The organism is Rhodospirillaceae bacterium, from assembly GCA_040219235.1.
GTDB lineage: Bacteria > Pseudomonadota > Alphaproteobacteria > Rhodospirillales > Rhodospirillaceae > WLXB01.
Window position 1 is genome coordinate 1 of the sequence record JAVJSV010000005.1, and the last position, 56,693, is coordinate 56,693.

The window sequence follows — 56,693 nt, forward strand, 5'->3', positions numbered from 1 at the left end:
CTGTCCTTCCCGAAAACCTCATCCGCTTGAAATAGGTTCGGATCATCTGTAACCAGCTTGAGATGATCCAATTCGTGACGTTTTTCTTGCTGGCAATCTTGGCTCTGGGTAAGACTCAAAAACGTCTTGCAGCAGAGAATATCGCACTGAGGCATCAGGTCTCAGTTTTGAGACGTAAAAATCCTGGGCGCGTCCGGGTATCCAGGCTAGATCGGATATTGCTGAGTTGGCTATCCATGTTGTATCCGTCAGTTATTGAGGCAATTGTCATCGTCAAACCAGAGACGGTGTTGAGATGGCATCGGCACGGTTTCAGAGCGCTTTGGCGCTGGAAGTCCCGCAATCTTGGCGGACGGCCTGTCATTGATCGAGAACTCCGGTACCTCATTAAAACAATGGCGCGGGAAAATCCGCTTTGGGGTGCTCCGCGCATCCATGGCGAACTGCTCAAGCTAAGCTTTGACGTGTCGCAATCTACAGTCAGTAAATACTTCTCTAGAATCTACAGGCCCAGAGGGCAGAGCTGGAAGACATTCATGAGAGGCCACAAGGATGCAATCGCGGCAGTCGACCTTTTCGTGGTGCCGACAGTAGGGTTCAAGCTCCTCTATGGAATCGCGATCCTTCACTTAAACAGGCGAGAGCTTGTTTGGACGAATGCGACCTACAATCCGACTGCGGAATGGATTGCCAATCAGGTCAGCCAAGCGTTCCCCTGGGAGACCGCGCCCCAATATCTCGTGCGTGACCGAGACGCCAGTTACGGCAAAGTATTCAAACGTCGATTAGACTCGATGGGCATTAGAGACCGACCAACAGCATTTAGATCGCCATGGCAAAACGGATATGTTGAGCGCGTCATCGGTTCAATTCGCCGAGAGTGTCTTGATCACAAAATTCTCTTCGGTGAGGCCACTTGCGGCGAACTCTTAAGAACTATGCCCGATACTACAATCGTACCCGGACGCATCTGTCCTTAGAGAAAGATTCCCCTACTTCAAGGCCGGTCGAGCGAGAAGGTGACATCGTTGAATGCCCCCATCTTGGTGGATTACATCACGAATATCGGCGGATGATGTAAAAAGAAGGCGCAGGCCGCGAATGAACAGGCGCGAGGCGAATTGATGAAACGGCCTCTGTTCTAGTGCAGTGCAATTCTAAACTTGACTAAATTTTCGCGGCCGTTTCTCGAATAACGCCTATCAAAGTCTGTGCTGCTGTCGTTAGCATTCCCTGAGCAGGGTAAGCGATCCCTATTGAAGATTTGATAGAAAAGCTTTTTTGCTCAATTCTTACCATTCTACCGAAATCTAATGCAGGCTGGGCGAACGGATCGGGCATCACGCATAGAAAGCTGGACCCGCAAGCCAATTCACGAATTAGATCAAAAGAATTAGTGACCATTGAAACCTGAGGGTGCTTGATTTTCTGTTTATCAAATGCCGCGAACAACCACGTAGGCGTTGTAAAGATACTCAGTAGCCAATCGAATTCGGCACATTCATTGAGAGAAACATCAGAGCACCCTGCCAATGGATGGTCACTCGCTACATAGATGCTGGATGAAAACTCTAGAACTGGTTCAATTTTTAAATTGGAGAATGAATTCAACTCTGAATTCAGTAGAACCAGTCCGAAATCCCACAAAGCGCCGTCAATCGCCTGATTTATTTCTTCAACGTTATGGGTTGATACCCTGATATCCACCTTTACGCCGGGGTGTCGACGATGAAACTCAATGAGAGCTTTGTTGCCTAGAAAGGTCGATAAAACGGCACTCATGCCTATGGTGACCGCCCCCCCGCTTAAGCCTGTTAGATGGCGCGCATCTTCAAACGCTCTTTCTGATTCCCTCAAGGTTGAGCGAATTCTCCGTGCGAATACTTGGCCAGCAGCGGTTACGTTTACACCTTTTGGGCCTCGTTCTAGTAAAGCAGTACCTACTTCTTCCTCCAAGGTTTTAACCGCCATGGATACTGAGGGCTGAGAGACATTTAGGGCGCGTGCCGCTGAGCTAAACCCGCCATGTTCCGTAACTGCTAAGAAGTATTTGAAGTGTCGTAAATCAGTCATTTTGGATCTCATTCTACCTATCAATAACAACTATAACATATTCACTCATTATATTTGACGCCTTTAGGTGTTTAAGGCTTCTTAGAGGTCGTAAATACCCATATGCATTGCTACGTGAGAGATAAAACAATGAATAAGCAACCGCTTCAGCCAGTCACTCAGGACCATATCGATACGTACGAGCGTGACGGGGTCGTGCTTCTGCAGGGGATGATTGACCAGGAGTGGGTCGAGCGTCTGACTTCTGCGTGGTTCAGAATGCGCACGGAAATCATCGAAGGTAAGCCCACCAATCACTTGCCCCAATGGATGCTCGAACAGGACCCTCTTTTGGCTGCAGAAGTCGAGGTCATGAATTCGAATGAAACGATGAGAAAGCGGATTGAGAGTAAGGTGCTCGGTGGTAAATATATGCACTTCTGGGATAGAGACTTCTTGGCCTATGCTATGGAGTCCCCAGCAGCAGAGATTGTTGGTCGCGTCATGAATTCGGACATGGTTCGTTTTTATTGGGATCAATTATTCGTCAAGGGCGCTAGCAATGATGCGATAACGTATTGGCATACAGACTACGCTGCGTGGCCCTGCAGTGGGCAAATGCTACCATCGTTTTGGTTGGCGCTTACTCCTATTGAGAAAGGCGTTAGCAGTCTAGAGTTCATAGCCGGTAGCCATAAAGATGAAACACTGCAGTGGCCGCGCACACTAAACGCGAGTCATTTGGAGCGCCCTGCTGATCGTCCAGATTTTATTGATTACGAAAGTTATCGTAACGATCCCGATGTAAAATTCCTATCTTTTGATATGAATCCTGGAGATGCCGTTCTCATTCATCCGCGTACTTATCATGGGGCTGGGGCAAATCCACACCCGACACGAGACCGTATTGCTCTGACAACACGCTGGCTTGGCGACGATATAACTTGGGACCCTCGACCCGAGTGCGTCAATACGCCCGGCCTACCCCTCAGTAAGATGGCCAAGGGAACGCCACCGAACGACGACGACTTGTTTCCCATTGCATGGCGTCGTTCGTCTTTGACCGCTTGAACACCAAGGAGTTATTGCAAGGAGCCTTTGTCTTAAAGGCACTGTTTAACTCAGCACGTTGAGCATGGCTGTGTCTAAAACGTATTCAAGACTCCAGGGCATCAAATTCCAGGCCTATTGAACGTGCGGCTTCTTTCAAAGTCGGTAAGTATCGGTCAACCCCCTGCTTAAAGGACATGGCTGATGAAAAGTACCGGAGTGCTAAAACTGCAAAGACGCGGGACTTCGAAAACACTGGAACAGCCAGGGCAGTAATCCGGTGTCCTCCGTCATGAATAGCGTAACCTTCTTTGCGGATGTGAGCCATTTGGTTCTTAAGCATGGCACCGCTAGGAAGGGACGTTTCCTGGTTATCTCGCATAGATTTCCTAGCGAGTTCTATCAGAAAATCACGGTCTTTTTCCTCGCAGAATGCCAGATAAACAAGTCCGCCAGCGGTCGTAAGCATTGGCATGCGGGCGCCGATTGTCATGTAGTGGAGGGAGGTTGGACTTTGAGCATCTGTTGTGGCTCTGACGATCATTGTAGCACCGTGTGGAGTAACAAGTGATAGTGGCCACGTTTCGGTGTTATCTAAATTTTCCATAATGGGCACCGCGGTTTTCCAAACCCACTTCTCCTGTGACATCCCTTCGCTCAGGCCTAAGACGGTTGGCTCCAGCCAATAGATTCCGCTGCTTTCGTCTCGACCGACGTACCCTCCTTCACGCAAAGTTTCTAGCAGTCGATAGGTTGTGCCTCTGGTGGCACCGATCAACTTTGCGACGGCATTGGTGTTCAGGCATTGGTAAGTGTTGAGGACTTCAATGACCCGCAGGCCCTTGAGCAGCGAGTTTACCCTATTTTTATTGGCTTTCGCCGCCTCGCTGCTTTCAAGAGGGTTCCAGCTTGGGTGGGGGTCGAGAGGCTTCTTCGCCATGGTTAGGCCTGACTTCTCTTTTTTCTACACGGCACTATAGCCCAAACGCTCAAAGTCTTGGACTCGCTATGGTGTCGCGCGGATTACTGAAAGCCATTGTCGCTGCTTGCACCTGTTGTCGTTTCCCCAAGCTGTGAAGACATGAGAAAGTCTTTTGCCATAGCGCCGGTTTCTTGTCCTTTTTCGATGGGAAGGAAGTGACCACCATCTTGTATCAAGTGAAATGTTGGAACGGTCGACGAAAACATATCTTCCATTGCCCGCTGGTCTTCGAGAGCCAAGGCACTGTTTGTTTGCGATGCAATAATGAGTGTCGGCGCGGAAATGGATCCTATAAGTCTGCTGATTTCCTCTACGTCGCGCTTTGCACCGGCACTGACAATTCGGGAACGTTCGGCCTTACCCTCACGATTGTTGAACGCCGCGTATTCTGCAATCAGTTCATCCGTGACTCGCGAAGGATCAAAAAAGATGATTTCCTCAAGCCAAACTCTGAAATAGAGCTCGGGCTGATATCCGCCTAGCAGGCCACCAACCCAAAATAAGGCTCTTAAGCGGGTCGATAGTTCGGGCGAGTCCTGCGGGAGCACTGGCGTATTGACCAGCAGCAGGTGGGTCACGCGTTCAGGATGTTTGGCGGCGTAGCGATAGGCAACGACTGCGCCGCGAGAGGTGCCGCCGAGGGCAAATTCTTCAAGTCCAAGCTCATCGGCCAACATAGCTATCAATTCACCACTTCGGTCATGGCCGTGTTGTCCAGACGGGTCTGGGCCTGACAAACCCTCGGGAGGGTTGTCTATACGGATCACCCGGTAGTCAGCTTTGAGGGCCTCTGTCCAAGCATTCCACATATTGAGGTTGCCAAAGGCCCCGTGGATTAGAATGACCGGCGGCCCGGACCCTTCATCTTTATAACGAAGCGGAACCCCATCAATAGTGATGAATTGAGAACCATCATTGGCATACCGTTCCCGAAGCACCTCGTCGGAATGGAAGAAAAACCCGAGCCTGGCTGCCACGATAACAACCGCGACTAAAAAACCTAAGGCGGCGAGCAAAAGGGCGAGAGTTTTCATGTGAACAACCTTTTACAACTGGCAAACTGGATTTGCGACGTGCGTATTGGAAGTTGTTCTACAGTAACCAAGAACAGCTTTGGCGATTGCATACAATGGCGCCTGCGCTCGGATACCGGGCTTGGTCGCTCCCTGTGAGTGACTTATTATCTCTGCTTTGCATAACTGAATGACAATGAGGCCAAAATGAAACGGGCCGATAAAATAGAAAAAGGTTTTAAGTATGACCGTAATCGCACTCCATTTGCCTGACATGATACCGCAGTGGTGGCTCGATACTTTGGCAGAGGGCTTGCCCGAGTGCATTCTCAAAAGATGGCCTAAAGAAATAGGCGACAAGTCTGAAGTCGACTATGTGATTACTCTCAAACCTGAGCCAAATTCGCTCAGTGATTATCCAAGCCTAAAAGCAATTTTCGCAACTTCTGCTGGGGTTGATCATTTTATCGAAGATAATACGTTGCCAGCGAGCATCCCGCTTTGCCGGCTTACCAATCCTGAATTATCGGCGCGGATGTCCGAGTATGTCCTGCTGCATGTTCTCAGGTTTCACCGTCACCTAGCTGAATACCAAAACTTACAGTCAGAGAAAAAGTGGTCTCCAATTCAGCAGAAGGCGGCGTCTGATTCTACGGTTGGTATTATGGGTCTGGGCGCGTTGGGTCTTGATGCTGCTCAAAAACTCAGAACGGTCGGGTTTAAAGTGCATAGCTGGAGCCAGTCGCAAAAACACGAAGAGGGTATCAAGAGTTATTTCGGGGATGATCAACTCTCCGGCTTTCTCAATACGTCCGACTATCTTGTGTGTTTTCTTCCCCTGACAGATAAAACACGCGGTATCCTTAATCGCAAAACCCTCGCCGAGTTACCCGATGGAGCCATTGTTATCAACGTAGGCCGCGGTGCTTGTCTGGTAGAAACTGACATTATAACTGCTTTGGATGATGGCAAGCTAGCGGGCGCAGTACTCGATGTTTTTGGAACCGAACCGCTTCCGGCTGAGCATCCTTTTTGGAAGCATCCCAAAGTTACAGTAACGCCTCATGTATCAACGGTTACGCATCCGCGGATGCTAGGGCCGTACATTCGCGAGAATATTGCCCGTATCGAAGGCGGTCAGATACCGCTCAACGTTATTGATCGCTTGAACGGATATTGAGGTATCGCAATTAATGACGATTTTGGCACCTAAGGAAGCCGCGTTTGTTGGGGACGTAAACGTCCTCATTATCGGGGGTGGTGGCTGTGGCTTATGCGCGGCGCTTGCAGTCCGCGATGCTGGAGGAGACGCTTTGGTGCTAGAACGTGATGCTACAGCTCTAGGCAGCACGGCAATGTCTACCGGGCTTATTCCAGCTGCTGGGACAAGATTCCAAGCTGAGAAGGGTATTGCCGATTCACCTGAGAAGTTTGTCGGGGATATTCTAAAGAAAACGCACGGCCAAACTGATACAAGCATGGCTAGGCACTTGGCAGAGGAATCAGTTCCGACATTGGATTGGCTAGTGGATCACCACGCTGTCCCTCTGTCGCTCGTGGAGTCCTTTGATTTTCCTGGTCATTCGATGCGCAGAATGCATGGAACGCCCAATAGAACCGGCGCTGAACTGATGGGCGCGCTTCACAATGCAGTATCAGGTAGCGGCGCTGATGTGATCACCCAGGCACCAGCAACAGCGTTGTTTGCCGAAGATGACGGAACCATAAAAGGGGTTCGTGTGGAACGTGCCGATGGAACCACTGAAGATATCGGTTGTGGCGCCTTAGTGCTGGCCTGTAGTGGTTTTGCCGGAAACTCGAAATTGGTGGAGCAACACATCCCTGCAATTCAAGATGCCCTGTTCTTTGGGCATCCGGGAAATAAAGGTGATGCGCTTAATTGGGGGCTCAAGCTCGGTGCCGAAGTGGCAGACGTGAGTTCTTATCAGGGTCATGGCTCTGTTGCTGGAGATCATGGCGTATCGATTATGTGGGCTCATATTACGCTTGGCGGCATTCAAGTGAATGCCAGCGGCAGACGTTTTTCCAATGAAGCCCTAGGATATTCTGAACAAGCAGCTCATGTTACTGCCCAGCACGGTGGGTTCGTCTGGAGCATTTACGACGAAGAGATTCACGAGCGGCTCAAGGAGTACGAAGACTATCGTGACGCGCTGGCCACGGGATGCGTGCTTTCAGCGGATACCGTTGAAAGCCTGTGCCGCCAAACGAACCTGCCAGAGTCTTTGAGAAATACTTTAGAAACGGTTGAACAGCTGCGTGTCGGAATAGGCTCCGATGAATGGGGTCGTGATTTTTCAAATTGCAAGCCTTTAAAACCACCGTTTAAAGCGGTGAAAGTGAATGGCGCACTATTTCACACCCAAGGCGGGCTCTGTGTTGACAATAGTGGGCAGGTAAAGAGGCAAGACGGCAGTCTATTCCCTAACCTTTTTGCTGGCGGAGGGGCTGCGCGGAGTATCTCCGGGCCTTCGGCGGACGGTTACCTGTCGGGCAACGGTCTTTTGACGGCAACAACTTATGGCCGTTTGGCAGGTTTTGCTGCAGCGGATCTTGTGAATGGGACTCAAAATGAGATTTGATTTATCTATTGGGAGGTTCGTATGACACTAACGGTGCGTCGACTTGGAAAATCCTTCGCGGCTGAGGTTCGCGGCCTGGATTTGCGCCAGTCTATTGATAAAGAAACTTTTTCGGAACTATACGACCTGTTTCTTTCATATGGTGTTTTGGTTTTACCTGGTCAAGCAGTCTCTGTTGATCAACACCTCGCCTTCGCAAGCCATTTCGGCGAAATATGGACTCTACCAGTCGATGATCCTTCAAAACTGAGAGTAAAGAATGCGGCTATCGACGACGTGTCTAATTTAGACACCAAAGGTGAGATTGCCGGCACAAATTCAGAAAAATATATGTTTGCCCTAGGCAATCAGCTTTGGCACTCGGATCTTTCGTTCAGAGATGTGCCCGCGCAGGCATCTTTGCTTCACGCCGAGGAGATCGCGTTAGTTGGAGGAGAAACTGAATTTGCTGATTTGATAGCGGCATACGATGCGCTGTCCGAAGATATGCGGACTAAAATTGATGGCCTCATCGCCAAACATAGTCTTCTGCACTCACGCCAGCGTATGGGCTACAATAAAATAACAGACGAACAGCGAGCAAAATTTCCCCCAGCGTTTCAGCCACTGGCACGTGTCCATCCTGATACGGGTAAGAAAAATCTTTATATCGGTGCTCATGCCTTCGCAGTCGAGGGACTGCCTGATGAGGAAGGTCAGGCGTTACTTGACCAATTGTTGAAATTCGCGACTGAAGATCGGTTTGTATATCGCCATCGCTGGGCCGTTTATGATCTTGTGATCTGGGATAACCGGCGGGCATTACATCGTGGGCGGCCATACGATGCGGACCGTGAGCGCCGCGTGATGCATCGTGTAACTATTCAAGGTAAAGGCAAGACGGTTCAGAATGGTCAAATTATTGCCGGGATGTGACGCGTGCAGACTCTGATTTTATCAGTCATTGGTATAGGCCTGTCAGTCATCAAGGGGGCATGGTAATGGCAAACTACTTACGACGCTTAGCGGTTCGGTATGCCGCAGTTGTTCATTGCGTTTTAGCACTCTGCATTGCGAGCGCTGGAGCCTCTGCGGAGACACTGCGGGTTGCCAGAGCGGCCGGTCCAGCAGGTTTAGGTAATCCCTTCACCAGCGTTGCACAACCGTCCTCCGGTGTGTGGAGTCTGGTGTTTGACTCTCTGACGATGTTTGATGAGTCTCGCACTTTACAGCCGGGTCTTGCAGTGTCATGGCGAGCTACATCGGAAACGACTTGGGAATTCGACATAAGGCCCGAGGTCCAATTCCATAACGGTCGCACATTAGATGCAACGGCGGCGGCAGAAGCCATCGGACTGTTACTAAAGGAAGAAGCGCGCACATATTATGTTTACCCTAATGTTCAGACGTTATCCGCTGTACGTGCACTTAATGACCTGACAATTGAGATTGAAACGGATGGGCCTGATCCCATTTTACCTCAGCGCCTTTCGCAGTTGATGATTGTGGAGCCTAGGGTTTGGAGTGATTTGGGTCCGGTTGGTTTCTCGCAATCACCCGTCGGAACAGGTCCATATCAGCTAAAAGGCTGGGGGCGTGGCAACACCAAAATCGAGCTTGTTACATTTGAACAGTCTTGGCGGCGCGCGGAGGACATAACGCAGATCGAAATGGTCATTATGCCTGACACTGTTTCGAGATCTCAGGCGCTTCTATCCGGTGTTGTCGATGTCGCAGAGACTGCGAGCCGATCATTCGCAGCAGAAGCGCGCTCGGACATAAAATCATTTTTATATCCGACATTTCAGGTTTCCATGCTGACCTATCGCCTTGTCGGCAATGAGGAGAGCCCACTCATGGACCCCCGGGTTCGTGAGGCACTAACCTACACGGTTAATCGGCAAGCCATAACCGATGTTATTTATGAAGGGGATGTTCACCCAGCTAATCAACCCGTTACGCCAGAAATCATAGGTTTTAACGAAGAATTACCGGCGATTCCCTATGATCTTGAACGGGCGAGGTCTCTTTTAGCGGAGGCCGGGTATCCCGGCGGATTTGCTCTCGAAGCTGAATTTGTAAATGGCTCGACGGACGAAGCATTGCAAATGCTGCAGTTGATAGCTCAGGACATGGCCAGTATAGGCGTTAAACTCAGCCTAAACCCAACAACAATTCAGAATTTCTTTTACCAGTGGCAGAGTGGAGACTGGGGGGATACCGATCTATTCTTGGCGTTGTCGGACGGCAGTGTTTTCTTTGATGCCGTTCGGCCTCTTCGCATACTCTCGTGCGAGAAGCCTAATCCTTTTGTCTGCAATGAAAAGCTAACTCAAAGGCTTGGCGAAATAGAAGGGGACATGGATCTCCACAGGCGAACCGAAAACCTCAAAGCACTGGTTGCTGACGTCGTCGCTGATTACCCTGCTATTTGGTTGACGACGACTTCAACTCGTGTGCTTGCCACGGATCGTGTGGATGAGATGCCGATTCGACCCCAAGGAATCGCGATCGAAAGAATCAAACTGCACTAAGTCAGTCGCAGATTAGGGCAGTGAACGTTACCTATGGCGACTCTAGAGCTAAATTCAATGCGTCGCATCCCTCATAAGATAACGAATAACACCTAATAGGCCGCGGCCAACGGACAGGGCTGGATCGGACTCCGGGCTAGTCTTCGATTCCGCTCGTCGCTATGTAACCAAACAGACATCATTTCCTCACAGACACTTTTCTAATTTCACGAGTCTCGAGAAGGGGAAAGAGATGACTAAGCGCAAAATTGCAACGGCCCTCATCGCGGGCATTACTGTCAGCACTTCAGCTGGTATTGTGCAGGCACAATCAACTGATTCACGACCAGCAGTAGCGCTCGAAGAAATCGTGGTATCGGCCCGTAAACGAGAAGAATCAGTTCTCGATGTCCCGTTTGCTATTACAGCTCTGACGGCTGCTGACCTTGAGGCTAGCAATCTCAAAGACTTAAAGGACGTTCAAAATTTCACGCCGGGGTTCTTTTTCTCTGAATTTGGCGCTGGGCGCGGAGACCGCGGAATCCGTAACTTTGTGCTTCGAGGCATCAACGTTTCAGCGTTCGTCAATGCCAATGATGCTGCCATTGCGTTCGTAGACGGCGCACCGGTTGTCAGCGGAGAAGTCACGTCCTTTACAGAGGTTGAGCGTGTTGAAGTTCTGCGCGGCCCCCAAACCGCCTATTTTGGCCGCAACACTTTTAGCGGTGCGATTAACATTATCACCAAGACACCAGGTGACGAATGGCGCGGTAAAGTCAGTGCTCAATATGCCTCTCCGGGTTCGACGGACCTGGCGTTTACGGTTGAGGGCCCGCTTGTTGAGGGGCGCCTCTCAGCGCGGTTAACCGCCACGCATCTTGACAAGAAAGGTGATTACACAAACTCGGCCGATGGTTCTACGCTTGGTGACCGTCAAACTCGCTCGCTTGCTGGCACATTGTACGCAACACCCAATGAGCAGCTATCGATAAAAGTTTTTGGTGAGTACGCGCGTTTCGACGATGGCACCGGCGCATCAGGACGATTAGACAGCGTTACCCAATCGAATTGCGATGCAAACGGTGGTGGTGCCAACAACTGGTTTTGTGGAGTTGTGCCCGATATTGACACGACCACGCTCGGGTCAAACGCCGCTATCGACGACATTTTTATCGAAAACGTTATCGAACCGTTTTCACTGTTCGATAATTCGTTCATTAAGAAAGCTGGGCTAGCCAAGAAGAACGTGTCACTTCACGGCATCGTTCAGTATGAATTCGCCGATGGATATGCCTTTGAAGCAATCACAGCCTATCATAGTTCGAAATCTATGATTGTGTCCGACGAAAGTACACGCGACACGAAGAATGTTCCTGCCGTTGCAAATCCGTTCCGTGCCTCTAGCCCTTTCAACTTTCTCATTGAGCGAGATTTCAAAGACTTTTCGCAAGAGCTCAGGTTATCCTCTCCGCAGGATCACTCTCTGCGGTGGACAGCGGGCGCCACGTACGTCCATCCTAAAATTATTGCAAGTTCAGTGTCGGGCGAGCTTGATTTGGCTCAACCGTTTCGCCAGTTCAGTACTTTTCCTACGTTTACGTCAGATACATATGGCTTTTTCGGTGGCGTCTACTATGACATCACCGATGACTTCACCATAAGTGCGGAGGCCCGGTATCAGATTGATGATGTCACGGTCGACGTCCCTGGTTTGGAGGAAACTTTCAAGAGCCTTGCGCCGCGGGTGACTCTTGAGTACCGGCCTAACGAAGACTGGAATTTGTTTGTTAACTGGGCCCGAGGGTACCGGCCGGGGGCGTTTAACGCGCGGCTCTTGACTTTGGCACCCGATGTCGCAGCTGAAATTGTCCGTCAGACAGGTGCTCAAGTCGGAATCGACGAGGAGTCGATGGACATGTACGAGGTGGGCGCTAAAGGGTCATTTTGGGACCGTCGAGGCACTCTGAGCGTGGTTGGGTACACAGGTAAAATTTCGAATCAGCAAATCACAAGTACGGCATTCGTTGATATCAATAACACTGGATCGATCAGTGGGCTTCAGGTTGTCAATAATGCCGGCAGTACCGACCTGATGGGTGTTGAAGCCGAAGCCGCGTTGGTGTTCCCGGTAGCAGAGTCTGATGAGTTGCTGCTCAATGGCTCGTTCGCATGGAATGATGTTGAGTTCGAAGAATACTTCTGCTCGACATGCGTTCTCTATTCCAGCACGGGTGACGTTGCAGGTAACAGGTTTCCCAAAGCTCCTGCCTATACGGCAACCCTGACTGGAACCTATTCACATCCATTGCAATCTGGTTTGGAACTCTATGGGCGCGCCGAATACATCTATACAGGCAGTTTCTTCGCAACAGAGGCTAATCTTGCAAGATCCGGTAGTGCCAATCGTGTGAACTTAAGGGTTGGTTTAATAGCAGATGATTGGTCCGTCGAAGGGTTCGTTTCGAATCTAACGAACGATGATACAGTTCTGTCGATCGAGCGTCAGGGCGATCCAAGGAACCCGGGCCGTCAAACAGTCGCGTTTGGCCTACCTGACAAGCGGAACTACGGCATCCGAGTCAAATATGAATTCTAGCTCGCCGGGGTCAATCAACTTTTGATCGGGTTGCTATCCGAATATCAAGGTGTTCTCTATCCTCTCCCCAAAAGAGGAGGCTGGCTGCAGGTCAACTCTCCAGACCTGCAGCCAGTAATTTGGTTTTTTTACAGCTTATCAGATATTGCGGCTAGTTGATCGGCGCTGAGCTAGAAGGGACAACCGCTATGCACCAATGAAAAGTTGCTTTGTACGTGTGCTTGATTGCAGGATTTAAGAAATGAATACGACTGACTCACCTAAGAAAATTAACGACCTGCCTCCATCACGTCAGGATTCCTCTGCTGGTGTGCGGGTCGGTCATGCGAAGGCCAGTGATTTGAATTTCGACAAATGGCGTAATCCTGAACTTATCAGGCACACCAAGTCAGCAGATAGGCTGGTCAACCTTGAACGCGCCTATGAGGTGATGGACCGAAATGGGTTGGCTGGAATTGTCGCTTCGACGCCCTTGAACATCTACTATCTATCTAGCCATGGCGGAATCACGCAATGGATGGGCCGCCCATTCACGTCCTTCGCATTCCTGCCCCGGGACGAAAACGCTTCTCCCGCGCTGATTATGCCGCATTTCAATCTTTATCACCTCGACTATCGCCCAACGTGGATGCCGTCAGTGCAGCCTTATTCGATGCCTTTGCTGAGTGAGGATGGGCAACTGGAATGGGATGATGAGGGAAGTCTTCGCGCAACACAGAGCGCCAGTATATGGCCAGTACGCGAGGGTTCTCTGAATAAGCGTGATCACACGCTCTTGGCCATCTTTGCGGAATACCAAGGGAAGATGAGTGCGAATGCGATTTACGCACTCAAGAAAGCGATTGTCGAAGGTGGAGCCAAGGGTGGGGCCGTTGGATTCGATGACCCCCGCCTCGGTCACTGGCTCAAAGATGCCGGGTTATCTGAGATGAGCACGGTTGATGCGACGAACATATTTAAAGAAATTCGAATGGTGAAGACGTCGCCAGAGGTTGAGCTCCTAAGAGCAGCTGCCGTAAAGAATGAAGAGGCCCTTGATTACGCTATCGAGCAGATTGCTCCGGGCGTTCCGTTGTCTGAAGTCGAAAGAGCGCATGCCCAAAAGTGGGGAGAACTGGACGGCCGCGGAAAGTGGCTGATCGCCAATATCAATGGATTGAATTCCGGTGAAGTTGAAGTAGGCGACTTTATGAAGCTCGACAGTGTTGGCGTTTATCGCGGCTATCATGGCGATGTCGGGCGCACGGTTATGGTGGGATATCCACCTGACGAACTTGTTAGGCGCATTGAGGCCGACACCAAGTGTGCAAAAGTCGTTTATGACTCCATCCGCCCAGGAATGCTGTTCTCCGAAGCGACGTCGATCTTTATATCTCTGATGAAAGATGAAGGCTTTGCCGCGATGGCTGCTCCTCATAATGTTGGGCTCGAACACACAGACCAGCCGTTTACTGCCCTTGGCCATATTCCGGAATCCGTCGGCAATGATTTTACGTTCGAGAACGGCACAGTGTTCACGCTCGATATGCCCCACAATGAGATTGGCTGGGGAACGACTCACGTAGAGGATATGATGCTCGTTCATGAGAATGGGTGCGAGGCGCTGTCATCAATGGATACTAGTCTACGCATTCGCCCAGCCTAGGGCGCTGTCAGACTAACTTAGGTGGCTCAATAAGAAGCGGTACCCTAGTTTTTCAGGCAGCTAACTCACCCCATTCGCATAGAGCGGCTGCACGATCCTGTCCTTCCCGAAAACCTCATCCGCTTGAAATATGCGGCGATCATCTATAACCCGGAAAGATGATCGAATTTGCGGGCCTCTTACTTCTTAGTCTCACTGCGCTGTTCAAAAGCCCGCAACGGCTGGCCGCAGAGAATGTCGTGCTGAGGCATCAAGTGTCGGTTTTGAGGCGGAAGCATCCGGGTCGTGTCCGGGTTTCCCGCATTGATCGGTTGTTTCTGAGTTGGCTGACAAAGGTATTCCCTTCAGTTCTTGACGCCATTGTCATTGTGAAGCCTGAGACAGTCTTGCGATGGCATCGGCACGGGTTCAGTGTGCTTTGGCGCTGGAAATCCCGCAAGTTTGGTGGTCGGCCCGTCATTGATAGCGAGATGCGCGATCTCATCAAGATGATAGCCCGCGACAATCCGCTATGGGGTGCTCCACGCATCCATGGAGAGTTGCTGAAACTGGGTTTTGACGTCTCCGAGTCCACGGTGAGCAAGTACCTCACCAAGTTTTACAGGCCTAGCGGACAAAGCTGGAAAACATTCATTAAGAACCACTCAGATGCGATCGTGGGGGTGGATTTATTTGTCGTGCCAACAGTGGGCTTCAAGCTTCTCTATGGAATAGCGATTCTACACTTAAGAAGCCGCAAACTTGTTTGGACCAACGCTACCTATCATCCCACAGCGGAGTGGATTGCCAATCAAGTCACCCAAGCCTTTCCCTGGGAGACTGCGCCGCAGTACCTCATTCGCGACCGAGATGCCAGCTATGGCAAGGTATTCAAGAGACGGTTAGGCTCAATGGGCATAAGGGACCGACCAACCTCATTCAGATCGCCTTGGCAAAACGGTTATGTCGAGCGTGTTATCGGGTCGATCCGCCGAGAATGTCTGGATCACAAAATTATCTTCGGCGAGGCTCACTTGCGCCGAACACTGAAGAATTATGCCCGATACTACAATTGGGCTCGGACGCATCTATCTCTCGATAAAAACTCCCCGATTCCAAGGCCTGTTGAGGCATGATGGTGCTATCGCCAAGCGTCAGCACCTCGGCGGATTACACCACGAGTACCGGCGGATGAGGTAAAAACGAGGGACAGTGAATGAAGTTCTGGAAAACGTCACCGTTCAGAGCAAAACGTGTTAAGTTGAGGTGTCGTATAAGTCAAAATTCATGGAATAGCTATGCACGCTGATATTGCAGCCAAACGCTCAGATTTGATCGCTCTTTGCCGCCAATTCGGCGTTGCTCGTTTCGAGGTGTTTGGCTCAGCTGCGCGCGGAAACGACTTCGATACCGAACACAGCGATGCGGATTTTCTCGTCACCTTTGAGCCAGAGACTCGCAATGACCTCGCTGTCTTCATCGACTTCAAGGACGCGTTGGAAGCGCTGCTGGGTCGTCCTGTAGATCTTGTCGAACGCGAAGCCGTCGAGTCTAGCCGAAATCATATCCGCCGGAACGCCATTCTCGCTGGAGCCCAAGCCATCCATGGCTAGTGAGTCGGGACAGGCTCCGCCCGGTGGCGGTGCGCCTGGCTCCAAACCGCCGGGCGAGCAAAGAAACCCGGATATTCAAGATGACCGTGACACTGCCTTGCTACTCGATATGCTACTGGCTGCCCGCGATGCCCGGGCCTTTGTCGCAGGCTTGGATGAAACTGTTTTCCTGACTAGCCGTCTACATCAGAATGCCGTCATCCGGTCGCTTGAGGTGATTGGTGAGGCTGCCGGGCGCGTCTCGCCCGCCACCGTCGCGGCACATCCCGACATTTCATGGCGTGAGATAACGGGCATGCGTCACCGCCTTATCCATGGCTACGGCGATGTTCGGCTTGATCTGGTCTGGACCATTGTCCGCGATCATTTGCCGCCGCTGATCGACGGCCTCACCAGGCTGCTTCCCGAAGGCGGATGAGGTAAACAGATGAGACACGTATATCTTTTCGCTCATGAACTTTCCGGCGATCTCGTGTTAAGTTACTACCGTAGTAACAGCGATGCAGTGCCCGGAGCCGTTATGAACGCTAATACCCAGTCGTTAATCGATAAGATCAATGCATTACCGTCTGAACGCATTGATGAAGTTAAAGACTTCGTGGATTTCATCTCTGTCCGGGCTCAAGGCGGTACGCTCAGGAGAGCATCAGTTGCGGCTAGTGCTCGGGCATTTGAACGTGTCTGGGATAATCCTGAAGACGGCGTATACGATGCCCTTTAAGCTTGGCGGATTAGGCACGTCAGGTTTAGTTATGAATTTGGAAATACGACCCCAATCGATCAACAGCCTGTCTTGAGAAAGTTAGGAATAATAAGCCATGAAATTATCCGGACGTATCAAACCTCTCAGTTACCTCAAAGCACACGCGCTTGATGTGTTTCGCTCATTGTCAGAGAGCGGCGAGCCCTTGGTCGTAACACATAACGGGGAGGCCAAAATGGTACTCCAGGACATCAAAAGTTTTGAGCGAGGTCAGGAAACGATGGCCCTTCTGAAAGTACTTGCACTTGGCAATCGCGACATTGAAGCAGGGCGGATCGAGCCAGCCAGTGATGTTCTGAAACGCCTGCGTACGAAAAACGTCAGAGCATGAGTTTGAAGGTGCATTTGACCGCCGGTGCGGTCCGTGACCTAGAAAATATCCATGAACATACAACTGATTACCGATCACCCCGCGAAGCAGATCAGGTTCTTGATAAATTTGAGAAAATTTTTCAGACTCTAAAGGCGCAGCCCGAACGGGGCCGCCATCCTCCGGAATTGCTTGATCTCGGCATTTTGGAATACCGCGAGCTCATCTCGGCACCCTATCGTCTGGTCTACCGTGCAGAGGGTAATGACGTATATGTCATAGTGATCGCCGATGGTCGGCGCGATATGCAGAGCTTGCTTTCCCGTCGCCTGCTGGAACCCTAGAGCACGGGTGATCTTCGTACATTTCTAATGGGTGAGGTTTTCTAAAAAGGCAGGGTTGCACCAAGAATATCAGAGGATGAGGTAAAAAGAAGGGACAAGAGAAACCGGATATGTGGGCCAGTATTGGCCTCTCCATGTGCCGATATGGCGCTTCAATCGCGGGCAGCTGGCCCGTAACCGTTTGAACTCTTTAGACAATGTCGGAGAGGGGAGAGACGTCTCTCTAACCCAGAGACTGGTTGGCTGGGGCGGCAGGATTCGAACCTGCGAATGCCGATACCAAAAACCGGTGCCTTACCACTTGGCCACGCCCCACCAGGAATTCCGGGGGACCATAAGGGAAACCGCTTTCCTTCGCAACGCTTCTGAAGCCTTAAATTTTGGGTGGTATAAGCCTGATTTTCTGGCGGTTTTTAAAGGCTTTCAAGAGCCTCAATGAAGGCGCCAGGCGTCAATACCTGCGGTTGCACCTTCGCTGTTCCATTTTTGTCATATAGCACATAAAGCGGAACGCCCGAGCGGCCGAAGGATTCTAGTTTTGCGGTGATCGCAGGGTCTCTATTGGTCCAGTCTGCCTTGAGGTAAGCCACGCCCTCGCCTTCCAGGGCCGCGCGCACGGCTTCTGTAGAAATAACGGCACGCTCATTTACCAGGCAGGTAATGCACCATGCGGCGGTGAAATTAATAAACACGGGCGTTCCGTTTGCTTGGAGTTCCTCCAAACGTGCGGGTGTAAAGGCTTCCCAATTGGTCTCGGCGCTTTGTGCCGTAGTGGCCCCTGCGGTCGGCGGCTGAGGAACACTAGCCAGGACAATGGCACCCATAACGGCAACAGCCGCGAAACCCATTCCTATAAGCCGTCCACGACCCTCTGCCGGTGTCCGGCCAAACAGCCATGCCGTAAAGGCAATGAGAATGAGTCCGGCCATTGTGGCGGCCAGTCCCATTGGGTCTGCTTGTTGCGCGACAACCCATACCAGCCATGCGGCTGCGGCGTACATGGGAAAAGCCAGTGCTTGCTTGAATGTCTCCATCCAAGCCCCTGGTTTTGGCAATGCGCGGGCAAAAGCGGGCACGAACCCAATCAACAGAAAGGGCGCGGCCAGCCCTATGGCTAAGCTTTGAAAAACAGCGAACACAACAAGCGGTGGTTGGGTTAACGCGTATCCAATTGCAGGGGCCATCAATGGCGCTGTGCACGGCGTTGCAACAACGGCGGCCAACACGCCCGTTAGGAACGAGCCCACCGGGCCGTCGCCTTTTATCCAACCTCCGCCAACGCCCATCAGGCCGCTGCCGATGTTAAACACGCCCGATAAGCTGAGGCCAACGGCCAGCATGATGTAGGCCAGAATCGTTACAAAACCAGGAGACTGTAATTGGAATCCCCACCCAAGGCGATCACCTCCGGCTTTTAGGGCAAGCAGCACAACAACCAAAACAGCAAAGGAGGCCATCACCCCAGCCGTGTAAGCCAGAGTGTCACGTTTGGCGTTGCCATCACCGCCATGTTTCACGATCGCCAAAGCCTTCATGGAAAGCACCGGCAAAACGCAGGGCATGAGGTTGAGGAGGATGCCGCCTAAGAAGGCAAAGGCGATGGCGACCACAAAGCTCATGTCAGCCGTTGCTGCCATAACCGGTGCTGGAGTGGCTCCAATTGTCATTGGCGCATTTTCAAACGCGAACGCGCGTAAAGTGTCTCCCGAACCAATCGTAATGAGCCCGCCTAACGTGTCCGGTTGATCAGGGTCAGGCACAGTGGCAACACTGAGCTGAAAACCATCAGGGGTTACCGTCACATTTTGCGGTGCTGTGTTGTCCATCAGATAGGTGGCATAAGGGAAGAGGACAATTTCCCCATCCGGAACACTTGGCCAGTTTGCGGTGATCGTTAGTGCTTTCCCGTCAGACGTGGCGCTGATCGGGCCAGGTACAGGCTCCGGGAGTGTCGATGCGACAGACATTAAGTGCGCGCCATCTAGGGTGGAGGCTTTTGGCGCTGACGGATCAACTGTAATCGGGATGGAAAACGATCCATCTTCCGGAATACAAATGTCGGCACACACCAGCCATGTCGCGCGCGCAGACAGCATTGCATCGCCCGTCGGAGCGTCATCGGCGACCGAGAGTCTTGCCAGCAGCGTGACTTCATTGCTGTAGCCAAAATTCATCAGCGTGCCATAGGGCTGACGCTCTGGCGTTGGCCATTGAATGGGACCAACATCTAATCCGGGAGCCAGGCTCCAATCAATCATCGCCGCTAGGCCGGAGTCTCCCGGGTTCACCCAATAGGTGTGCCATCCTTCGGCGATTTTCATTTTGAGGCCCACCCAAAGGCTTTCCCCCGGGGCAACCGCAGGGCGTTCGGTCATCAGGGTGGCAGTAATGCGCTCTGTTGAAACTGTTGCCTGGGTTATGGGTTGTGCAACACTGACGCTAGAGCCCGCGCTTAGAACGAGGCCAAGCCACAAGGTATAAGAGTACAAAATTTTCATGGTGGAGAGATTAGCCAACCGGCTGGTGGATTCAAGTCACGACCGCGCGAGGGGCGTGGCTTTCACAAATGTGGCGCTTCCAGGGCTTGGGTTGTTACCCGTAAAGGCGTTGATTTTACCCACCACTCAGTCTGGTGATGGCCCAGTTCACCTGCTGCAGTTTCAGCCAGGTCTTGGGTTTCAAACAGGCCAAAACAGGTTGGTCCCGAGCCGCTCATCCTGGCTAGGGCACATCCGCTCACCTTCTCTAGAGCCTCAAGCACAGATTTAATCTGTGGCGCGATTAAACAGGCTGGTGGTGTGAGGCTGTTTTTTTGAGCTAATAGAAAACCAACAAATTCATCAAAACTTCGGCCTTTGAATGTGCGGTCACATGCTAAATCAAACTCACCATCAAAGGCGGCAAAGACCTCTTTTGTCGACAACGCAATGTTTGGGTTTACCAAAACCAACCAAGCCTCTGGCCAGTTCAACGCAGGTGTAATGGTTTCACCAATGCCACTGATATGGGCCGCACGACCATAGCGGCAAACTGGAACATCGGCTCCGAGTTCATCAGCCAGGATCTGATCCGTAATCGGTTTTGAGTCCGGTGTTCCCCAAAGTGCGAGGCAGGCGGTTACGGTCGCCGCTGCATCAGCCGACCCACCGCCCATGCCCGCTGCGACCGGCGTGTTTTTTTCCAATGTGAAAGCTGCACCTGCGGAGATACCGAGATGCTTCTGAACGAGTTTGGCGGCACGGACAACCAGATTACGACCATCGGCCTTAACGGCACTTCCGTTTGGTCCGGTCACCCTGAGGATGATGTCCTCAGACCGTGAAACTGTCAGAAGGTCACAGACGTTGGTGAACCCAATGAGCGAGTCTAAATAATGATATCCGTCGCTGCGGCGTCCGGTGATATGCAAAGATAGATTTACTTTTGCTGCAGCAGAGAGCCGCAATATCCTCGTCATGATCTGGAGTCAGTTGCGTGCAATGCCACGTTGCAGCTTGTCGCGCAGTTGTTCGGCTTGCTCGCTGTCTGGCTCAAGAGATAAGGCGCGTCGCCATTGAAAGCGGGCTTCGTTTTCCCGCCCGACTTGCCAATACGCGTCGCCCAGGTGCTCATTAATTGTTGGGTCTGAGGTGTTGATGGTCACCGCCCGCTCCAATTGAACAACGGCGTCTTCATATTCGCCCATCAGGTACATCGCCCAACCGAGGCTATCGATGATGAAGCCGTCTTCTGGCCGCAGGCTCACCGCCGTTTCGATCATGCGCCGGGCTTCAGCAACATTTATACCCTGATCAAGCCAAGAATAGCCCAGATAATTCAGCACTTGGGCCTGTTCTGGTGACAACTCCAGGGCCCTCTTAAAATCTGCTTCTGCACGTTTCCAATTCTGCGCCCGTTCTAAGGCCATGCCGCGGGTGTAGTACAAAGCCCAGCTTGTGGGTTCTCCATTTGGATAGCGGCTAAAGGCCCGGTCATAGGTCGCAACGGCTTCGTCAAAGCGTTCGCGGTTGCGAAGAATATCCCCCAACGTGATCAGCGGTTCTGGCAACGTTGGTCGCAGTCGCGCTAACTCTTCCAAAAGTGATATGGCGTCTTCGGTCTTGCCTTGGCGCTCAAGGTTCTCAGCCAGTCGCAGTCGGGCAATGAGATATCCAGGGTCATTCGGCTTAATGGCGTTCAGCATCATATTGGCAGAGTCATACTGCCCACGGATTGACATGGCGTCCGCCACTTCGCGGCGCAAACTATCAAGGTCTGGGTTCAGGTAGAGCGCCATGTGCGCGTAAACGAGTCCGAGTTGCAGACCGGAGGCCCGCCGGGCACTGGCCATACGTATTCTGGTAATGGCGTAGAGCGCTTCAGCCATCCCGACCTGTGCTGTGACCGCCGGTGGTGCTTTCTCCGGGTCTTCATATTGCGCCAGATAGCCTGACCATAAAGCTGATTCACCACGTGTCTCACGGAACTGTGCAACGGCTGCAACAGCCTCATCGCTGTGCCCGAGGCGATGAAAAGCCCCAGAGACCAGACGTAAAACTGAAAGCGGGTGAGACTCAATTTGACTGGCCAGTGCCCGATAGTAGACCAATGCCGCGTCGGTCTGGCCGTAGTACTCATTCACAAGGGCCGACATTGTTGCGGCAAGAACACGCCATTCGGCGCGTCCTTCGTAGGGCGCAAGCGAAGCTAAGGCTTCCGCAGGTGTTTTCAGCGGTGCGCGCGACCATGTGCGGAGGAGAGGCAGGGCGAGGCCAACGTTACTGCGGCCTGAGATACGTTCAATCAAGTCGTTTGCTTCTTCGAACCGTCCTTTGCTGTAATGATCAATGGCGATCAGCAGGGGAGCAACAGACAAACTTGGTCGGTCAGCGTAGGCGGCGGCGGCATATGGCAAGGCCCCCTCAATATCTCCAGCTTGCGCCTTCTGAAAATAGGCATTGAAGGTCATGCCGCGATTGTCAGGGTCTATTTTAAGGGCCTGATCATAAAATGCGGCAGCGGCTGCCGGATCAGCCGACATTTGCGCATGCCGGGCTGAGAGATATAAGCCCGCCAGACCTGCCTGCTCTGCGTCAGCGTGGGACGGTACAGCTAAAAACCCCACCGCCAGAATGGCTGCAAGCCATGGCGAGCGTGATGATAAGATATTAGAAGAAATAGCAGATGTACTCATTTTACCCATGCGCCTATTCTAACTGGCAATCGTCAGCAGAAAAAAGCCGTAATCGACAAGTGCTTTGTCACTATTTCGTTATGAGGGCCAGAATGTGGTCAAGCAAGCGTGAGTTTAGCGAGTTCGGTCTGATCACGCTCTACATATTTGGGTAATTGGGGCCACCACCACCCTGAGGCACAACCCAGTTGATATTTTGACTGGGGTCTTTGATGTCGCAAGTTTTGCAATGGACACAGTTTTGGGCGTTGATCTGGAACCGTTTTCCGTCGCCTTGATCCTTATCCACCACTTCGTAGACCCCGGCCGGGCAATACCGTTGGGCCGGTTCGTCCCATTGCGGCAGATTTTTTGCAATCGGCACCGAGGGGTCTTTTAGTTTCAGATGGACAGGTTGGTTTTCTTCGTGGTTGGTGTTGGAAATAAAGACGGAACTCAACTTATCAAATGAAATGACACCATCCGGTTTCGGATAGGCAATTGGCTGGGTGTTTGCGGCAGTCATCAATGTGTCAGAATCGCGTTTGCCGTGCTTCATGGTGAACGGTAAGCCGATGCCCAGATTGTTCATCCACATGTCCAGGCCGCCCAGCATCAACCCGGCAAAGGTGCCGAGCTTGCTCCACAGTGGTTTGACGTTCCGTACGTGCTTCAGGTCTTTGTAAATCCATGAGTTTTTGTAGGCGGTCGCGTAGGCTGTCAGCTCATCGCCACTGCGTCCGGCTGTTACAGCTTCGAAGGCCGCTTCTGCGGCAAGCATGCCGGACTTCATGGCGTTGTGGCTGCCTTTGATTCGCGGCAGGTTCACGAACCCGGCCGAGCACCCAATAAGCGCCCCTCCGGCAAATGTCAGCTTCGGCACCGATTGAAATCCACCCTCGGTGATGGCGCGCGCGCCGTAAGAGATTCGGCGTCCACCCTCCAACACCGCCTTAATTTTGGGGTGATGCTTAAAGCGTTGAAATTCATCGAACGGCGACAGATGCGGATTTTTGTAATTCAGATGCACCACAAATCCGATTGACACCTGATGGTCTTCCAGGTGGTACATGAACGACCCGCCGCCCGTATCGCTCGAGAGCGGCCAGCCCATGGTATGGGTAACCTGTCCCAATACATGATTTTCAGGCTTAACTTCCCAGAGCTCTTTGAGGCCAATACCAAATTTCGGCACGTCGCTGTCAGCGTCCAGATTAAATTTGGCGATGAGTTCTTTGGCCAACGATCCTCTCACGCCTTCAGCGATCAGGGTGTATTTGCCAATCAGTTCGATGCCGGGTTCGTAGCTTGCCGTGTGGTCACCGTCGCGGCCAATGCCCATGTCGCCGGTTGCAACACCCCGCACAGACCCATCGTCCGCATACAAAACTTCTGAGCCGGCAAACCCAGGGTAAATTTCAACTTCTAAGGCTTCGGCTTGTTCTGCCAACCACCGGCAGACGTTTCCCAGGCTGACGATATAATTGCCATGGTTGTTCATCAGTGGTGGCATCAGGAAATTCGGAACCCTAAACCCGCCGGACTCTGTCAAAAATAGAAACCGGTCGTCTTTAACCTCAGTCTTCAGAGGTGCGCCTTTTTCTTTCCAGTCTGGGATCAGCTCATTCAAGGCAATGGGGTCAATCACCGCGCCAGACAGAATATGCGCGCCAATCTCTGATCCTTTCTCAAGGACACAGACTGACAGCTCTTGCTCTTTCTCTGCGGCGAGTTGTTTCAGCCTGATGGCCGCCGAAAGCCCCGCCGGGCCTCCACCCACGATCACCACGTCGAATTCCATCGCTTCTCGTTCAGTCGCCGCGCCGTTCATCACGTCAGTCCTTTTTGGTAAATGTCTTAATTTGAGGCGAACATAGCCGTTTGGGCGGGGTCTGGTCCATGCTAAGCCTATGGATATGAGCGATAACCTTCAACAAAATCCCTTAACTCCAGAACAGATACTCCGTTTCTATCTGGATGTTGGGGTGGATGAGACGATTGGCAGCGCGCCGGTTGATCGCTATGCCCTGTCTAAGCTCGCCGCCAAAAGCCAAAAACCCCCGGTTCAAACCCCAGTTCAACCAGCTTTTCAGGCCGCTAACCCGGCACGTGATGCCGGGCGCGGACAGGCCGCTCGCCCCGCTCAACCAGTAGCTTCTGGAGGCGGTCGCGCGGCCACCATTCCTGTGCGATCCTCTAAAGAAGGTGTTTCTGCAGCGCAAGCGGCGCAAGCGGCGCACACGCTCGAAGACCTGAGGGCTGCTGTTCAGGCTTTTGAGGGCTGCGCGCTCAAATCGACGGCCAAGAACACAGTGTTTGCTGACGGCAACCCAGAAGGCCGCCTGATGGTGATCGGCGAAGCGCCCGGCAGTGATGAGGATCGCCAAGGTCTGCCGTTTGTTGGCGTGTCCGGCAAGTTGCTTGACCTCATGCTCGAGTCCATCGGCTACACCCGTGAGAATGCCTATATCACCAATGTTGTGCCGTGGCGGCCTCCTGGCAACCGCACACCGACGCCTGAAGAAGTCGGCATGTGCCTGCCGTTTCTGATGCGCCACATCGAACTCATCAAACCCCAGGTGATTTTGACAGTGGGGGGGCTCTCCGCCAAAACCTTACTCAATCGCACCGAGGGCATTACGCGGCTGCGCGGCCGATGGGATGAGCTCACGCTTCCTGGGTTAGAGGTTCCGGTTCCCATCATCGCCACCTTCCATCCGGCTTATTTGTTGCGCTCCCCCCAGCAAAAACGATTCGCATGGCGTGATCTTCTTGCTGTGAAGGCCAGACTGGACAGCAATCCTGGTCCATGATTGTTTCCACGGTCTACGCACTGAAATGCTCCACTCACCTCAATAAAGACAGCTCCTATGCCTGGAATTGATGAAACCAAACCTTTTGTTCCCATTAACATCGGTGTTCTCACGATCACCGATAGCCGGACGTTAGAAACCGACACTTCGGGCAAAATACTGGCAGATCGTCTGACAGAGGCCGGTCATCATTTGGCTGACCGTCTCATCGTCAAAGACGAGGTGCCTAATATCGTCGCGCAACTCAAGGCGTGGATTGATGACCCCAATGTGGACGTTGTGATCACCAATGGCGGCACCGGCCTGACAGGTCGCGACGTGACGCCAGAAGCCTTTACTGAAGTTTGTGAAAAAGAAATTCCGGGCTTTGGTGAATTGTTTCGCTGGGTGAGTTTGAAATCGATCGGCACATCAACGGTGCAATCCCGCGCGACCGCAGGCGTGGCGCGGGGCACCTATTTGTTCGCGTTGCCGGGGTCAAACGGCGCGGTCAAAGATGGCTGGGACGAAATTCTGAAATACCAGTTGGATAGTCGTCACACGCCCTGCAACTTTGTCGAACTGATCCCGCGCTTGCGTGAAAAGTAGCGCCAACACGCGTAGCTATTGCCGTCATCCACATCGCTCAACGTGCTAATCGTCGCGGCCTTAAGCTGCCGTAAGTTTACCAGCGTATCTTTAAGCGCATCTGGTGAGGACCACCTCACGTTAGTAAAGGGGTGTCGTATGGGCCGTCGATTGGCAAACCCAACCAGCCAGTAGCCGCCATCGGTTGCAGGTCCGAACACTACATCTGCGTGCCCCAGGGCTTTGAACGCGCTGCGAATATGATCGCTGGTCACGTTTGGTATGTCGCTACCAATCAGCACGACCGGCACGCCACGTCCAAAGGCCGTAAGGCCGCGCTCCATGCGCAGGCCAATATTGCCGCGTCCTTGTTTCAGGATCGCGCTCTTTTTGGGCCATTGGCCCTTGGTGCTCCGCTCCCGGTCTGGGGTAATCTGTAGAACGGTCCGCCATTCGTTGGGGCTTCTCAGATGCCGAACCGTTGCTGCAAGCGTGGTGCGGTAAAACCGCCAGGCATCCAGAACGCCGATATCACGGGCCAATCGGGATTTTACGGCCCCCAATCTTGGGGCCCGCGCCATGACAATGAGAACCCCCCTGGTCATCCGTAGAGCTTTGCAATCCAGCGCGGTGGCACACCACACATATAAATAAACAGGCAGAACAAATTCCGCGATGGCCGCGCCCACCACCCGTTCTTGCGATACCGCTCTGCTGAGGTCACAGCGCGTGCCTCAAACATATGAATACCGCGCCGCCCGATTCGTCGCACGAGGTCAACGTCTTCCATCAGAGGCAGGGGCCGGTATCCGCCAATCTCGTCGTAAAGGTCTTTGCGGATCAGCAGACCTTGATCCCCGTAAGGTAAACCCAATCTGCGGCAGCGCCACGCGACCATGCGTTCAATGCGCCGTGCAGACGGGGAGCCGTCATCCAACGCAAATCGAAACGCCGCGGCCTTAGAGGTTTGCGCTGGTTTGGAAATATATGCCTGGACCTCACCCACCCAGTCATCGCTCAAAACGGTGTCGGCATGGAGAAACAGCACCCATTGGCGTGTTGCTGCCACGCCACCCCGGGCCAGTTGCGCGCCACGGCCTTTCTCGGACGGCAATATCGTCGCGCCAGCCGCGTGAGCAATCTTCACGGTGTGATCTTCTGATCCGCCATCGACGATAATGAGTTGCAAGGTATCCGACCACGCATGCAGCGCAGACAGACAGGTCTCTAATGTTGCTGCTGCATTCAATGTGGGAAGAACAACGGAAAGGGTTGGCGTTTCTGAGTTATGCATCTTGATTCAGTTTCACGGCACCATTCATGCTACATCATTACTTTGAAGCGTCTTTGGCAGCAACTTAAAGGGCCTCATGCATACTGAACCGGGCATTTTAGGTGTGACGACGGTCATTCTGGCCGCCTTGTTGCTGGGCTTGGGCATGGTCAGGCTGCGTCAACCGGCTGTGCTTGGCTATATCCTCGCCGGTGTGGTGTTAGGGCCGTCTGGCTTAGGCTTGGTTGAAGACCGCGAGGGTGTTGCGCTGCTGGCAGAGCTTGGCGTTTTGATGCTGCTGTTTATTGTTGGCGCCGAGCTTGATCTCCGGCGCTTTATGGACTCCTGGACCGTTGCCGTCGGGACGTTAGTCATTCAGGTTGGCGCTGGTATTGGCATGGGGCTCGGTCTGATGGCGCTGCTGGGGTGGAGTTTTCCGCTCGCCATACTCGCCGGTTTTGCCTTTGCGCTTTCGTCCACAGCGGTCGTGATTAAAATGCTCGAGCAATCGGGCGAGCTCACCACGGCAACGGGACGCATTGCCGTCGGCGTGTTGATCGCCCAAGACATTGCCGTCGTCCCCATGATGTTGGTGCTTGCTGTTCTGTCTGATGGGGTCATGAGCGTCTCAGGGGCCGCAAGTGTTGTGGGCTCTATTGTCTTTATGGCCGGTCTGTTTTGGATACTGACGCACCGTCAAATCAATATTCCCGTGCCCGAGCGCTTAACCAGTCATGTGGATCTTGGACCGCTTATCGGACTCGCAGTTTGTTTTGGGGCGGCGACACTCAGTGGTGTGATGGGGTTGTCGCCCGCTTATGGCGCATTCCTTGCGGGTGTTGTGATTGGCTCCTCAACATTAAGAGAAAACGTCATTCGTCATACTCACCCCGTGCAAGCTGTGTTGTTGATGGTTTTCTTTTTGTCCATCGGCCTCCTGGTGGATTTGACCTACCTCTGGAACAACTTGCTGCTTGTTCTTACACTTCTCCTGCTGGTGACGGTCATCAAGGCCATCGTTAATATTGGCGCGCTCCGGCTTATGGGGCAGTCCTGGCCCCGTTCGGTTCAAGTCGGCGTTGTTCTCGCGCAAATTGGCGAGTTTTCCTTCTTGCTGGCAACTTTAAGTGCGGAGCGCGGCATCCTGGATCAAGATGGGGCCCGCATGATGATTGCGGTCACGGTGCTCAGCTTGGCCTTCAGCCCGCTTTGGTTGTTGGTGGCACACCGTTTGGATGCCGTGGCACGGCGTCAGATTCCGACATTGCATGAAACCTTAGATATCGCCTTTGGTCCGGAAATCAGCGCGGCCGTTCAGCTTAAAATGCGCGGCGTCAAAAGGTGGCGTGTCTGGAATTGGCGGCGGCGTAAAAAGAAGACGGTGGTTCCAAGTCATTCATCACAGGAAGATTAAGAGGAAAGAATAAAGACATGGTCTTGCAAAATGTTGCGTCAACGACTCCCTCAAAAACGGGCAGTAAAATGCTGCTTCAAAACCTATGGAGCGTTTGTGTTGTTGCGGTCTTTCTGGCATCCCCAACACGCGTTATGACAGCCGAGCAAGATCTGGTTCCGGCCACACCACACGATTTTGTGACACTGTATGCGGCAGCCTCGGCAGCCATGTCGGCAGAAGCGGTGGCAAGCTTTTACCATGAGGACGTCACCAGTATTCCTTTTGCTGGCCCTTCGCGTGTCATGCGGGGAAACGCCCAACAGCAAGAAGAACTCCAAGGATTGTTCGACAGCTTGGCCTCTCGGGGCATTGCCTCTCTGATACTGGCCGATTACTCAATTACCCAATTGTCTGATCACTTTGCGACAACCCGGCTCAGGTGGGAGCTCTCGCAAGCGGATGGGAAGACAGTAAATGTTATCAATTCCACATACGTTATTCGGCGCGAAGACACTGGCTGGCGCGTTGTCACCATCTTGGAGATGGGTAAGCCTCATGGACTTTAGTGGCGAAGAATCACGTTCACGTGCCTTGATGCGGAAGCAGCAGCTTCTGTCCAATGCCTGACTTCTCTTTAGAATGTGAAGTCCCGGGCATCGTTGCTGGCATTGATGAAGCGGGCCGTGGGCCGTGGGCAGGCCCTGTTGTGGCCGGAGCTGCCATCCTCAATCGCGAGACACTTCCAGAGTCTTTGCGGCATGGATTGGATGATTCAAAAGCCCTCAGCGCCATACGGCGTGAAGTTCTCTATAAAGAGTTATCCCAAAGTTCTGCCGTGATTCTTGGCCTGGGCATGGCGTCGGTTGAGGAAATTGACAGCCTCAATATCTTGCAGGCCACCTTCCTTGCCATGGCGCGCGCACTCAAAGACCTCAAATGTTCTGTCGACCTCGCGTTGGTTGATGGCAACAAAGCACCTGCTTTGCCCTGTGCCATTCGCACCATCGTGAAAGGCGATAGCCGGAGCCTGTCGATTGCGGCGGGGTCAATTGTTGCGAAAGTCACACGGGATCGACTTATGGCAAATCTTGCCCAAGACTTTCCAGGCTACGGCTGGGAGACCAATCAAGGCTATGGCACCGCTGGCCATAAGGCGGGCTTGGACCGCCTTGGTGTAACCCCCCATCACCGCAAGTCCTTCGCGCCCATCCGCGCCGCGCTGAAGCATTAAGTCGCAAGGCGTTAGAAAAACCTGCTCACATCACCAGAAAAATTTAATCAGGATTTTCTCTAGATCACCCACATCTAGCGGTCATCGACTCCGCGACTCCCATATGTGGACAAGGCGTCCCGCAGTTGCCTAGATCCTGTGGATATCTTGTTAATCATTCCCTAACCCATTGATTCCATTGTTAGAGTCATAAACAGGCAGCCCGCCGAAGAGGCTGTCGATCGTGGGGATTTTGCTTGGGGGGCGGCTCATACGGGCTGGCACCGCTCCAAGTTTCGGGGATGCATGTTTCATGACTAAATCTAAATCAAAGACAAAAAGTGCTGCAGGCGCTTCATCTAAAAACGCGAGTGCTGAGACGTTAAAAACCAATGTCATTTACGGTGGCGACTGCGTCGAGGTGATGAACAGTTTGCCTGAAAACTCAGTCGACCTAATTTTTGCTGATCCACCTTACAACTTGCAGCTTGGCGGCGAACTTCAGCGGCCCGACAACAGCCGTGTTGATGGCGTCGATGATGCTTGGGATCAGTTCGATAATTTTAAAGCCTATGATGATTTCAGCCGCGCTTGGCTGACGGCGGCACGCCGTGTTCTTAAAGACAGCGGGTCTTTGTGGGTGATCGGCAGCTACCACAATATTTTTCGCGTCGGTACGGCCCTGCAAGATATCGGCTACTGGCTTCTGAACGATGTGATCTGGCGCAAAACCAACCCGATGCCGAACTTCCGTGGCACGCGGTTTACCAACGCTCATGAAACCATGATCTGGTGTGCAAAATCTAAAGAAGCCCGGTACACCTTTAACTACGACGCCATGAAAAACCTCAATGAAGGTTTGCAGATGCGCTCTGACTGGTCCCTGCCATTGTGCACGGGCGCTGAGCGTTTAAAGGGCGAAGAGGGCTCAAAGCTCCATCCAACGCAAAAGCCCGAAAGTTTGCTCTATCGCATCATTCTGGCCGCCACAAAAACAGGGGATGTTGTGCTCGATCCTTTCTTTGGAACCGGCACCACCGGGGCTGTCGCCAAGCAGATGGGCCGTTCGTACATAGGAATAGAACGCGATGAAACTTATATTAAAGGTGCGCGTCAGCGTCTCAAAGGTCTCAAAGAAATCGAAGACAAAACCCTTCTCGATACGCCGTCCAAGCGCTCTCAACCGCGCATACCGTTCGGCTCGGTCGTGGAGCGCGGACTCCTGCCGCCTGGCACCGTTCTCACAGACATTGCCGGACGTCACGCCGCAAAAGTAAGAGCAGACGGTACGCTCATTTCAGATCAGCACAGAGGTTCTATTCACCAAGTTGGTGCCGCCGTTCAAGGCGCGCCGGCCTGCAACGGATGGACCTTCTGGCATACTCAGATGAAAGGTTCGCGCGTCGCCATTGACGTTCTACGTCAGAAGGTCCGGGCTGAACTGGGTGAAGCTCTGCAATAGCAGATCAGATCTTTTTTAAAGACGACCGATAAAACCAAGAAAAATAAAAGTCCTACCCCGTCCTGGAAAAACCCAGGGCGGGGTTTTCTTATGTCTCTACCAAGGAATAACGTCACCGTTATAGCGTCTGAATTGACCCGTATCTCCTAAAGCTCAGGCATGATCAACGGTGGCGATAGAAACAGCATCAGGCTCGGTGACCGCTGAGAATAAGATTTTCTTGGTCACGGCTTGCTGAATGTTCAACGCCTCATCCTTTGGGCAGAGCAAGCTAAACAACAACGCAGGTTTGCCCAAGTCACTGGTGATCAATTTAACCGAGGCGCCGTCGCCCTCGATATCAACATCAATACGTTTCCTCAGTTTCATAAGTTCTGATTTAATTTGCTCAGCAAAAGGGAGGCACGCCTCTGTTAAAGCGGCTTCAGCAACGCCAATGCGTGCGCTCAGGGCGATGTTGTTCTCAAGCGTGACTTTAAAGTCGTGGGTGATAAAACTGCCTTTTGGAATATGGAAAACTTTACTGGTTAAAAAAACGCTGTTGGGCAGTGTCAGTTTGCGGCCCGTGTAGGCGTAGGTTCCCCCATGAAGATCGACCACCAGGAGGGTGGTTGTAAGGAGTGCGTTTTGCGCGACCTCTGCGCCAACTCCGTCAATTTCTATCCAATCGCCAACGTCAACGTTATCCAGGCTTGTGCGGATTACCGCACCGGATAAACAAAGAATGAGTTCTTTTGTTGCGATGACGATGGCCACCGCAAACGCGGTTAATGATAACGCGAAGGTTGAAAGGGCGTTGGACCAGATCACAATCAAGCCAAAACCGATCAGCAAAAAAGTGGTGGTTTTTACCGCTGATAGCCAGCGCCGCCGTTCTGCGCTGCTGGCGCGTGTGTTGCGCTTGATCAGGCCATTCACCAAAAACCGAATCACCAATAACGCGAAGATCAGCAGTGCTGACGCGGCCAGATCAATCATGTTGTCGCGGTTTATGAAGGTCGCGAGATGGTCCATGTGTGTGCGTGCCTCAGGTTGTTTATGTCTTTGGGCGTACTTACAACACCTCGGCCTTAGTATGAACGCCTGATTCTGTGCAACCGAGGATTTTACATCTGTGCGGCAGATGAAATTACGTCTGTGCAGCAGATGAAATTAAAGTTTATCAGGCTTGCTCCCAAACCCCAAACAGACCTAGGCTCTTTTAAGGTTGTGATGTTCTGACCTTATGTAAAATTAATGGGATGACACGGTGGAAGATTTAAACGTCCGGCTGCAACAAACTTGGGATATCGTTGTTGGCTGGATCTTCAGTGTGACTTTCTATGCACAGGTCAGCTTCGCCCTCGCTGCAATTGCGTTGGCCTATCTTGTTGCGACAGGCATTCGGGCGCGGGTTCGTATGTTTAGGGACACGCCTGCGCAAGGTCCGATTTACGATATTCGTCTCGCTTTGTACAAGGCGGGAGAGTTGGTTTTCCCAGTTTTTAATATCGTTTTTCTTGGCGTGGCCATTCAGATTAGCGAAGATATGGTTCAGCACGGGTGGGTGCCCCGCATCATTCAAGGGTGGGCTGTTGTTTTTCTGCTCTATCAAATCGTTTCCACGTTTGTCACCAGCGCGGCCATTAACCTGATTGTCACCTGGATTGGCGTGCCCCTTGCCGTTCTGTACGTCATTGGATGGTTGGATGATGTCACCCTCTATTTGGATGGGGTTGCGTTTCATGCTGGCGATATTCGTATCTCTGCTTTGGCCCTGGGGCGTACAATACTGTTTGGATTTATCCTGTTTTGGTTGGGCCGGGTCTCCAATGACACCGGCAAGCGTGTCATTCGTAACAACGAGAAAATGGACATTGGCACCCGCGAAGTGTTGGCCAAGCTGTTCGAGATCTCGCTGTTCGCAATCATTTTCCTGTTGCTGCTTCAGGTTGTCGGAATCAATCTCACGGCTTTGGCTGTGTTTGGTGGCGCGCTGGGTGTTGGCCTCGGCTTCGGTCTGCAGCAAATCGCGGCAAACTTTGTGTCGGGCATTATCATTCTGCTGGATCGCTCCATTACCATTGGTGATTACATTCAGCTGGAAGACGGCCGGGGCGGTACCATTCGCGAACTCAGCATGCGGTCTGCGATTCTTGAGACCTACGATGGCAAAGATATCATGGTGCCCAATGAGACTTTTATCACCACGTCTTTCACCAACTGGACTCACTTCAATCAGAAGCAGCGCTATCCCATTGAATTTAGTGTCGCGTATAAAACCGACCTGCCCAAAATGTTTGAAATTTTACGGGAAGTGGTGGCCAGCCATCCGCGGGTTTTAAGCGGTGATGATGTTCCGATTGAGGAACGACCGGACGCTGAAATTGCCAGCTTTGGAGACTCCGGCATTAACATCCTGGTGGAGTTCTGGATGGAAGGCGTTGATGACGGGGCCAATCGTGTTGGCGCCGACCTGCTGCTGATGATCTGGATGGCGTTGAAGGAAAACGGCATCGAAATTCCGTTCCCGCAGCGCGAGATCAAAGTCTTGTCCGACGACAAAAAACAGCTCGATTAACCCTCCAGCTTTTTCCCGCCATCCCAGCGCTGGCCCATTCCCGCAGGATATGGTGAACTGCTTCAGTCACTTTATACCGGTGCGGGGGGAAGCCACATGAAACGGGTTGCAGGCGCGAGTTTTATCGGAACAGCTTTGGAAGGCTACGACTTCCTTCTTTATGCCAGTGCGGCGGCCTTGGTCTTTGGGCAGTTGTTCTTTCCGGTCACGGAAGATCCGATCATCGGCACACTGCTGGCCTATTCCACCTTTACCGTGGGGTTCATCGCGCGGCCTATTGGGGGCATCATTGCCGGCCATTATGGTGATAAAATCGGGCGCAAACCCATGCTGGTGCTGACCCTTATGGTCATGGGCGTGGCCACCATGCTGATCGGATTTTTGCCGACCTATGCCCAGATTGGGGTTTGGGCGCCCATTCTCCTGACACTGCTGCGGTTTATCCAGGGTTTGGCCTATGGCGGTGAATGGGGCGGCGCGATCTTAATGGTGGTGGAATATGCGCCTGAAAACCGTCGCGGGTTCTGGGGCAGTCTGCCGCAAGCTGCCGTACCGTTTGGGTTCCTGATCGCCACCGCCGTCCTTAGCCTCTGCATTGCCCTCAGCGGCGATCAGTTCCTGATCTGGGGCTGGCGTATCCCGTTCATCCTCAGCATCCTGCCGGTGCTGGTGGGCCTCTACATTCGCATGAAGATCGACGAAACGCCTGAGTTCCAGAAAATCCGCGAACAAAGCGCGGTCGAGAAAGCCCCGGTCATCCGCGCCGTGAGTCAGTATTGGAAGCAAATCCTGTTGGCCACCGGCGTGTTTGTTCTGGTCAGCGGGCCGTATTACATCATCATCTCGTTCATGTTGTCCTACGGCACGGGCACCTTGGGCGTGCCGCGTGAAGTGATGCTCACCGGCGTGCTGATCGCCTCTGGCGTGCAGATTTTCGCCTGCGTTGGTTTCGCCGCGCTGTCCGATGTGGTTGGACGACGCCCGGTCTTATTCGGCGGTGGTATTTTCATGCTGCTCTATGCGTTTCCGCTGTTCTGGATGGTTAACACCGGCGAGCCCCTCATCATCTGGGGGGCCCTCAGCCTCGGCCTGTTTGCCTTCGGGGCCTTGTACGGCCCCATCGCCGCCTTTTTTGCCGAGCTGTTTGTCTCCAACGTGCGCTACACGGCGGCCTCTTTGGGCTATCAGGTGGGACAGGTGTTTGGCGGCGGCATTGCGCCCTTTGTCTCGACCGCATTATTGGCGATGACAGGGGGTGCATACTGGCCCGTGGCTGTCTATATGATGGTGCTGACGGTCATTGGCTTAACCAGCATTTGGGCACTGGCGGAAACCCGCCCCCAATCCTAAACCCGCTAAAGGCGACCCCTGATGATAAAACGAGAACGGCTGGTCACAACCTTTGGGCTGCTGCGAGCGTGCGCGACTTTTTTACGGTATAGCTTGGGTCTGAGAGAGAAAACGCCGCCATGATGACCTTGTATAAAAAACACGATGACCGCCTTGTCGTTTCTGGCAGCGAATACAATGTGGTTTCTGAAAACAGCCCGTCTCAAAACGCTCTGACGGACGCCCTGTGGATTGATCTCTTCAACCCCACAGCCGAGGAAAAAGCCCGGGTCGAGGGGCTGCTGGGACTCTCTTTGCCTTCCAGCGAAGACACCCAGCTTCTCGCCCCGGCGGATCGCTCCTATCAAGATGGCGAGTGCCTGGTTTTAACCGCCGCTGTACTCGCGCGGGATGAAGAACTCTATCCCTACATCAGTGATCTCACCTTCCTTGTTTCTAAAACGCGCCTGGTAACCCTGCGGGCATCCGAGCCCTTACCCATTTCCCGCTATGCGACGGCCTGTGCGGAACGTCCCCACAACCTCAGTGACGGGCACCATGTGTTCCTTGGTCTTCTGTCAGCTTTTATCAACCGGCTGTCCGAGTATGTGCAGGCCAACGGTGCCTCCATGTATGAAGGCTCCAAGCGGGTGTTTTCTGATCGCAGCAAAAACCCCATCTCCTCGGCTGAGTTTCAGCAGACCGTTGCCCAAATTGGCCGCAACAGTGACGTCAACGCCAAAGCGCGCGAGAGCTTGCTGAACATGGGGCTGTTGATTGATCACGTGCGCAATGCCTGGTTTGGGGAAGAGGACATCCAGCGCCTTCTCACAGACCTGCGCCGCGATGTGAACGATATCTCAGCGTATGCTGATTTTGTCGCGGCGCAACGCGCCTTCCTGCTCAGCGCAGTGCTTGGGCTACTGACGTTAGAGCAAAGCCGGGTGACTAAAATTCTGTCGATTGCGGCGACCGTGTTCTTACCGCCGACTCTGATCGCCAGCATTTACGGCATGAACTTCAAAATAATGCCGGAACTCAGTTCGCCCTGGGGTTATCCGGCGGCGCTGGCGTTGATGCTATTGTCAGCGGTGGTGCCGTATCTCTTCTTCCGCTGGAAGAAGTGGCTTTAGGAAAATCTAACTTGAGTTGACCGTCTACTCCGTTAAACCCTCTGTCACAAAGTCGATGGTTGTGCCGAGAGAGTGAGTAATGTCGAAGAGCCGTCCCAAAGTTAGGCAGTGACCTTGATTTTCCACACGGGTGTACTGGGCCATGTCCAGATTGCACGCCTGGGCCAGATCGCTCACGCTGACGCCAGCAGCCTGCCGTAAACTTTTTAGCCGGGAGGCAAGCGCGGCCTGAAATGTGTTATCCATAGCGTATTACTCTTCTGCGGTGCGTTTTGGTCGTTGTATCTTACTCAACGCGGATGAAACTGCCTCATCGAGGATTAAAGCTTAACGGCTGAGTCCCCGGTTCTCACGTCCAGAAGTGTAAAGTTTTGTGAAGCCAACTCTGTTTTACCATAAGTCTCTTTTACCACCGGTCGCTTGTATCGAAGGTTTGTTTGCTGCAAATCAAATACCGCCAGCTTGACAGGCCATATCCTTTAACCAGAGGTTAGCGCCTCTTTTCCTGCGTATAATCCTGTGCGAATCTGCGCTATCCTCATGCCATATTAGAAATTGGAGAGTTCAATGCCTGAAATTCAAAAAATAAAAGCCCAGTTAGAAGCAAAGCTTGCCGAGTTGTATGAACGCGCCGAGGACATCGACGCCGATCTCAGCGAGCCGCCCGACGCCAATTGGTCCGAAAACGCCGTTGAATCGGAAAATGACGAAGTGCTCGAAGGCGTTGGCGCCTTAACCATGGCCGAAATTCAACAAATCAAGCAGGCGCTCGCCAAAATTGAAAACGGCACCTACGGCATATGCGTGAAGTGCGACGAAAAAATCGCCATCAAGCGGCTGGAAGCTCTGCCCTACGCCACAACCTGTATCAAATGCGCGGCGGCCTGAGTCCCCCTGTATGACACCCAAGTTTCATGTGCGCGTGCTCAGTTTCTCTAACCTGCTGGAGATAGAAGGCGCGCGCACCCCCGCGCACTATGCCGCGTTGCTCGATGCCATGGAGTTTGGTGACCGTGCGGGCCTCAGCGATGACGACCTGCGCGAGATGTGTCTGATGTCCATGCAAGACCTCACGCCCGAAGACGCCGCTTATCTGGTGCTCAAGCACGATATGGGCGACGTCTTGCGTGATGGTCAATGCCGTAATCTGTCCAATGAAATGCAGGATGAAAAGCTGTGGGAAGAATACGCGGACTCCGCCCTGCATGAACGCATGTTCAACGCGGGCAGTTTGCTCTATGCCGCTTTTCCCCGCGCGTTTCCCAAGCCCGATGCCGTGCGCGTTGAGTTAGAGGTTACTGCCGCCAATGCGGCCGCGCGGGAGCTTCTCGTGCCACCCCCCAATGAGTCGTTTTTGGTACGGCTGTTGGCCGATGGCATGGATGACCACGCGGTGCTTCATCGCCTGTACGGCGATGAACTCAAAGGCACCTCGTTTCCCAACGCCTCTGAAATCGTCTGGATTGTCCGCACGGACAAAGTCAGTGACGACGCTATGAAGTTTGAAGTGATTGGTTCCGAGTGCTGGTTGAATGCCTTGGAAGACACTCAAGCCTACGACTCAGCCGCTTACGCGGACGAGGCTTAATTAACGCGCCTTCTGGCACGCCAATTTTCTGACGCGCTCTATTATTCTGCGGAGGACCAGACCATATCCCGACGCACGCTGGCTTTGAAATTTCTGTTTGGCCTCTTGGCACCGTTTATCGGGCTGTTTGTCGGCCTGCAGATTTCACCTCTGTTGGCCAATGTTCTGATGTTCCCGTTTATCATCGTCAGTGCGCTGACAGGTACCCCCACCGGCACACCCATCGGCGAGATGTCTGGGCTGCTGTTTACCAGTCTGGTGTTGATCTCGGGTGTGGCCTGGGCCGTGCTGTTGTCTATACCCCCCTACATAAGAGCAGTGTGGGCAAGCCGGGCTAGGTGAGGAAAGCGCGTACGCGGGGAATCGCGTGCTTGCTAAACAAGTGGCGCGGCCTAACCTCCTGATCCTCAAGAAACGAGATCAGTTAAGGTCAGGTTCATCACAGCGGTTTCTGCGCTATTTGTCTTTTTTATCCTTGGGCGCAAAGGTCTTCTGCACCGCGCTGGCAGAGACGACAGGCGTCGCCTTTGGCTTTTCTTTTTTCGGCTTTTTGACTTCTTTGTTGCTGCGCCTGTTATCGCCTTTGCCCATGGGGAGCTCCTTTAAAAGTGCATCCCGTTAGCGCTAAGAATTAGCGCTCACGGGGTGCCATCACGTGACGTGTCACGCCAACGGTCTAGGTTAAATTCCACCTTAATCAGTACGCCTGATCGGGTGTGGAGGCAAGGGAAGGCAGTGGGCAGGTGAGAGAAGCAAGGGCGTGGAGCTGTCACTGCCGTACAAGGATGCGCGCGGCCATGCGTTGTGTGGTTTCAATATAGCGTTTCTGCGACCACCCACAGTCGCGAGTCAGTTGCACCCAGTTCGGCACCGAGAGCATTGTCCATAGAACATCCGTCGCCTGTTTCGGCGCATAGTCTGATGATAACGTGCCGTCTTTCTTCAACGCCTGAACGGCCGCCTCGCAGCCATGTCGCACCGCTTGCATACGGTCGTCCCAGGCTGCCGCAGCTTCGGCGTCCGTGTCTTTCATCGCCAACAGCGCTTTTGCGACACCATAGATTTCGGGAATGTGATTGCCCCAGGCTTCTATGAATTTGCTCAGGCGATCGACGCCCGTTGTTGCGGCACGGCTTGCAGCCAATCGCCCATCGACGTCTTTAACCTCGTCCAAATAGCGCGTCGTCGAAATTAATAAGTCCGCGCGGGTCGGAAAGTGCAGATACACCGCTTGCCGGCTGATGTTGGCGTCCTTGGCAATGTCGCTCATCCGTACCGAGCTGCCTTGGCCAGCTTCCAGCAGCGTCCAAGCCGACCTCAAAATGCGTTCGCGGGTTTCCATAAAATTTCTGGTCCTGATCCAACATACGTTCTTGACACAATGTAAAGTTCCATATACTTGTCATCGCGTCAACTTTACACAGTGTAAAGTATACCTGATTAAGAAAAGGATTTCATTATGCCAAAGAAGATTTTTATTTGGGTCGCGCATCCAAAAGCTGAGTCATTGTGCTCAGGCATCGCCGATGCCTATCAGACCGGAGCAGAGGCTGCCGGGTCAGAGGTGCGCCGCATGGACCTGGCCGATATGACCTTTGATCCAACCTTTGAGGGCTATAAGGACATGTTGCCGCTAGAGGCTGATCTCCAGACCTGGCAGACCAACATCACCTGGGCGGATCATGTGTTTGTGGTGCACCCGTACTGGTGGGGCGCCATGCCCACCAAGGCCAAAGCCGTGCTCGATCGCGCGTTGCTGCCCGGGTTTGCCTACAAATATCATCAAAAGGGTGTGGCCTGGGACAAACTGCTCATCGGCAAAACCGCAGATGCCATCATCACCGCCGATACGCCAACCATTATTGATACGCTGCTCTACCTCAAGCCCGCGCGCCGGGTGATTAAAAATCAGGTGTTTGGGTTCTGTGGGCTAAAGCCCAAGAACATTCTGCAATTCGGTTCCGTCAAACTCGCCAGTAAGAAGAAGATTGTGGGCTGGATCACAAAGGCTGAACACCTGGGGGCCAAAGCCGCTGCTTAGCGGCTCAAGGCCAACAGAGTGACGGGGCGGCGTAGGTAGTATTCCCATCCCCCCCATCAACGTTCGCGCTGATCGCCGCCGAGCGCACTTAAGCGTACGACCGGCGGCAGCACAGACACGAGGCGCGTTTTATTCGGCCGAGGCGGCAGCGCGACGCACTGGCAACGTGCCGGTTGTCACAAAGGGCGCGGGGTGCGCGTACGATCCCCAGCTGCGGTCGCCTTCCGGCACTTCCACCCATTTGTTTTCGCCTTCAGCGCATTCCTGAATGGTCAGAAAGTAGATCGTTGCGTTTTCCTTGCGCGGCATCAGGGCCAGAAAATTAAAGCGGTCGAATTCCAGATCACCAAGGGTTCCACCGCGCCAGATAATTTCATCGACCGACTTTGTATAAGTCACGCCTTCCGATGTAACCGGCGGGTCCATCTCGCGCATGTTCGTGCTCAACGCCCAACCGGCTTTCACTTCGGGGCGCACCATGAAAATGTCGTCAGGAATACGAATACGCATGCCGGTGGTTGGGCTGCCCGCGCAGCCATGGGGAATACCAATTTGCACCAGGTGCCACCCTCCGGCGGGGGCATCTTTATCGACACTCAGGGCGTGGCCCCAGGCCGAGGCCACAAAGGTGAATGCGGTGAGAAACACTGTGGCTGCAGCCGTAAACGATTTTTGCATCAGTCGTCTCCTTAGCTGGTTGGATTTTTGGATACGCTCAAAGTGAATTCCTTCACGCTACCAAGGTAGACCTCTTCACACCATTAAAATCATATCTGCTGAGGCATTCTGCTTTCTGGGTCTCTGCTTTAGTGAGGTCTCGCCTTGGCTTTGCGGGTCGGCTTGCCGGTGCGGGTTTGCGGCTGCTCGCGCAGATCGGTCAGCACGTCTTTGGTAAACTTACGGCGCAGCCACAGCATCAGGCCGGTGACAAACAACATCGGAAACGCCAGTCCGCCCGCAAACACCAGCCAACGACCGGGCAGGCCCAGAATAGAGCCGTTGTGAATGGTGCCCGCGAAATCGCTGGCCAGCGCGTCCACAATATGTTGCTGCGACGGATTGGCGGTGTCGATGACGTCACCCGAGTATCTGTCCACAAATACGGTGATCGACGCGCTCATGGCCGTTTCCCCCGCAGGCAGGGTGCGGATCATATAGCTTCCCGTTGGCCCGAAGGCGTTGAGCGCCAGGTTCACCCAATGGCCGGGAGACTGCGCTTGGCCGATCTTCGCCGCCTGGCCCAGGCTAATGCGGTTGTCAGTATTACTCAGGTCCTCCGGGCGAGTGGAGCTACGCCGATGCTCCACGGCGGGCGGATCGCCGAGCACGGTGCTCAGCACCACTTTGCTGTCCTCGGGCCAGATCAGGGGCAAAGCCGTCAGCGAACAGACAAACAGCACCACGAAAAAATAGGCACCGGTCACATTGTGCAGATCGCGCAGCAGGCGTTTCAGGGTGCCCGAGCTTTTGACACTCAGCGCGCGCTTCCATCGGCCTTTGCCAGATTCCGCCCCGTCTGCTGATTTTGGCCACCACAGCACCAGTCCGCCGGTCAGGCTGAACAGCAACACGATGGCCAGCGCGCCCACCAGAATTTCTCCGGTGGGGCCGGCCAGAAACTCGCCATGAAAATCATGCACCATGCCCAGCCAGCTGTGTTCGGGGCGGCCGCCCAGAACGGCGCCGGTGTAGGGGTTGAGAAACACCTGCGTACGGTCCGGCATCTGGCGGCTTTTCCACGCCATCAACGCACTGACCGACGTCTCCGGCTGATCATTATTGCGCAACAGGTATAACAGATTCTTGTTGGGGTGGGCGGCTTGGGCCGCTGCGGCCAGGTCGTCAAAAGATTTTAGGGGACCGGTGGGGATGACCGTGTGCAGTTCAGGGTACAGGGCTGAGTCGATGCTGTCCTCAAACACTAAAATCGAGCCGGACAGGCCAATCAGGGCGATGGCCAGGCCGAGCAGAAGCCCGATCCAGCGGTGGCCAAACAACCAAACTTTATGCAATTGCGGTGTCACTGACGTTGTGCTCCTTCACCCAGCTTTACGAGCTTATCCCCATCCCTCACGGGGAACCAGAACAACGCATACGATCGTGCAACAAACCAAAAAAACCTATGAAAAACCGCCGATTCTGGAGTGTTTTATCTGGGTTTGAAGGGGGGGACTCGTTCCAAGGTCGTGCGCCGAGGTGGTTCCATGGGCTCGTTCCACCGATCATACGTGCATGGGCTCGTTTGGGCGGCACCAGTCGTGCATGGGCTTGTCCCTCGGACAAGCCCCCAACAAGAAAGTCTCGTTCCAAAGGCGAGACCCCAAACAATAATTCTCGAACCAAGGGGGGGGAGCCCAGAAAAGGGCTCACTGCTTTGTGTCAAATGCATAGCCGCCATGCAGCAGCCGGCTTGGAACTGCCATAACCCTGCCTCATTTCAGGGCTGTTCTCGCGCCTGTTTTCGACCTCCTATTCACAAGGACTTCATCATGTCTCTCTTCACTAAAGTTTTTGGCTTACGCCAGCGCGCTGCAACGGCCTCTTCAATTGCTGTTGTCACTCTGGCGGCCATGACCTCCCTTGCCGCGGCGCAAGACGCCGGCCCGTATGCCAAGCTCTACGGCGGTCTTCAGTCTATCGAGGGCATGAGCTTTGCAGACCCCGCCACGGCGGACTTAGATCTCGACGGCGGCCGTGGTCTTACGCTTGGGGGCACTCTCGGCTATGGCTTCGGCAACGGCTTTCGTACCGCATTTGATGTGAGCTACGGTGAAGCCGATCTGGATGGCACCTTCCAAGAAAACGTCCAGGTGTTTGTGCCCTGCGGTGAACTGTCAGGCAGTCCCTGTCTCAACGGCACCGTTGACGGCGATTACAGCAGCCTCTCCGGCTTTGCCATGGCCTACTATGATTTCGCTACCGGCTCGGCTCTGACCCCCTATATCGGTGTGGGTGTGGGGCTTATGGATGCCAATCTGGAAGCCACCACACTGGGCACGCTCAACGTGGGCACAACCAGTGAGTTCGAGCTTGTTGATGGGTCTGACAGCGAGTTCGGGACCCGTGTTGCAGCGGGTTTTGCCTATGATGCCGGGGCGTTTGATCTGACCGCTGATTACAGTTGGACTCGCTCTGGACGCCTGGATTTGGCCGGACAGGGCGCTTATACCACCTTCAACTTTGACAAACGGGTCAACGCCCATACCTTCACCGTGGGAACGCGCTTAAAGTTCTAATCGCTCAAGGCTTCTTCCGCTGTCTCAGTCTCCACGCTATCGTGTTGGTCAGATATCAAGGAGGGTGGGATGGCGGAAGCTTTGCACGTTGGGGAGCGCAGTATTCGGGACCAGGTCTCAGAGGAGGAGTGGGCGCTCCGGGTTGATCTCGCCGCCTGCTATCGGCTCTGTGCCTTGTTCGGCTGGAATGACTACATCTTCACTCATATTTCGGTGCGACTTCCCGGCGATGAACGCCATTATCTGATCAATCCCTTTGGTCTGTTTTTTGACGAAATCACCGCCTCAAGCTTGGTGAAGATCACCCAGGACGGCGACATCCTGCTCGATCAAACCGGGCTGGGTTATAACGTCGGCGGCTATGTCATACACGGCGCTGTGCATAACGCCCGGGACGACGCTCACTGCGTCATTCATCTGCACACCAACGAGGGCGTGGCCGTCGCCGGCCAGAAAGACGGCCTGCTCCCGCTCAACCAAGATGCCATGAGCACCTTGGCGGACCTCGCTTACCACGACTTCGAAGGCATTGCCCTGGACACCGACGAGCGCGCGCGTCTTGTTGATCATATCGGCGATAAAAACTGCGTCATCCTGCGCAATCATGGCCTCATGACCCTGGGGCCGAATGTGGCCTCAGCGTTCTCTAAAATGCATGCCCTGCATAAGGCGTGCACCATTCAAGTGATGACGTTGGCGGGGGGGGTTGAGCTGGGGTTGCCGTCTCAAGCGGCGCAAGACAAAGTCCGGGCGCAGGTTTCTGGCCGCCGCCGCCCAGGCTCAGTTGCGGGTGGGGCCACCAACACCCTGCCGGTGCCTGATCTGGCGTGGCAGGGCTTCCGGCGCAAGCTCGATAGGCTTGACGAGAGTTATAAGCTTTAAGCGAATTACGGGCGGGGGGCCTGTTTGCCGGGCGCTCCAGCACCGGGAGCGGGCCGGCTGCCGACAAACGAAACCGGGTCTGCACCCTCGGGGGCAAGCTCCTGTACCTTCGCATAGAGTTCGTCTTCCAGGGCCAGGCTTGCTGGAGTGACACCCGCCACTTGATCCCAGGTGCGCTCGTCAAACACCTCTTCCTGTAACGTCAGGGTGGAATGCTGGCCGTTCAAGAGGATGTTCATATAGACCTCCATGAACGCGGCTTCAGCGGCCTGAAAGTCAGGCCAGCCGGCCTCGCCAGCTTGCGCATAAGCCTCCGCCGCAGCGACCAGAGCGCCCAATGCCTCGCGGCTTTTCGCTAGGCGCACATCTAAGACCTCCAAGGTCTTGGCATGGTCGTCACCTGCCGTCACATGAGGCAGCAGAAAATCGTGAATGCGTTGATCCTGCGCATGCAGCCGATCCATGGACTCTTTGATGTAAGCCACGCAGGCTGTGAAAAACTTCGGATCAATGCGCTTCCCGTCCGCTTTCAGCGTCATGCCGGCATCGAAAGATTTACGCACCTGGGCGAGCCGTCGCCGCTCCCGAGAGGTTTGTACGCGGGCTTCGTAGGTTTCAGGGACGGTTCCTGGAACGGGGGACATTTGATCTGATCTCCGAGGCTGTGCTGCTTTCTTAGATACAGTCTGCACCCATTAGCTACACTTTGAAAAGCCGCAGCTGGTGCAGGAATCACAGCCTTCCTGACGCATCAGTGCATACATGCCGCATTTCGGGCAGGCCCGGAAGCGCGGATCACGGGCCGGGCGGTCGAGCCGCACCACATTATCCGGTTCTTTCTCAGCCAGGTTCAGGTTGGCGTCCGACTCTGTCACCAAAAACCCGATCTCAATCATATGCTGTTCAATCACCCCACCAATGGCGGCCAGCAGGCTCGGCACATAGCGGCCATTCATCCATTGGCCGCCGCGCGGATCAAACACGGCTTTGAGTTCTTCCACAACAAATCCAACATCACCCCCGCGACGGAACACAGCCGAGATCATGCGGGTCAAAGCCACCGTCCAGGCGTAGTGCTCCATGTTCTTGGAGTTAATAAACACTTCAAACGGGCGGCGTTGGGATTGTCCGTCTGGCGTTTGCACCAGGATATCGTTGACCGTGATGTAAATGGCGTGATCGCTCTCGGGCCATTTCAGCTTGTAAGTCTGACCCGGAATGGCATCGGGCCGGTCCAGCGGCTGGGACGTGTCATGGGGTATCATCGGCGCGGCAACGGCTTCAGCCGCGTCAGCCTTTTTGACCTCCAGGACCGCCCCGCGCACGTCGGATGGTCTGTAGGTTGTGCAGCCTTTGCAGCCGGTTTCGTAGGCCGTCATATACACGTTGGCGAACTGCTCGAACGGAAAGTCTTCCGGCACATTGATGGTTTTGGAAATCGCGCTGTCCACGTGCCTTTGCACGGCGGCCTGCATGGCCAGATGTGCTGCGGGGTGCAGTGTTTGCGCATCAACAAAGTACGCGGGCAACGCCGCATCCTCGCCGAATTGATCGCGGAACATGCGATAGGCGTAGTCGCTAACCTCCTGGGATTTCCGGCTGCCGTCCGGCTGCACCACGTGACGCGTGTAGGTGAAGCTGAATACAGGCTCAATGCCTGACGAGACGTTATCAGCAAACAGTGAGATCGTGCCCGTTGGCGCAATAGATGTCAGTAGGGCGTTGCGAATGCCGTATTCGGCGATGCCATCACGGATATCCTGCGGCAGTGCCTGAATGGTCGGGCTGGCCAGATACCCTTCCTTTTCAAACAGCGGGAACGCACCTTTCTCTTTGGCAAGGTCAATAGAGGCGCGGTAGGCCGCATGAGAAATGATCTCAGCCCAGCGTTCCGCCGCTGCCACGGCCTCTGGCGTTCCGTAGGTCAGTCCGCAGAGAATGAGGGCATCCGCCAAACCTGTAATGCCAAGGCCAATACGACGCTTGTTCACCGCTTCGTTGCGCTGTTCTGCCACCGGGTAGCGGGAAGCTTCGACCACATTGTCCATCATACGGGCCGCGGTCGCGGCAACACGGCTGAGCGCATCTTCATCGACGCGGGCGTTCTTGGTAAAAGGCTCGTTAACAAAACGTGCCAGATTAATCGAGCCCAGAAGACAGGTGCCGTAAGGTGGCAAAGGCTGTTCACCGCAAGGGTTGGTCGCTGCGATCTGCTCACAATAGGCCAGATTGTTTCGGGCATTGATGCGGTCAATAAAGATCACACCGGGTTCAGCGTAATCATACGTGGCACGCATCATGCTGTCCCACAATGCCTTGGCTTTTAGAGTTTTATACTTGTGTCCGCCGAAGGTTAGCGTCCAGTCGCCATCCTCTTTGACCGCGGCCATAAAGTCATCAGTGGCCAGAACGGATAGATTAAAGTTCGTTAACCGTCCCTGGGTTTGCTTGGCCTTGATGAAGGCTTCGATATCCGGGTGATCACAACGCATCGTTGCCATCATCGCGCCACGGCGGGAGCCAGCGCTCATGATCGTGCGGCACATGGCATCCCACACGTCCATAAACGATAGCGGTCCAGAGGCATCCGCGCCGACGCCTTTCACCGGTGCCCCTTTGGGGCGCAGCGTGGAGAAGTCGTACCCAATGCCGCCACCTTGCTGCATCGTCAGGGCGGCTTCTTTCAGGTTTTCAAAAATGGACGCCATGTCATCGCCAATGGTGCCCATGACAAAGCAATTGTGCAGCGTAACAGTTCGTTTTGTACCTGCACCGGCCAGAATCCGCCCCCCAGGCAGGAACTGGTAACCTGCAAGCGCTTGATAAAACTGGGGTTCCCAGGCGGCAGGGTCATTTTCGACAGACGCCAGGGCTTCTGCCACTCTCTGCCAGGTGTCCGCGACTGTTTTGTCCACAACTTGACCGTCAGATGCCTTAAAACGGTACTTCATGTCCCAAATTTCGCTGGCAATGGCAGATAGTGCGACCACGATTTACGCTCCTTAGGTGCTCCGGCAGACTCTGACGGGGGCGCACTCTAATCCTAGAGTGTTAAAAAGTCCCGTAAAAGTGGGGCTTACAACGTATCGTGCTTCCTATCCCAACGACTCGCCAACAAGCCTGGACTTTTACGTAAATGGCTCTGTTGAGGCGAAACGGATTGTCACATAACTGTCTGAAAACACAGTTTAAAATCTGGAACAGCTGAAGCTCTCTCTCAATCACTTGAGTTTTCCCACAGACTTATCCACATGGACCGGATTTCTTCGTCAGGAGGTCACAATAAACAATGATTGCTACTCAGACAGTGCGATCTGGGCCGGGCAGTTTTTTACTGGCGGTTTCAATTGCAGTGCGCAAAGCCGTCAAAAACTCAGCGCGCGTTAATCCGGCTGGAATTGCAGGGAGGATTTGAAAGATGATCGTGCCAGGTAACTTTTTCAGGCGCGTCTTCCCCCAAATTTCCGCTGTGTTCAGAGCCATTGGAATAACAGGGGCATCGCAGTGGGCATAGAGGGCGGCAATTCCCGGCTTATATTCTTCGTAATACCCTGGTGCCGTCCGCGTGCCTTCAGGAAAGATGAGCAATGACTCACCCCGCGCTAAGGCCTCGTTGGCACCCCGTAAAATCTGACGCATCGCACTCGCCCCAGCCCCCCGGTTGATGGGGATGAGTCCACCGCGTTTGATGTACCACCCGACTAGCGGGATCCATTGAAGTGACTGCTTGAGAATAAAGACCGGGTATTTGAACATCAGAAAAAGCATGTAGGTTTCAAATGCGGATTGATGCTGGGCTGCCAAAATGCAGGGACCGTCCGGCAGGTTTTCACGGCCCCGTATTTCAAACTTTACGCCAACAATCCACTTGGCCATCGCAGCCACACCGTGCGACCAAAAACGGGTGACGGATAGCGCGCCTAACCGGGTCACGAGGAAGGGGAGCCCAAGCAATGCGACACTCAAGGTCCAGACTAAAAATAAGACAAGGTACAACGTTGATCGCAGAGCTATCACTCTGTAACTCCCTTTTCTGGCCCAGGCTCTGAACTCAGGGGTAGGGGAGCCAGACCCAGTTTCACTCTGAGGTAAGCTATAATGTACTTCGTGTATTCTCGCGCCAGCAGACTTGTGGTGCCTGGATATTTCCACCAATCGGCTTTGACTTGATCCGGGAAAACCGGATGGGCGACCATGTGGACGTTTGGCATGGCATACTGAAACTCAAGCAAGCTCCGAGGCATGTGGTAGGCTGCCGTCACAAGCCGGATAGAATGAATGTTGTTTTGCTCTACCCATTTCGACGTTTCTGAGGCATTGCCTGGTGTATCTTCCGCATCTGACCCGATGGCGATGCGATTCGACAGATTATCTTGGCTAATCGGGCTCGTCTCCAAGATATCAGTAATACTCACCGACCGACCGACCCCAGATACGAAAAGCCGCGGTGACATGCCGCGCTCTAGCAAGGCAATGCCTTCATCGACACGCCCGCTTCCGCCAGTCAGAACAACGATGGCGTCTGTTACCGTGGTTGTGTCTTTTATCTCCTCAGGCACGCTTTGCCCATATGCAATCAGGCCGATAAGCCAACTCAGAGCCAATGCGGCCGCTAGCGTGAGGGCGATACGCTTCAATGAAAAGGTCTTTACGGCCATGGCTAAATCATGGACCGCAATGTGCTCAGTACGGTCAGGTAAGCCGTGACCATTGCCAATCCGGCGGCTATAAGTGCGACCAACGGGGATGTGAGCCAGAACGCTAGTCCCAAGTTAATGTCAGGCAAGAATCCGCTTTCAACATTGCTCGCCAGCACACCGATAATGATCAGCGCAATAAGTCCTGCTGTAAGGCCACCAGCGCATCCTTTGGCCGCAGCAACTAACGTTCTTTTGGCAAATTGACTGGCGACGTACATGTCTTTGGCGCCAATGAAGTGCAGGACAGAGATGACCTCTTTAAACTCGGCCAAGCTGGCGCGTGTGGCGTAAATAATTGTGAGCGCTAGCGCTAATGTCACGACCATTGCAACGCCGATTGTGAGAGTTCTAAACCCCTCAGTCAGATTGATAAGGTGTTCAAACCACCGTCTATGGTCGTCGATGATGGCGTCTGGAACAACAGCGGCGACTGCTGCCTTCAAATTCTCTATAGCGTCGGCGGAATCATCTGAAAGTGAAACATCTATAAGATCTGGGAGCGGCAAGTTGCTCGCTGCAGCGCCCTCGCCAAGCCACGGTGCGAGAAGAGCGTCAATTTCTTCGTCTGTGAGTGCGCGGGCAGACTCTACGTTGGGAAGAACCGTCAATGCGTCAAGTGCGCGGGCTGTTCGCGCCTCATTGGCATCTTCTTCAGTGCTTGCGGGAAGGGCGGGGATTTGCACCGTTACGGTGCCGGTGACGGAGCGAGACCAGCCTGAAAGAATAGAGTCAAAAACGGTCACGCCACTGACGGATAAGATACCCAGAAAGACCATGATCGCAACGAGCCATGGAATAAACCTAGAGGCGCTGTCACCCCCTAAGGGGAGATCAGTTCTCAGACTCATCATGGCGCGGTCCTTTCCGCGACTGGACCCTTGGCATCGGGGTGCGGCGATAAGGGAGGTAGCTCTGTCAGGTTGCCATTGGCCAAAGTGAGGCGTGGAAAACCAAACCGTTGCACCAGTTGCTCGCTATGGGTTGCGATGACGATTGTGGAGCCCAGTTTGTTGAGTTCAATAAACAGTTGCATCAAGCGCAGTGCGATCTGATCGTCCACATTGCCTGTTGGCTCATCAGCCAAGATTAAACGAGGGCGGTTGACGACAGCCCGAGCGATCGCGACGCGTTGCTTCTGCCCCCCTGACAAAATAGGGGGGCTAGCGTCCATGTAATCTTCAAGTCCGACCCAAGATAACAGCTCGGTGACATTACTCTTGATTTCAGGTTCCGATAGCCCCGCCACGCGCAATGGCAAAGCAACATTGTCAAAAGTCGAAAGATGGTCAAGTAAACGAAACTCTTGAAATACGACTCCAACTTTGCGGCGAATTGCAGGCAGTTCGCCACGTGCAGCGGCGGTCACATTCGTGCCAAAAAGATGAACAACGCCGTTGGTTGGACGCTGGTCGAGGTAGAGGAGTTTTAGCAGTGAGGTTTTACCTGCGCCGGAGGGACCGGTTAGAAAATGGAAAGCCCCTTGCCGCAGAGTCAGGTTAAGGCTTGTTAAAACGTCCGGACCTTCTTCGTACCGAAGGCTGACGTTATTAAGTGTCACGGCTGGAGCCTGACTCATATTCTGATGTGACTCGCTATCTTTCACTTGTTAAGTCTGCCTGTATTTCCCAGCTATCTTAACTTAATAAGAATAACTTAACTGTATGTTTTAATATCAATGCCCAGGGTCACAGCAGCTGTGTACTGGGTAAAACACTTTATATGGTATACTCAAGCGGTATCCAACACAGGACCTTGCATGCGTATCACGTGCCCAAATTGTACCGCAGGTTTTGAGATTCCCACTCAGCTGCTTGGCCGCAAAGGCAGAAGTCTCAAATGCGCCACATGTGGCCATTCGTGGTTTCAAGCGGCTGTGGTTGATGAAATTGATCTTGCAGACGTGTTGGCGGAGACAAAAAAAGACGCTTCCAAAGATATGGGGGGCGCGGCCAAAAAACCCGATGCAGCTGCAGCAGGGCCAACAGCACAGGCTGCCGCAAAATCCGGGGGCGGCAGTCGCACGCCTGATACGGCGGCTGTCGCCGCAGCCGCAAACGCTGCCTTAGAGCAAGGCGCTACGGGTGGGCCGGGGAGTGCGCCGCCGGGAAAGGCGACCTCAATCGCTTCCGGTGACGATGGCGGTCATGGCGGCCCGCAGGCGGCCGCACTCGCAGGTAAATCCATGCGAGACCAAGCTGGGGCAACCGCGACGGGTGAAGAAGCCGTTTCGTGGATGGAGAAACAGCCAGAGTATCAGGGCCAAGCTGGTGCTATGCCGATGGAACAGTCAAACACCGACCAGCAGGGCTGGAACCAGCCAGGCATGGAACCGGGAGCGACTGGTGGTCCAGGCGCTGCGCCGCAAAGTGCAGATGCCGGATATGCTGGCGAACAAGGGGCGGTCGGTGGCCCAGGAGCTGCACCTCAAGCGCAAGAACCGGGATATCCTGCGCCAGGAAAATCCCTAAAAGGTGAAGAAGCGCCTGCCGGACCTGCGGAGAAGCCTATCTCTTGGTTAGACCGTGACCCCAGCGCGGCTGCAACAGGTATTCCAGGCATGCCTGGGATGCCCGGTGCACTGCCCGCAGCGATGCCGGGAGCCTCGGCTATAGCAGGTGGAGGCGCTGCTATGGGTGGCGCTCTTGGAGCGGCCCCAGGCGCTATGGGCGGCGCCCCTGGAGCTGCCCCAGGCGCTATGAGTGGTGCGGCAGCGCCACCGCCAGTCCCAGGACAAAGTATGATGGGGCGGGATCCGATGTCTGGTCCCGGTGCCGGGGCGGTTTCTCAATTGACGGGTCAGCAGGTGCAAGCTTCTGGGCAAGGTGCCCGGTCAATGCTCTCGGGTGAAACGGTCGGCGGCCCAGGGGGGGCGGCTCAATCGCAAATGGGTGGTGATATCAATGCGCCTGGGGGCGTCGCGGTGTCTATGCTGGATGGCAGCGAACATGCAGGTGGAGCCCAGGGTGGTGCGCCAGAGGAAGGCGCGAATGGCGGCCCGGGTCAGTCGATGCTGGGCGAGGACGAAGAGGGTGGCGCCAGCGGTGGTCCAGGTCAAGCCCCCGCAGGTATTGAGGAAAATGATTCAAACGATGACTCCTTGGATGACGATGATTCTTTCCATCAGGCTGAGCGTGGTGCTGGCGACGATGATGAGTTGGACCGCGATGATCTAGCCGACGACGAAGATGATGATGCTTTCCATCAGGCGGAGCGCGGTGAGGGCGAAGAAGGCGATGAAGATGATGCAGACGAATTAGTTGATCCGGACGATGATCGCCCTGACTTCGGGGGAAGTGCCGCTTCAGATGATGAAGACGACCCAGAGGATGACGATCTCGCCGAAGATGAGGACGATGAACAAAGCGAGAGCGATAAGCCTAAGAAAAAGAAACCAACCAAAAAAAGTAAACCCTTGGACCCTGCGTACGTCACTGCAGTGGTGATGACCGTCGTTGTTGGCCTTATCGGGAGTGTTTTGTTCGCGGCTCGTGATCAATTGAGTGATCTGTGGCCCGGAATTAATGGTGTTTATGAGGCGCTTGGTCTGGATGATGATTCTGCCGAAGGACTACGGCTGTCGTCACCCGTGCCTGTTCGTATCATGAAGGGCGGTGTACAGACTCTTGTTGTGTCTGGGTTCGTTACAAACTTGAGCCCGAACATTCAGCCGGTGCCAAATGTCAAATTGATGCTAATTGATAAAGACAATAATGTCGTGCAGGAGACATCTGCCGCCCCATCATCACCGACGATTGATCCAAACTCAACGCAGCCATACCGCATAGAGTTACAGCTGCCCGTTGAATCTGCAACGAGCTTGAAAGTGGATTGGGACTAAAACTGCTCCAGGAGGCGTCGTAAATATTGACGTTCCTCTTGAGGCCGCAACCGCTGACCGGCCCGCCGCCGTATCTCGTCTAATATTTCACGTGATCTTTGGGAGAGTCCCCGGGTATCTGGCTGCGTGGGGAGTTCTAGATCATCTTCCTGATCGGGGCCAAGATTTTGGCCGAGGGCTCCAAAGGGCTGACCACCTTGACCAGGGAGCGGAATAAGACCAGCTAACCCCTGTTCAGCTAAGGCTTGCATCATCTGTTGAGCGGCGCCCTGCATGCCCGACTGAAGGTTGGCCAGAGCCTGGGCCTGGGCATCTGAGGCTTGACGCCAGGATTCTTCGCGCAAAGCGGATTCTGCGCTCCGCATCGAAGAGTCCGCATCGCCTAACTCTCCGGGCACTTGGCCCGTCATTTCTGCCATACGCCCCATAAGGTCTCCCAAACGCTGCCGCAGGTTGTCTTGCTCCTTGGCGGCACCTTCACCTGATTCTGCCCTGCTGGGATCGGATTGAGCCGTTTCACCCTCTTGCCCTTGTTGCTCGGACTGAGGCTGGCTTTGGGTTGTGTCAGATGAGTCTTCCTGGTTCTGCTGCAAGGCGCGTTGGCGTGCTTGCTCAAAGGATGAATTGAGCATCTCGGATTGCTCTTCAGTGATCTGTTTTAGCTCTTCCATCATCTGACGCGCCGCTTCCACGTCGGGATTGGTCATGGGTGACAGGGCAGCATTTCGCAAAGTTTCGAGCATATTGCGCAGATCAGCCAGCATCTCTTTTGCGGCTTCTTCCGCGCCCAATTGTGAGAGTTCACGCAACTGCTCCATCATTTGCGCTAAGTCTTCCGATCCCATTGTTTGCAATTCACCCTGGTCGCTCAGGGGAAAACTGCCCTCTGGCATTTTTTCAGCCAGAGCCTGATAGTACTCGACCAAAGCGCGTTGGAGCCGTTCTATAAGGCGACTTATTTCTTCTGGAGAGGCGCCATTCTCAATGGCTTCGCTCAGGGCCTCTTCAGCAGCATCCAGAGCTTGTTCTGCAACCGCCATGGCACCATCTTCCATACGGATGGCGGCTTGCCACATTAGATCGATGACGCCGTCTAATACGTCTGTTGCATCTTGGAGGTTGAGGCGGTTTTTGGCACTGGCCATTGCCAAGTGGGCAATGACATCTCCCCCATATCCTTCAGGAACCTCCATCAATCGGCTCAAGGCTCGCGCTGCCATGCGCGCGGTTGAGGGATCGTTGATGAGGTCTTTGCGGTACTGAATAATTGTAGCGGCCACCAGGTGTGAGAAAGACCGCTCAGGCAAACGAAATTCAACAGTGTCACTTGCACCGGTTTGTCCTGCTGCATCTTTTGCCGTAAGGGCGAGGTTCACAGTTTCGCCTGCCCACGGGTGCGCCGTTAGGTCGTGAAAAGAGTGGTGATTCACTTCTGTTGTTGAGAGCGGGGGAACTGAAATCGAGAAATTTTTAGCCCAATTTTTTGCGTAAGGGCGTGTCTCAAATGGACGCTCTAACCGAGCAGTGACTGAGGTGATGCCATAATCATCTTTCGCGGTATAGCGAATGCTGAGACGGGAACGACCGGTTTCCTGAGGTGGTTCTGCGATGGCGATTGTCGGTGGTGCGTCTGCTAATGGTTTCAAATCCCAGGATGCGAGTGTTTTGCCAGATTGCCTGACGTCTAAGCGTTCGCCGCTAGGTAACGGGCCTTCATACCGCAGGCTGGAGTCATCCATTGAGAGCAACTCGATGACTGTGTCTTCAACGACCAATCGCGTCGGGCGTTTGGTTCCCGTCACAACGGCCAGGGCAGTGGTTCCGACTGGCACGGTGATGGCCGTGGCTGAAGCTTTTTCCATCGCCGGATCAAGTAGGACTGGCGGTCGGTTCGTATATGCGGGAGGAGTCAACCAAACCTTAACATCCACAGGTCCGGTATCTGCGGCAAGTGCTGGATTTAGTGCACGGATAAAACGTGGCGCGATATCGTCTCGCGCTGAGATGGCTCCAACAACACATAAGATCACGACAATGCTGCGCAGGGCGTAGTGGTCCCGTAACGCAAAGACCGAACGTGGGAAAGGTGCTTTTAAACGCTCAATCAAAGGACGCATACGCAACCGGTGCGCCATCCAAAGCCGGTTCTGGCTGCGGTCAGCTTTGTAGCTGAGGTTGTCTTCCCACGCCGTCAGCGGGCGATGATCAACACCAGACGAGCTTTCAAGAGCGTGACGCGCCTCTAACGTCGTTGGCCAAGAAAATTTTGAAAGTCCAATATAGCCTGACCATAAAATTGCGCTGGTGGCGGCCACCAAAACAAGGCCATGAGCGATACTCGGGAGCAGAGGGAGGAGATCAAACAATCCGACGGCGATAAATATGCCGATGATGAAGACAGGAACACAGAGGGCCGCGCTGAGGCGCTCTATCAGCAGGCTCATGCGTGCCAATGATAGACGTCGGCTGATCAGCCGCCGCAGTTGCAGTAATTGTTTCCAATCTTGGGTCATGCGCCAGTGTAGGCCCGAGCCGACCGACGGTTCAATTCCCAGTTGGCATTAAACTCTGGAATTCTCCGTTGCCCAGTCCGGGAGACTCTCCAAAGCCCAGAGGTCTTCGACGGGCGGACGGCGGCGGACCACCGCAAACTCTGCCTCTTTGACCAGCACTTCGGGAACAAGAGGTCTGGCATTATAAGTCGATGACATGACAGCGCCATATGCGCCAGCAGTCGTGAAGGCGATGAGGTCCCCTTCGTTTGGCAGCGATAAACGAGTGTCGCGGACGAATCGGTCTCCAGTTTCACAGATTGGCCCTACAATATCCATATTAGTAACAGGGGCTCCCGCCGATGGTTCAGTGACCGGCAGAACATCATGATGGGCATCGTACATGGCCGGTCGTATGAGGTCGTTCATGGCGGCGTCAACAATCACAAACTCTTTGGTTTCGCCGTGCTTAAGGTAAATGACTTTGGTAACCAGAATACCTGCGTTTGCTGCAATCACCCGACCGGGCTCGAATAGAATTTTACACCCCAAATCCCCAACGGTCCGGCGCACCACTTGGCCGTATTCTTCCGGGCTGGGGGGGGTGTCGTTGTCTCTCTTGTAAGGAACGCCAAGGCCGCCGCCCAGATCGACAGTGCGGATATCAATGCCCAGGTCCCGTAAATCCGTGACCAAGCCTGCGACTTTTGCAAAAGCTGCCTCGAAGGGGGCGAGGTTTGTGATTTGTGAGCCAATGTGGACCGCAACGCCACGGACATCGAGACCGGGCATAGCGTTGGCTAAGCTATAAAGTTTCGGCGCATCGTCCCAGGCCACGCCAAACTTATCTTCTTTTCGACCGGTTGAAATTTTGTCGTGGGTTTCTGCGTGAACGTCAGGATTAACCCGCAAGGCGATTGGTGCCCGCTTTCCCAATGCAACCGAGATGGTGTTGAGGTGGTTCAGTTCTGATTCTGATTCCACGTTAATTTGGCCAACACCATTCTCGACAGCAAAGGCCAACTCTTCTTCTGTTTTGCCAACGCCGGAGAACACAATTTTTTCTGCGGGGATACCGGCGGCGAGGGCGCGCTTAAATTCACCGCCAGACACCACGTCACAGCCTGCTCCAAGATCACCGAGCAATTTCAAAACAGCGAGATTGCCGTTTGCTTTTGCGGAAAAACACACCATGGTATCTAGCCCTGTTAGGGCATCGGTAAAGACACGATAGTGGCGGGTGAGCGTTGCTGATGAGTAACAGTAAAACGGTGTGCCCACCGCAGCCGCTATTTCAGGTATCGGAACGTCTTCTGCATGAAGAATACCGTCACGATATTGGAAGTGGTTCATGTGTTAAGCCTAGCTTCTTACTGGCGCGGATATTGTTTTGGATACTCCGATCCAGGTGGCGGAGTCAGCGCGCTTTTCTTGCCGCAAGCTGACAATCCTGTCGTGCAGAGTACGAGCATAAGAACGGTTAGGAGGGTAGACCCTTTAAGCCGGGTCATTTCTCGTCTCCCACCAAGAAACGTGTTCTGGCATTGTCGATTTGAGCTCTCACGTTAACCGGACTCGT

The 56,693-nt window shown here is 53.7% G+C and carries 55 protein-coding genes and 1 tRNA gene (1 of these 56 running past the window's edge); 30 read left to right on the forward strand and 26 right to left on the reverse strand.

The window, feature by feature from the left end; all coding sequences use genetic code 11:
* Positions 1–236: 236 nt before the first annotated feature.
* Positions 237–980, forward strand: a complete 744-nt coding sequence (locus RIC29_01440; protein MEQ8733559.1) for an integrase core domain-containing protein — start codon at positions 237–239, stop codon at positions 978–980.
* 187 nt (positions 981–1,167) lie between these two features.
* On the opposite strand, the gene RIC29_01445 is transcribed toward RIC29_01440, so the two are convergent.
* A complete protein-coding gene (locus RIC29_01445) occupies positions 1,168–2,073 on the reverse strand; it encodes a LysR family transcriptional regulator (protein MEQ8733560.1) in 906 nt (301 codons plus the stop codon).
* A gap of 129 nt (positions 2,074–2,202) precedes the next feature.
* Here RIC29_01445 and RIC29_01450 point away from each other — a divergent pair, with 129 nt between their 5' ends.
* Entirely contained in the window at positions 2,203–3,123 is a 921-nt protein-coding gene (locus RIC29_01450) for a phytanoyl-CoA dioxygenase family protein (GenBank protein ID MEQ8733561.1), read from the forward strand.
* Positions 3,124–3,208: 85 nt separating this feature from the next.
* Here the strand turns inward: RIC29_01450 and RIC29_01455 are convergent, their stop codons facing one another.
* Positions 3,209–4,042, reverse strand: a complete 834-nt coding sequence (locus RIC29_01455; GenBank protein MEQ8733562.1) for an IclR family transcriptional regulator C-terminal domain-containing protein — start codon at positions 4,040–4,042, stop codon at positions 3,209–3,211.
* An 83-nt stretch (positions 4,043–4,125) separates the two neighbouring features.
* Positions 4,126–5,118: an alpha/beta hydrolase gene (locus RIC29_01460; GenBank protein ID MEQ8733563.1), complete on the reverse strand. Its 993-nt coding sequence runs from the start codon at positions 5,116–5,118 to the stop codon at positions 4,126–4,128.
* A gap of 223 nt (positions 5,119–5,341) precedes the next feature.
* Here RIC29_01460 and RIC29_01465 point away from each other — a divergent pair, with 223 nt between their 5' ends.
* The 12 genes from RIC29_01465 (at position 5,342) to RIC29_01520 (ending at position 17,442) form a co-directional block, all read left to right on the forward strand.
* A complete protein-coding gene (locus RIC29_01465; GenBank protein ID MEQ8733564.1) occupies positions 5,342–6,277 on the forward strand; it encodes a glyoxylate/hydroxypyruvate reductase A in 936 nt (311 codons plus the stop codon).
* A gap of 13 nt (positions 6,278–6,290) precedes the next feature.
* Positions 6,291–7,700 carry an FAD-dependent oxidoreductase gene (locus RIC29_01470; GenBank protein MEQ8733565.1) on the forward strand — a complete coding sequence of 470 codons (1,410 nt, stop codon included), beginning with the start codon at positions 6,291–6,293 and terminating at the stop codon, positions 7,698–7,700.
* Between the two features lie 21 nt (positions 7,701–7,721).
* Positions 7,722–8,615, forward strand: a complete 894-nt coding sequence (locus RIC29_01475; GenBank protein MEQ8733566.1) for a TauD/TfdA family dioxygenase — start codon at positions 7,722–7,724, stop codon at positions 8,613–8,615.
* A 65-nt stretch (positions 8,616–8,680) separates the two neighbouring features.
* Positions 8,681–10,213, forward strand: a complete 1,533-nt coding sequence (locus tag RIC29_01480) for an ABC transporter substrate-binding protein (GenBank protein MEQ8733567.1) — start codon at positions 8,681–8,683, stop codon at positions 10,211–10,213.
* 232 nt (positions 10,214–10,445) lie between these two features.
* On the forward strand, positions 10,446–12,788 hold the full coding sequence (locus RIC29_01485) for a TonB-dependent receptor (GenBank protein MEQ8733568.1): 2,343 nt from the start codon (positions 10,446–10,448) through the stop codon (positions 12,786–12,788).
* A 241-nt stretch (positions 12,789–13,029) separates the two neighbouring features.
* A complete protein-coding gene (locus tag RIC29_01490; protein MEQ8733569.1) occupies positions 13,030–14,433 on the forward strand; it encodes a M24 family metallopeptidase in 1,404 nt (467 codons plus the stop codon).
* A 158-nt stretch (positions 14,434–14,591) separates the two neighbouring features.
* The gene (locus RIC29_01495) at positions 14,592–15,548 is read left to right on the forward strand and encodes an integrase core domain-containing protein (protein ID MEQ8733570.1); all 957 of its coding nucleotides are present in this window, start codon (positions 14,592–14,594) and stop codon (positions 15,546–15,548) included.
* 162 nt (positions 15,549–15,710) lie between these two features.
* Positions 15,711–16,025: a nucleotidyltransferase domain-containing protein gene (locus tag RIC29_01500; GenBank protein ID MEQ8733571.1), complete on the forward strand. Its 315-nt coding sequence runs from the start codon at positions 15,711–15,713 to the stop codon at positions 16,023–16,025.
* Positions 16,018–16,443: a DUF86 domain-containing protein gene (locus RIC29_01505; GenBank protein ID MEQ8733572.1), complete on the forward strand. Its 426-nt coding sequence runs from the start codon at positions 16,018–16,020 to the stop codon at positions 16,441–16,443. Before RIC29_01500 ends, RIC29_01505 begins: the two co-directional genes overlap by 8 nt.
* A 102-nt stretch (positions 16,444–16,545) precedes the next feature.
* Complete coding sequence (locus tag RIC29_01510) at positions 16,546–16,746, forward strand: hypothetical protein (protein ID MEQ8733573.1); 201 nt, start codon at positions 16,546–16,548, stop codon at positions 16,744–16,746.
* Between the two features lie 97 nt (positions 16,747–16,843).
* A complete protein-coding gene (locus tag RIC29_01515; protein ID MEQ8733574.1) occupies positions 16,844–17,119 on the forward strand; it encodes a type II toxin-antitoxin system Phd/YefM family antitoxin in 276 nt (91 codons plus the stop codon).
* Positions 17,116–17,442 (forward strand): type II toxin-antitoxin system RelE/ParE family toxin, encoded by a 327-nt coding sequence (locus RIC29_01520; protein ID MEQ8733575.1) that lies wholly within the window; start codon positions 17,116–17,118, stop codon positions 17,440–17,442. Before RIC29_01515 ends, RIC29_01520 begins: the two co-directional genes overlap by 4 nt.
* Positions 17,443–17,682: 240 nt before the next feature.
* On the opposite strand, the gene RIC29_01525 is transcribed toward RIC29_01520, so the two are convergent.
* From RIC29_01525 to RIC29_01545, 5 genes are all read right to left on the reverse strand, one after another.
* A tRNA-Gln gene (locus tag RIC29_01525) sits at positions 17,683–17,757 on the reverse strand.
* Positions 17,758–17,855: 98 nt separating this feature from the next.
* The gene (locus RIC29_01530) at positions 17,856–19,940 is read right to left on the reverse strand and encodes a protein-disulfide reductase DsbD family protein (protein MEQ8733576.1); all 2,085 of its coding nucleotides are present in this window, start codon (positions 19,938–19,940) and stop codon (positions 17,856–17,858) included.
* A 62-nt stretch (positions 19,941–20,002) separates the two neighbouring features.
* A complete protein-coding gene (locus tag RIC29_01535; GenBank protein ID MEQ8733577.1) occupies positions 20,003–20,899 on the reverse strand; it encodes a 4-(cytidine 5'-diphospho)-2-C-methyl-D-erythritol kinase in 897 nt (298 codons plus the stop codon).
* A 9-nt stretch (positions 20,900–20,908) separates the two neighbouring features.
* Complete coding sequence (locus tag RIC29_01540) at positions 20,909–22,615, reverse strand: tetratricopeptide repeat protein (GenBank protein MEQ8733578.1); 1,707 nt, start codon at positions 22,613–22,615, stop codon at positions 20,909–20,911.
* Positions 22,616–22,754: 139 nt separating this feature from the next.
* A complete protein-coding gene (locus RIC29_01545) occupies positions 22,755–24,425 on the reverse strand; it encodes an electron transfer flavoprotein-ubiquinone oxidoreductase (GenBank protein ID MEQ8733579.1) in 1,671 nt (556 codons plus the stop codon).
* A gap of 85 nt (positions 24,426–24,510) precedes the next feature.
* Here RIC29_01545 and RIC29_01550 point away from each other — a divergent pair, with 85 nt between their 5' ends.
* Both RIC29_01550 and moaB read left to right on the forward strand, forming a co-directional pair.
* The gene (locus tag RIC29_01550; GenBank protein ID MEQ8733580.1) at positions 24,511–25,407 is read left to right on the forward strand and encodes a uracil-DNA glycosylase; all 897 of its coding nucleotides are present in this window, start codon (positions 24,511–24,513) and stop codon (positions 25,405–25,407) included.
* Positions 25,408–25,464: 57 nt separating this feature from the next.
* The gene (moaB, locus tag RIC29_01555) at positions 25,465–25,995 is read left to right on the forward strand and encodes a molybdenum cofactor biosynthesis protein B (protein ID MEQ8733581.1); all 531 of its coding nucleotides are present in this window, start codon (positions 25,465–25,467) and stop codon (positions 25,993–25,995) included.
* Here the strand turns inward: moaB and RIC29_01560 are convergent.
* Together RIC29_01560 and RIC29_01565 are read right to left on the reverse strand one after the other, a co-directional pair.
* Positions 25,944–26,579, reverse strand: coding sequence for a TIGR04282 family arsenosugar biosynthesis glycosyltransferase (locus RIC29_01560; protein ID MEQ8733582.1), 636 nt, complete (start codon positions 26,577–26,579; stop codon positions 25,944–25,946). The two genes, moaB and RIC29_01560, sit on opposite strands and share 52 nt — an antisense overlap.
* On the reverse strand, positions 26,576–27,268 hold the full coding sequence (locus tag RIC29_01565; protein MEQ8733583.1) for a TIGR04283 family arsenosugar biosynthesis glycosyltransferase: 693 nt from the start codon (positions 27,266–27,268) through the stop codon (positions 26,576–26,578). Before RIC29_01565 ends, RIC29_01560 begins: the two co-directional genes overlap by 4 nt.
* 76 nt (positions 27,269–27,344) lie before the next feature.
* On the opposite strand from RIC29_01565, the gene RIC29_01570 reads away from it, so the two are divergent.
* From RIC29_01570 to RIC29_01580, 3 genes are read left to right on the forward strand one after another with little or no spacing between them, the layout of a single operon-like run.
* Positions 27,345–28,661, forward strand: coding sequence for a cation:proton antiporter (locus RIC29_01570; protein ID MEQ8733584.1), 1,317 nt, complete (start codon positions 27,345–27,347; stop codon positions 28,659–28,661).
* 17 nt (positions 28,662–28,678) lie between these two features.
* Complete coding sequence (locus RIC29_01575) at positions 28,679–29,209, forward strand: DUF4440 domain-containing protein (protein MEQ8733585.1); 531 nt, start codon at positions 28,679–28,681, stop codon at positions 29,207–29,209.
* Positions 29,210–29,262: 53 nt separating this feature from the next.
* Complete coding sequence (locus RIC29_01580; GenBank protein MEQ8733586.1) at positions 29,263–29,874, forward strand: ribonuclease HII; 612 nt, start codon at positions 29,263–29,265, stop codon at positions 29,872–29,874.
* Positions 29,875–30,024: 150 nt separating this feature from the next.
* Here RIC29_01580 and RIC29_01585 read toward each other — a convergent pair whose 3' ends face one another.
* Entirely contained in the window at positions 30,025–30,168 is a 144-nt protein-coding gene (locus RIC29_01585; protein ID MEQ8733587.1) for a hypothetical protein, read from the reverse strand.
* 109 nt (positions 30,169–30,277) lie between these two features.
* On the opposite strand from RIC29_01585, the gene RIC29_01590 reads away from it, so the two are divergent.
* Positions 30,278–31,315 (forward strand): site-specific DNA-methyltransferase, encoded by a 1,038-nt coding sequence (locus RIC29_01590; GenBank protein ID MEQ8733588.1) that lies wholly within the window; start codon positions 30,278–30,280, stop codon positions 31,313–31,315.
* A 153-nt stretch (positions 31,316–31,468) separates the two neighbouring features.
* Here RIC29_01590 and RIC29_01595 read toward each other — a convergent pair whose 3' ends face one another.
* Entirely contained in the window at positions 31,469–32,329 is an 861-nt protein-coding gene (locus RIC29_01595) for a mechanosensitive ion channel family protein (protein ID MEQ8733589.1), read from the reverse strand.
* A gap of 235 nt (positions 32,330–32,564) precedes the next feature.
* Here RIC29_01595 and RIC29_01600 point away from each other — a divergent pair, with 235 nt between their 5' ends.
* The 3 genes from RIC29_01600 to RIC29_01610 all read left to right on the forward strand — a co-directional run bounded on the left by RIC29_01600 (position 32,565) and on the right by RIC29_01610 (position 36,337).
* A complete protein-coding gene (locus RIC29_01600) occupies positions 32,565–33,875 on the forward strand; it encodes a mechanosensitive ion channel (GenBank protein MEQ8733590.1) in 1,311 nt (436 codons plus the stop codon).
* Between the two features lie 96 nt (positions 33,876–33,971).
* A complete protein-coding gene (locus RIC29_01605; protein ID MEQ8733591.1) occupies positions 33,972–35,225 on the forward strand; it encodes an MFS transporter in 1,254 nt (417 codons plus the stop codon).
* 119 nt (positions 35,226–35,344) lie between these two features.
* A complete protein-coding gene (locus RIC29_01610) occupies positions 35,345–36,337 on the forward strand; it encodes a CorA family divalent cation transporter (protein ID MEQ8733592.1) in 993 nt (330 codons plus the stop codon).
* A gap of 24 nt (positions 36,338–36,361) precedes the next feature.
* Here the strand turns inward: RIC29_01610 and RIC29_01615 are convergent, their stop codons facing one another.
* Positions 36,362–36,583, reverse strand: coding sequence for a helix-turn-helix transcriptional regulator (locus RIC29_01615; protein ID MEQ8733593.1), 222 nt, complete (start codon positions 36,581–36,583; stop codon positions 36,362–36,364).
* A gap of 321 nt (positions 36,584–36,904) precedes the next feature.
* On the opposite strand from RIC29_01615, the gene RIC29_01620 reads away from it, so the two are divergent.
* From RIC29_01620 to RIC29_01630, 3 genes are all read left to right on the forward strand, one after another.
* On the forward strand, positions 36,905–37,225 hold the full coding sequence (locus RIC29_01620; protein MEQ8733594.1) for a TraR/DksA family transcriptional regulator: 321 nt from the start codon (positions 36,905–36,907) through the stop codon (positions 37,223–37,225).
* A 10-nt stretch (positions 37,226–37,235) separates the two neighbouring features.
* The gene (locus RIC29_01625) at positions 37,236–37,925 is read left to right on the forward strand and encodes a hypothetical protein (GenBank protein MEQ8733595.1); all 690 of its coding nucleotides are present in this window, start codon (positions 37,236–37,238) and stop codon (positions 37,923–37,925) included.
* Between the two features lie 84 nt (positions 37,926–38,009).
* Positions 38,010–38,267: a hypothetical protein gene (locus RIC29_01630; protein MEQ8733596.1), complete on the forward strand. Its 258-nt coding sequence runs from the start codon at positions 38,010–38,012 to the stop codon at positions 38,265–38,267.
* Between the two features lie 114 nt (positions 38,268–38,381).
* Here RIC29_01630 and RIC29_01635 read toward each other — a convergent pair whose 3' ends face one another.
* Both RIC29_01635 and RIC29_01640 read right to left on the reverse strand, forming a co-directional pair.
* Positions 38,382–38,516: a hypothetical protein gene (locus RIC29_01635; protein ID MEQ8733597.1), complete on the reverse strand. Its 135-nt coding sequence runs from the start codon at positions 38,514–38,516 to the stop codon at positions 38,382–38,384.
* Positions 38,517–38,694: 178 nt separating this feature from the next.
* Positions 38,695–39,267, reverse strand: a complete 573-nt coding sequence (locus RIC29_01640; GenBank protein ID MEQ8733598.1) for a TetR/AcrR family transcriptional regulator — start codon at positions 39,265–39,267, stop codon at positions 38,695–38,697.
* 117 nt (positions 39,268–39,384) lie between these two features.
* Between RIC29_01640 and RIC29_01645 the strand changes: the two genes are divergently transcribed.
* A complete protein-coding gene (locus tag RIC29_01645) occupies positions 39,385–39,966 on the forward strand; it encodes an NAD(P)H-dependent oxidoreductase (GenBank protein MEQ8733599.1) in 582 nt (193 codons plus the stop codon).
* A 129-nt stretch (positions 39,967–40,095) separates the two neighbouring features.
* On the opposite strand, the gene RIC29_01650 is transcribed toward RIC29_01645, so the two are convergent.
* Complete coding sequence (locus tag RIC29_01650) at positions 40,096–40,644, reverse strand: YcnI family protein (protein MEQ8733600.1); 549 nt, start codon at positions 40,642–40,644, stop codon at positions 40,096–40,098.
* 128 nt (positions 40,645–40,772) lie between these two features.
* Complete coding sequence (locus tag RIC29_01655; protein ID MEQ8733601.1) at positions 40,773–41,990, reverse strand: PepSY-associated TM helix domain-containing protein; 1,218 nt, start codon at positions 41,988–41,990, stop codon at positions 40,773–40,775.
* A gap of 465 nt (positions 41,991–42,455) precedes the next feature.
* Here RIC29_01655 and RIC29_01660 point away from each other — a divergent pair, with 465 nt between their 5' ends.
* Together RIC29_01660 and RIC29_01665 are read left to right on the forward strand one after the other, a co-directional pair.
* The gene (locus RIC29_01660; protein MEQ8733602.1) at positions 42,456–43,202 is read left to right on the forward strand and encodes an outer membrane beta-barrel protein; all 747 of its coding nucleotides are present in this window, start codon (positions 42,456–42,458) and stop codon (positions 43,200–43,202) included.
* A gap of 69 nt (positions 43,203–43,271) precedes the next feature.
* Positions 43,272–44,084 (forward strand): class II aldolase/adducin family protein, encoded by an 813-nt coding sequence (locus RIC29_01665; GenBank protein MEQ8733603.1) that lies wholly within the window; start codon positions 43,272–43,274, stop codon positions 44,082–44,084.
* A gap of 5 nt (positions 44,085–44,089) precedes the next feature.
* On the opposite strand, the gene RIC29_01670 is transcribed toward RIC29_01665, so the two are convergent.
* The 6 genes from RIC29_01670 to RIC29_01695 form a co-directional block, all read right to left on the reverse strand.
* A complete protein-coding gene (locus RIC29_01670) occupies positions 44,090–44,728 on the reverse strand; it encodes a hypothetical protein (protein MEQ8733604.1) in 639 nt (212 codons plus the stop codon).
* Between the two features lie 51 nt (positions 44,729–44,779).
* Entirely contained in the window at positions 44,780–47,074 is a 2,295-nt protein-coding gene (locus RIC29_01675) for an adenosylcobalamin-dependent ribonucleoside-diphosphate reductase (protein MEQ8733605.1), read from the reverse strand.
* 310 nt (positions 47,075–47,384) lie between these two features.
* A complete protein-coding gene (locus tag RIC29_01680) occupies positions 47,385–48,101 on the reverse strand; it encodes a lysophospholipid acyltransferase family protein (GenBank protein MEQ8733606.1) in 717 nt (238 codons plus the stop codon).
* On the reverse strand, positions 48,098–48,742 hold the full coding sequence (locus RIC29_01685; protein ID MEQ8733607.1) for a YdcF family protein: 645 nt from the start codon (positions 48,740–48,742) through the stop codon (positions 48,098–48,100). Before RIC29_01685 ends, RIC29_01680 begins: the two co-directional genes overlap by 4 nt.
* Positions 48,743–48,744: 2 nt before the next feature.
* Positions 48,745–49,635 carry an FtsX-like permease family protein gene (locus RIC29_01690; protein ID MEQ8733608.1) on the reverse strand — a complete coding sequence of 297 codons (891 nt, stop codon included), beginning with the start codon at positions 49,633–49,635 and terminating at the stop codon, positions 48,745–48,747.
* Entirely contained in the window at positions 49,632–50,360 is a 729-nt protein-coding gene (locus RIC29_01695; protein MEQ8733609.1) for an ATP-binding cassette domain-containing protein, read from the reverse strand. Before RIC29_01695 ends, RIC29_01690 begins: the two co-directional genes overlap by 4 nt.
* Before the next feature lie 180 nt (positions 50,361–50,540).
* On the opposite strand from RIC29_01695, the gene RIC29_01700 reads away from it, so the two are divergent.
* Positions 50,541–52,622, forward strand: coding sequence for a DUF3426 domain-containing protein (locus RIC29_01700; GenBank protein MEQ8733610.1), 2,082 nt, complete (start codon positions 50,541–50,543; stop codon positions 52,620–52,622).
* On the opposite strand, the gene RIC29_01705 is transcribed toward RIC29_01700, so the two are convergent.
* From RIC29_01705 to argH, 3 genes are all read right to left on the reverse strand, one after another.
* Positions 52,619–55,135 carry a TIGR02302 family protein gene (locus RIC29_01705; protein ID MEQ8733611.1) on the reverse strand — a complete coding sequence of 839 codons (2,517 nt, stop codon included), beginning with the start codon at positions 55,133–55,135 and terminating at the stop codon, positions 52,619–52,621. The two genes, RIC29_01700 and RIC29_01705, sit on opposite strands and share 4 nt — an antisense overlap.
* A 48-nt stretch (positions 55,136–55,183) precedes the next feature.
* A complete protein-coding gene (lysA, locus tag RIC29_01710) occupies positions 55,184–56,467 on the reverse strand; it encodes a diaminopimelate decarboxylase (protein ID MEQ8733612.1) in 1,284 nt (427 codons plus the stop codon).
* 154 nt (positions 56,468–56,621) lie between these two features.
* Positions 56,622–56,693, reverse strand: partial view of an argininosuccinate lyase gene (gene argH / locus RIC29_01715; GenBank protein MEQ8733613.1) — the end only. 1,323 nt of this gene lie beyond the right edge of the window; 72 of the gene's 1,395 nt are visible here — the last part of the coding sequence; its start codon lies off the right edge, out of view — the gene reads right to left on this strand; the stop codon is at positions 56,622–56,624.

Coding starts and splice junctions, on each gene's coding strand:
- RIC29_01440 (MEQ8733559.1), top strand. CDS start 237: ATGTTGTATCCGTCAGTTATTGAGGCAATTGTCATCGTCAAACCAGAG.
- RIC29_01445 (MEQ8733560.1), bottom strand. CDS start 2,073: ATGACTGATTTACGACACTTCAAATACTTCTTAGCAGTTACGGAACAT.
- RIC29_01450 (MEQ8733561.1), top strand. CDS start 2,203: ATGAATAAGCAACCGCTTCAGCCAGTCACTCAGGACCATATCGATACG.
- RIC29_01455 (MEQ8733562.1), bottom strand. CDS start 4,042: ATGGCGAAGAAGCCTCTCGACCCCCACCCAAGCTGGAACCCTCTTGAA.
- RIC29_01460 (MEQ8733563.1), bottom strand. CDS start 5,118: ATGAAAACTCTCGCCCTTTTGCTCGCCGCCTTAGGTTTTTTAGTCGCG.
- RIC29_01465 (MEQ8733564.1), top strand. CDS start 5,342: ATGACCGTAATCGCACTCCATTTGCCTGACATGATACCGCAGTGGTGG.
- RIC29_01470 (MEQ8733565.1), top strand. CDS start 6,291: ATGACGATTTTGGCACCTAAGGAAGCCGCGTTTGTTGGGGACGTAAAC.
- RIC29_01475 (MEQ8733566.1), top strand. CDS start 7,722: ATGACACTAACGGTGCGTCGACTTGGAAAATCCTTCGCGGCTGAGGTT.
- RIC29_01480 (MEQ8733567.1), top strand. CDS start 8,681: ATGGCAAACTACTTACGACGCTTAGCGGTTCGGTATGCCGCAGTTGTT.
- RIC29_01485 (MEQ8733568.1), top strand. CDS start 10,446: ATGACTAAGCGCAAAATTGCAACGGCCCTCATCGCGGGCATTACTGTC.
- RIC29_01490 (MEQ8733569.1), top strand. CDS start 13,030: ATGAATACGACTGACTCACCTAAGAAAATTAACGACCTGCCTCCATCA.
- RIC29_01495 (MEQ8733570.1), top strand. CDS start 14,592: ATGATCGAATTTGCGGGCCTCTTACTTCTTAGTCTCACTGCGCTGTTC.
- RIC29_01500 (MEQ8733571.1), top strand. CDS start 15,711: ATGCACGCTGATATTGCAGCCAAACGCTCAGATTTGATCGCTCTTTGC.
- RIC29_01505 (MEQ8733572.1), top strand. CDS start 16,018: ATGGCTAGTGAGTCGGGACAGGCTCCGCCCGGTGGCGGTGCGCCTGGC.
- RIC29_01510 (MEQ8733573.1), top strand. CDS start 16,546: ATGAACGCTAATACCCAGTCGTTAATCGATAAGATCAATGCATTACCG.
- RIC29_01515 (MEQ8733574.1), top strand. CDS start 16,844: ATGAAATTATCCGGACGTATCAAACCTCTCAGTTACCTCAAAGCACAC.
- RIC29_01520 (MEQ8733575.1), top strand. CDS start 17,116: ATGAGTTTGAAGGTGCATTTGACCGCCGGTGCGGTCCGTGACCTAGAA.
- RIC29_01530 (MEQ8733576.1), bottom strand. CDS start 19,940: ATGAAAATTTTGTACTCTTATACCTTGTGGCTTGGCCTCGTTCTAAGC.
- RIC29_01535 (MEQ8733577.1), bottom strand. CDS start 20,899: ATGACGAGGATATTGCGGCTCTCTGCTGCAGCAAAAGTAAATCTATCT.
- RIC29_01540 (MEQ8733578.1), bottom strand. CDS start 22,615: ATGAGTACATCTGCTATTTCTTCTAATATCTTATCATCACGCTCGCCA.
- RIC29_01545 (MEQ8733579.1), bottom strand. CDS start 24,425: ATGAACGGCGCGGCGACTGAACGAGAAGCGATGGAATTCGACGTGGTG.
- RIC29_01550 (MEQ8733580.1), top strand. CDS start 24,511: ATGAGCGATAACCTTCAACAAAATCCCTTAACTCCAGAACAGATACTC.
- moaB (MEQ8733581.1), top strand. CDS start 25,465: ATGCCTGGAATTGATGAAACCAAACCTTTTGTTCCCATTAACATCGGT.
- RIC29_01560 (MEQ8733582.1), bottom strand. CDS start 26,579: ATGACCAGGGGGGTTCTCATTGTCATGGCGCGGGCCCCAAGATTGGGG.
- RIC29_01565 (MEQ8733583.1), bottom strand. CDS start 27,268: ATGCATAACTCAGAAACGCCAACCCTTTCCGTTGTTCTTCCCACATTG.
- RIC29_01570 (MEQ8733584.1), top strand. CDS start 27,345: ATGCATACTGAACCGGGCATTTTAGGTGTGACGACGGTCATTCTGGCC.
- RIC29_01575 (MEQ8733585.1), top strand. CDS start 28,679: ATGGTCTTGCAAAATGTTGCGTCAACGACTCCCTCAAAAACGGGCAGT.
- RIC29_01580 (MEQ8733586.1), top strand. CDS start 29,263: ATGCCTGACTTCTCTTTAGAATGTGAAGTCCCGGGCATCGTTGCTGGC.
- RIC29_01585 (MEQ8733587.1), bottom strand. CDS start 30,168: ATGAAACATGCATCCCCGAAACTTGGAGCGGTGCCAGCCCGTATGAGC.
- RIC29_01590 (MEQ8733588.1), top strand. CDS start 30,278: ATGAACAGTTTGCCTGAAAACTCAGTCGACCTAATTTTTGCTGATCCA.
- RIC29_01595 (MEQ8733589.1), bottom strand. CDS start 32,329: ATGGACCATCTCGCGACCTTCATAAACCGCGACAACATGATTGATCTG.
- RIC29_01605 (MEQ8733591.1), top strand. CDS start 33,972: ATGAAACGGGTTGCAGGCGCGAGTTTTATCGGAACAGCTTTGGAAGGC.
- RIC29_01610 (MEQ8733592.1), top strand. CDS start 35,345: ATGATGACCTTGTATAAAAAACACGATGACCGCCTTGTCGTTTCTGGC.
- RIC29_01615 (MEQ8733593.1), bottom strand. CDS start 36,583: ATGGATAACACATTTCAGGCCGCGCTTGCCTCCCGGCTAAAAAGTTTA.
- RIC29_01620 (MEQ8733594.1), top strand. CDS start 36,905: ATGCCTGAAATTCAAAAAATAAAAGCCCAGTTAGAAGCAAAGCTTGCC.
- RIC29_01625 (MEQ8733595.1), top strand. CDS start 37,236: ATGACACCCAAGTTTCATGTGCGCGTGCTCAGTTTCTCTAACCTGCTG.
- RIC29_01635 (MEQ8733597.1), bottom strand. CDS start 38,516: ATGGGCAAAGGCGATAACAGGCGCAGCAACAAAGAAGTCAAAAAGCCG.
- RIC29_01640 (MEQ8733598.1), bottom strand. CDS start 39,267: ATGGAAACCCGCGAACGCATTTTGAGGTCGGCTTGGACGCTGCTGGAA.
- RIC29_01645 (MEQ8733599.1), top strand. CDS start 39,385: ATGCCAAAGAAGATTTTTATTTGGGTCGCGCATCCAAAAGCTGAGTCA.
- RIC29_01650 (MEQ8733600.1), bottom strand. CDS start 40,644: ATGCAAAAATCGTTTACGGCTGCAGCCACAGTGTTTCTCACCGCATTC.
- RIC29_01660 (MEQ8733602.1), top strand. CDS start 42,456: ATGTCTCTCTTCACTAAAGTTTTTGGCTTACGCCAGCGCGCTGCAACG.
- RIC29_01665 (MEQ8733603.1), top strand. CDS start 43,272: ATGGCGGAAGCTTTGCACGTTGGGGAGCGCAGTATTCGGGACCAGGTC.
- RIC29_01670 (MEQ8733604.1), bottom strand. CDS start 44,728: ATGTCCCCCGTTCCAGGAACCGTCCCTGAAACCTACGAAGCCCGCGTA.
- RIC29_01685 (MEQ8733607.1), bottom strand. CDS start 48,742: ATGGCCGTAAAGACCTTTTCATTGAAGCGTATCGCCCTCACGCTAGCG.
- RIC29_01690 (MEQ8733608.1), bottom strand. CDS start 49,635: ATGATGAGTCTGAGAACTGATCTCCCCTTAGGGGGTGACAGCGCCTCT.
- RIC29_01695 (MEQ8733609.1), bottom strand. CDS start 50,360: ATGAGTCAGGCTCCAGCCGTGACACTTAATAACGTCAGCCTTCGGTAC.
- RIC29_01700 (MEQ8733610.1), top strand. CDS start 50,541: ATGCGTATCACGTGCCCAAATTGTACCGCAGGTTTTGAGATTCCCACT.
- RIC29_01705 (MEQ8733611.1), bottom strand. CDS start 55,135: ATGACCCAAGATTGGAAACAATTACTGCAACTGCGGCGGCTGATCAGC.
- lysA (MEQ8733612.1), bottom strand. CDS start 56,467: ATGAACCACTTCCAATATCGTGACGGTATTCTTCATGCAGAAGACGTT.